Origin of the sequence: Streptomyces sp. NPDC015242, assembly GCF_043079125.1 — a bacterium.
Lineage (GTDB): Bacteria > Actinomycetota > Actinomycetes > Streptomycetales > Streptomycetaceae > Streptomyces.
Window position 1 is genome coordinate 1 of the sequence record NZ_JBIBUF010000008.1, and the last position, 57,045, is coordinate 57,045.

General features: G+C 72.5%; 48 protein-coding genes. 20 read left to right on the forward strand and 28 right to left on the reverse strand.

What is annotated here, in order from left to right; translation table 11 throughout:
- Positions 1-429: 429 nt before the first annotated feature.
- Positions 430-1,437, reverse strand: coding sequence for a stage II sporulation protein M (locus ACF07N_RS25530; RefSeq protein ID WP_392117059.1), 1,008 nt, complete (start codon positions 1,435-1,437; stop codon positions 430-432).
- 127 nt (positions 1,438-1,564) lie between these two features.
- Here ACF07N_RS25530 and ACF07N_RS25535 point away from each other — a divergent pair, with 127 nt between their 5' ends.
- Positions 1,565-2,584, forward strand: coding sequence for an RDD family protein (locus tag ACF07N_RS25535; protein ID WP_392117062.1), 1,020 nt, complete (start codon positions 1,565-1,567; stop codon positions 2,582-2,584).
- Between the two features lie 34 nt (positions 2,585-2,618).
- Here ACF07N_RS25535 and ACF07N_RS25540 read toward each other — a convergent pair whose 3' ends face one another.
- The 9 genes from ACF07N_RS25540 to ACF07N_RS25580 form a co-directional block, all read right to left on the reverse strand.
- Positions 2,619-3,230: a hypothetical protein gene (locus ACF07N_RS25540; RefSeq protein ID WP_392117065.1), complete on the reverse strand. Its 612-nt coding sequence runs from the start codon at positions 3,228-3,230 to the stop codon at positions 2,619-2,621.
- 166 nt (positions 3,231-3,396) lie between these two features.
- Complete coding sequence (gene ahcY, locus ACF07N_RS25545; protein ID WP_190053809.1) at positions 3,397-4,854, reverse strand: adenosylhomocysteinase; 1,458 nt, start codon at positions 4,852-4,854, stop codon at positions 3,397-3,399.
- A gap of 335 nt (positions 4,855-5,189) precedes the next feature.
- On the reverse strand, positions 5,190-6,164 hold the full coding sequence (locus tag ACF07N_RS25550) for a cation diffusion facilitator family transporter (protein ID WP_392117068.1): 975 nt from the start codon (positions 6,162-6,164) through the stop codon (positions 5,190-5,192).
- Positions 6,165-6,318: 154 nt separating this feature from the next.
- Entirely contained in the window at positions 6,319-7,470 is a 1,152-nt protein-coding gene (manA, locus tag ACF07N_RS25555) for a mannose-6-phosphate isomerase, class I (RefSeq protein WP_392117071.1), read from the reverse strand.
- 51 nt (positions 7,471-7,521) lie between these two features.
- Positions 7,522-8,649: an SIS domain-containing protein gene (locus tag ACF07N_RS25560; protein WP_392117073.1), complete on the reverse strand. Its 1,128-nt coding sequence runs from the start codon at positions 8,647-8,649 to the stop codon at positions 7,522-7,524.
- A 103-nt stretch (positions 8,650-8,752) separates the two neighbouring features.
- Positions 8,753-8,923 carry a Trm112 family protein gene (locus ACF07N_RS25565; protein ID WP_383330225.1) on the reverse strand — a complete coding sequence of 57 codons (171 nt, stop codon included), beginning with the start codon at positions 8,921-8,923 and terminating at the stop codon, positions 8,753-8,755.
- 64 nt (positions 8,924-8,987) lie between these two features.
- Positions 8,988-10,352 (reverse strand): phosphomannomutase/phosphoglucomutase, encoded by a 1,365-nt coding sequence (locus ACF07N_RS25570; protein ID WP_392117076.1) that lies wholly within the window; start codon positions 10,350-10,352, stop codon positions 8,988-8,990.
- Positions 10,353-10,456: 104 nt separating this feature from the next.
- Positions 10,457-12,073: an L-lactate permease gene (locus ACF07N_RS25575; protein ID WP_392117079.1), complete on the reverse strand. Its 1,617-nt coding sequence runs from the start codon at positions 12,071-12,073 to the stop codon at positions 10,457-10,459.
- Between the two features lie 143 nt (positions 12,074-12,216).
- Positions 12,217-12,639, reverse strand: coding sequence for a DUF3499 domain-containing protein (locus ACF07N_RS25580; RefSeq protein ID WP_010034669.1), 423 nt, complete (start codon positions 12,637-12,639; stop codon positions 12,217-12,219).
- Between the two features lie 294 nt (positions 12,640-12,933).
- Here ACF07N_RS25580 and ACF07N_RS25585 point away from each other — a divergent pair, with 294 nt between their 5' ends.
- On the forward strand, positions 12,934-13,389 hold the full coding sequence (locus tag ACF07N_RS25585) for a metallopeptidase family protein (protein WP_383330218.1): 456 nt from the start codon (positions 12,934-12,936) through the stop codon (positions 13,387-13,389).
- A gap of 10 nt (positions 13,390-13,399) precedes the next feature.
- On the opposite strand, the gene ACF07N_RS25590 is transcribed toward ACF07N_RS25585, so the two are convergent.
- The 3 genes from ACF07N_RS25590 to ACF07N_RS25600 all read right to left on the reverse strand — a co-directional run bounded on the left by ACF07N_RS25590 (position 13,400) and on the right by ACF07N_RS25600 (position 19,016).
- Entirely contained in the window at positions 13,400-14,926 is a 1,527-nt protein-coding gene (locus ACF07N_RS25590; protein WP_392117083.1) for a DUF5719 family protein, read from the reverse strand.
- Positions 14,923-18,591, reverse strand: a complete 3,669-nt coding sequence (locus ACF07N_RS25595; protein ID WP_392117086.1) for a glycosyltransferase family 2 protein — start codon at positions 18,589-18,591, stop codon at positions 14,923-14,925. Before ACF07N_RS25595 ends, ACF07N_RS25590 begins: the two co-directional genes overlap by 4 nt.
- A 161-nt stretch (positions 18,592-18,752) precedes the next feature.
- Entirely contained in the window at positions 18,753-19,016 is a 264-nt protein-coding gene (locus ACF07N_RS25600) for a WhiB family transcriptional regulator (protein WP_010034659.1), read from the reverse strand.
- Between the two features lie 659 nt (positions 19,017-19,675).
- Here ACF07N_RS25600 and ACF07N_RS25605 point away from each other — a divergent pair.
- The 4 genes from ACF07N_RS25605 to ACF07N_RS25620 all read left to right on the forward strand — a co-directional run bounded on the left by ACF07N_RS25605 (position 19,676) and on the right by ACF07N_RS25620 (position 23,636).
- On the forward strand, positions 19,676-20,182 hold the full coding sequence (locus ACF07N_RS25605) for a cysteine dioxygenase (RefSeq protein WP_383330208.1): 507 nt from the start codon (positions 19,676-19,678) through the stop codon (positions 20,180-20,182).
- Positions 20,183-20,250: 68 nt separating this feature from the next.
- Positions 20,251-21,210 (forward strand): 2-phospho-L-lactate transferase, encoded by a 960-nt coding sequence (cofD, locus tag ACF07N_RS25610; RefSeq protein ID WP_383330205.1) that lies wholly within the window; start codon positions 20,251-20,253, stop codon positions 21,208-21,210.
- Positions 21,207-22,526 (forward strand): coenzyme F420-0:L-glutamate ligase, encoded by a 1,320-nt coding sequence (locus tag ACF07N_RS25615; protein ID WP_392117091.1) that lies wholly within the window; start codon positions 21,207-21,209, stop codon positions 22,524-22,526. Before cofD ends, ACF07N_RS25615 begins: the two co-directional genes overlap by 4 nt.
- Positions 22,527-22,634: 108 nt before the next feature.
- Complete coding sequence (locus tag ACF07N_RS25620) at positions 22,635-23,636, forward strand: DNA-3-methyladenine glycosylase family protein (protein WP_392117094.1); 1,002 nt, start codon at positions 22,635-22,637, stop codon at positions 23,634-23,636.
- Between the two features lie 34 nt (positions 23,637-23,670).
- Here the strand turns inward: ACF07N_RS25620 and ACF07N_RS25625 are convergent, their stop codons facing one another.
- Entirely contained in the window at positions 23,671-24,753 is a 1,083-nt protein-coding gene (locus tag ACF07N_RS25625; protein WP_392117097.1) for a sugar phosphate nucleotidyltransferase, read from the reverse strand.
- 145 nt (positions 24,754-24,898) lie between these two features.
- Positions 24,899-26,365, reverse strand: a complete 1,467-nt coding sequence (locus ACF07N_RS25630) for an N-acetylmuramoyl-L-alanine amidase (RefSeq protein WP_392117100.1) — start codon at positions 26,363-26,365, stop codon at positions 24,899-24,901.
- A 148-nt stretch (positions 26,366-26,513) separates the two neighbouring features.
- Here ACF07N_RS25630 and ACF07N_RS25635 point away from each other — a divergent pair, with 148 nt between their 5' ends.
- The 5 genes from ACF07N_RS25635 to ACF07N_RS25655 all read left to right on the forward strand — a co-directional run bounded on the left by ACF07N_RS25635 (position 26,514) and on the right by ACF07N_RS25655 (position 34,582).
- Positions 26,514-27,269 carry a TIGR03089 family protein gene (locus ACF07N_RS25635; RefSeq protein ID WP_392117103.1) on the forward strand — a complete coding sequence of 252 codons (756 nt, stop codon included), beginning with the start codon at positions 26,514-26,516 and terminating at the stop codon, positions 27,267-27,269.
- Positions 27,270-27,438: 169 nt separating this feature from the next.
- On the forward strand, positions 27,439-28,629 hold the full coding sequence (locus tag ACF07N_RS25640) for an LCP family protein (RefSeq protein ID WP_383584997.1): 1,191 nt from the start codon (positions 27,439-27,441) through the stop codon (positions 28,627-28,629).
- A gap of 240 nt (positions 28,630-28,869) precedes the next feature.
- Entirely contained in the window at positions 28,870-30,681 is a 1,812-nt protein-coding gene (locus ACF07N_RS25645; RefSeq protein ID WP_392117106.1) for an LCP family protein, read from the forward strand.
- Positions 30,682-30,910: 229 nt separating this feature from the next.
- Complete coding sequence (locus tag ACF07N_RS25650; RefSeq protein ID WP_392117109.1) at positions 30,911-32,707, forward strand: LCP family protein; 1,797 nt, start codon at positions 30,911-30,913, stop codon at positions 32,705-32,707.
- Positions 32,708-32,929: 222 nt separating this feature from the next.
- A complete protein-coding gene (locus ACF07N_RS25655) occupies positions 32,930-34,582 on the forward strand; it encodes an LCP family protein (RefSeq protein ID WP_392117112.1) in 1,653 nt (550 codons plus the stop codon).
- Between the two features lie 180 nt (positions 34,583-34,762).
- Here ACF07N_RS25655 and ACF07N_RS25660 read toward each other — a convergent pair whose 3' ends face one another.
- A complete protein-coding gene (locus ACF07N_RS25660) occupies positions 34,763-35,812 on the reverse strand; it encodes a glycosyltransferase family 2 protein (protein ID WP_392117115.1) in 1,050 nt (349 codons plus the stop codon).
- Between the two features lie 127 nt (positions 35,813-35,939).
- Between ACF07N_RS25660 and ACF07N_RS25665 the strand changes: the two genes are divergently transcribed.
- On the forward strand, positions 35,940-37,424 hold the full coding sequence (locus ACF07N_RS25665; protein ID WP_392117118.1) for an LCP family protein: 1,485 nt from the start codon (positions 35,940-35,942) through the stop codon (positions 37,422-37,424).
- Between the two features lie 33 nt (positions 37,425-37,457).
- Here ACF07N_RS25665 and ACF07N_RS25670 read toward each other — a convergent pair whose 3' ends face one another.
- Positions 37,458-38,015: an acyl-CoA thioesterase gene (locus ACF07N_RS25670; RefSeq protein ID WP_383330172.1), complete on the reverse strand. Its 558-nt coding sequence runs from the start codon at positions 38,013-38,015 to the stop codon at positions 37,458-37,460.
- A gap of 118 nt (positions 38,016-38,133) precedes the next feature.
- Here ACF07N_RS25670 and ACF07N_RS25675 point away from each other — a divergent pair, with 118 nt between their 5' ends.
- On the forward strand, positions 38,134-39,414 hold the full coding sequence (locus ACF07N_RS25675) for an LCP family protein (RefSeq protein WP_383345383.1): 1,281 nt from the start codon (positions 38,134-38,136) through the stop codon (positions 39,412-39,414).
- Positions 39,415-39,475: 61 nt separating this feature from the next.
- On the opposite strand, the gene ACF07N_RS25680 is transcribed toward ACF07N_RS25675, so the two are convergent.
- Positions 39,476-39,841, reverse strand: coding sequence for a four-helix bundle copper-binding protein (locus ACF07N_RS25680; RefSeq protein WP_392117122.1), 366 nt, complete (start codon positions 39,839-39,841; stop codon positions 39,476-39,478).
- 225 nt (positions 39,842-40,066) lie between these two features.
- On the opposite strand from ACF07N_RS25680, the gene ACF07N_RS25685 reads away from it, so the two are divergent.
- Positions 40,067-41,272, forward strand: coding sequence for a phosphatidylserine/phosphatidylglycerophosphate/cardiolipin synthase family protein (locus ACF07N_RS25685; protein WP_392117125.1), 1,206 nt, complete (start codon positions 40,067-40,069; stop codon positions 41,270-41,272).
- 57 nt (positions 41,273-41,329) lie between these two features.
- Here ACF07N_RS25685 and ACF07N_RS25690 read toward each other — a convergent pair whose 3' ends face one another.
- A complete protein-coding gene (locus ACF07N_RS25690) occupies positions 41,330-42,487 on the reverse strand; it encodes an acyl-CoA dehydrogenase (RefSeq protein WP_383330160.1) in 1,158 nt (385 codons plus the stop codon).
- 188 nt (positions 42,488-42,675) lie between these two features.
- Between ACF07N_RS25690 and ACF07N_RS25695 the strand changes: the two genes are divergently transcribed.
- Complete coding sequence (locus ACF07N_RS25695; protein WP_392117128.1) at positions 42,676-44,019, forward strand: UDP-glucose dehydrogenase family protein; 1,344 nt, start codon at positions 42,676-42,678, stop codon at positions 44,017-44,019.
- A gap of 104 nt (positions 44,020-44,123) precedes the next feature.
- Here the strand turns inward: ACF07N_RS25695 and ACF07N_RS25700 are convergent, their stop codons facing one another.
- Positions 44,124-44,633: a CGNR zinc finger domain-containing protein gene (locus tag ACF07N_RS25700; protein ID WP_383330155.1), complete on the reverse strand. Its 510-nt coding sequence runs from the start codon at positions 44,631-44,633 to the stop codon at positions 44,124-44,126.
- Positions 44,634-44,750: 117 nt separating this feature from the next.
- Here ACF07N_RS25700 and ACF07N_RS25705 point away from each other — a divergent pair, with 117 nt between their 5' ends.
- The gene (locus tag ACF07N_RS25705) at positions 44,751-45,122 is read left to right on the forward strand and encodes a VOC family protein (RefSeq protein ID WP_383345380.1); all 372 of its coding nucleotides are present in this window, start codon (positions 44,751-44,753) and stop codon (positions 45,120-45,122) included.
- Positions 45,123-45,136: 14 nt separating this feature from the next.
- Positions 45,137-45,529 carry a VOC family protein gene (locus ACF07N_RS25710; protein WP_383330149.1) on the forward strand — a complete coding sequence of 131 codons (393 nt, stop codon included), beginning with the start codon at positions 45,137-45,139 and terminating at the stop codon, positions 45,527-45,529.
- A gap of 54 nt (positions 45,530-45,583) precedes the next feature.
- Here ACF07N_RS25710 and ACF07N_RS25715 read toward each other — a convergent pair whose 3' ends face one another.
- Complete coding sequence (locus ACF07N_RS25715; protein ID WP_392117132.1) at positions 45,584-46,717, reverse strand: dipeptidase; 1,134 nt, start codon at positions 46,715-46,717, stop codon at positions 45,584-45,586.
- 105 nt (positions 46,718-46,822) lie between these two features.
- A complete protein-coding gene (locus ACF07N_RS25720) occupies positions 46,823-47,182 on the reverse strand; it encodes a MerR family transcriptional regulator (protein WP_392118042.1) in 360 nt (119 codons plus the stop codon).
- Positions 47,183-47,234: 52 nt separating this feature from the next.
- Between ACF07N_RS25720 and ACF07N_RS25725 the strand changes: the two genes are divergently transcribed.
- Entirely contained in the window at positions 47,235-48,377 is a 1,143-nt protein-coding gene (locus ACF07N_RS25725) for an alkene reductase (protein WP_392117135.1), read from the forward strand.
- Here ACF07N_RS25725 and ACF07N_RS25730 read toward each other — a convergent pair.
- Genes ACF07N_RS25730 through ACF07N_RS25740 form a run of 3 tightly spaced genes read right to left on the reverse strand, consistent with a single transcriptional unit; the run spans position 48,317 to position 51,173 of the window.
- Positions 48,317-49,504 (reverse strand): dipeptidase, encoded by a 1,188-nt coding sequence (locus tag ACF07N_RS25730; protein ID WP_392117138.1) that lies wholly within the window; start codon positions 49,502-49,504, stop codon positions 48,317-48,319. The genes ACF07N_RS25725 and ACF07N_RS25730 overlap by 61 nt on opposite strands.
- Positions 49,505-49,509: 5 nt before the next feature.
- Positions 49,510-50,037, reverse strand: coding sequence for a 5-(carboxyamino)imidazole ribonucleotide mutase (gene purE / locus ACF07N_RS25735; protein WP_383330137.1), 528 nt, complete (start codon positions 50,035-50,037; stop codon positions 49,510-49,512).
- Entirely contained in the window at positions 50,034-51,173 is a 1,140-nt protein-coding gene (locus tag ACF07N_RS25740) for a 5-(carboxyamino)imidazole ribonucleotide synthase (RefSeq protein ID WP_392117141.1), read from the reverse strand. Before ACF07N_RS25740 ends, purE begins: the two co-directional genes overlap by 4 nt.
- Positions 51,174-51,335: 162 nt before the next feature.
- Here ACF07N_RS25740 and ACF07N_RS25745 point away from each other — a divergent pair, with 162 nt between their 5' ends.
- The gene (locus ACF07N_RS25745; RefSeq protein ID WP_392117144.1) at positions 51,336-51,827 is read left to right on the forward strand and encodes a GtrA family protein; all 492 of its coding nucleotides are present in this window, start codon (positions 51,336-51,338) and stop codon (positions 51,825-51,827) included.
- A gap of 19 nt (positions 51,828-51,846) precedes the next feature.
- Here ACF07N_RS25745 and ACF07N_RS25750 read toward each other — a convergent pair whose 3' ends face one another.
- Positions 51,847-53,124, reverse strand: coding sequence for an ATP-binding protein (locus ACF07N_RS25750; RefSeq protein ID WP_392117147.1), 1,278 nt, complete (start codon positions 53,122-53,124; stop codon positions 51,847-51,849).
- Between the two features lie 34 nt (positions 53,125-53,158).
- Positions 53,159-53,836, reverse strand: a complete 678-nt coding sequence (locus ACF07N_RS25755; RefSeq protein ID WP_010034575.1) for a response regulator transcription factor — start codon at positions 53,834-53,836, stop codon at positions 53,159-53,161.
- Between the two features lie 516 nt (positions 53,837-54,352).
- Here ACF07N_RS25755 and ACF07N_RS25760 point away from each other — a divergent pair.
- Positions 54,353-55,891, forward strand: a complete 1,539-nt coding sequence (locus ACF07N_RS25760; RefSeq protein ID WP_392117150.1) for a peptide MFS transporter — start codon at positions 54,353-54,355, stop codon at positions 55,889-55,891.
- 435 nt (positions 55,892-56,326) lie between these two features.
- Here ACF07N_RS25760 and ACF07N_RS25765 read toward each other — a convergent pair whose 3' ends face one another.
- Positions 56,327-56,881 (reverse strand): ATP-binding protein, encoded by a 555-nt coding sequence (locus ACF07N_RS25765; RefSeq protein WP_383330122.1) that lies wholly within the window; start codon positions 56,879-56,881, stop codon positions 56,327-56,329.
- Between the last annotated feature and the right edge of the window lie 164 nt (positions 56,882-57,045).

Here is a 57,045-nt window from a genome sequence, read left to right on the forward strand (position 1 = left end):
TTTGGCACGCTGTTGAGTTCTCAAGGAACGGTCGCTTCCTTTGTACTCACCCTTTCGGGCTTTCCTCCGGGCGCTTCCCTTCGGTCTTGCGTTTCCGACTCTATCAGATCTTTTCTCGACCCGATTTCCTCGGTGCTTTCCAGGTTTCCGCTTTCGCGGCTTCCTTTCCGGCGGTTCCGACTTTATCAGAAGTTTCGGGCCGGACTGACCGGCGCTCATTTCCGATTTATCGGGAGGGGCTTCATTGGAATCAAGCGATTCAAGAAGCAGACAGATGCTCACCGTCGCCGGTCCCAGGGCTAGAGCCCATCTCCAGGCAACTGTTCGAATCTACCTCCCCGCACTCGCCGTGTCAACGGCTCCTGTGGGGCGAAGAGGAGACTAGCAGCTGAACGGAGGTGGTCGCACATCCGGCGGTCGGGGGGACGATCAAGCGGCCGTGGGGACGGTCGCGCTGCGTTCCGCCGCCTCGACGTCACCGGTCTCCCCCGCGCGTGCCGCACGGCCGCCCAGTACCCAGACGTAGGCGAGGAAGGCCAGTTCGGCGACGACTCCGATGGTGATGCGGGCCCAGGCCGGAAGGCCGGACGGGGTGACGAAGCCTTCGATGGCGCCGGAGACGAAGAGGACCAGCGCGAGGCCGATGGCCATGCCGATCGCGGCCCGGCCTTCTTCCGCGAGGGCGATGCGCCGGGTACGCGGGCCCGGGTCGATGAGGGTCCAGCCGAGACGCAGGCCGGTGCCGGCGGCGACGAAGACCGCGGTCAGCTCGAGGAGGCCGTGCGGGAGGACCAGGCCTAGGAACGTGTCGAGTCGGCCGGCCGAGGACATCAGGCCGAAGCCGATTCCGAGGTTGAGCATGTTCTGAAAGAGGATCCAGATGACCGGCAGTCCGAGGAAGACGCCCAGGATCAGGCAGAGCGCTGCGGCCCAGGCGTTGTTCGTCCACACCTGTGCGGCGAAGCTGGCTGCCGGGTGGCTGGAGTAGTACGTCTCGTACTGGCCGCCTGGGCGGGTCAGCTCCCGGAGTTCGCTGGGGGCCGCGATCGAGGCCTGTACCTCGGGATGGGTGCCGATCCACCAGCCCAGAAGGGCCGCGACGGCCGTGGAGAGGAGTGCGGTGGGCACCCACCAGCGGCGCGACTTGTAGACGGCGGCGGGGAAACCGTGAGCGAGGAAGCGGGTCACGTCGCGCCAGGACGCGCGCCGGGTGCCTGTCACGGCACTGCGCGCGCGTGCCACGAGTTGGCTGAGCCGACCGGTCAGCTGGGGGTCGGGGGCACTGGACTGGATGAGCGAGAGGTGCGTGGCAGCACGCTGGTAGAGGGCGACGAGTTCGTCGGCTTCCGTTCCGTTGAGGCGCCGCTGGCGGCGGAGCAGCGCTTCGAGGCGATCCCACTCCGCTCGGTGGGCGGAGACGAAGACGTCGAGGTCCATCGGTGTGCCTGCTCCTCGGCTGTTCGTCGGCGGCTCGTCGTGGATCAGCTTGTCGTACTGCGGCGCGATGCGCCCTCAGCTTGGCAGACTGGCCCTGTCGGGGGCAGGGCAGGGAAGGGCGGCGGGCGTGAGTGAGCTGGTGACGGGCGAGGCTGTGGCGTTGGAGCTGCGCCCCGCGAGGCTGCCCAGCAGGGCGCTGGCCGTGCTGCTGGATCTGGTGGCGGCCGTGGCGGTCTACGTCGCCGTGACCGTCGCCCTGGTCGCTTCCACCGCGTCCCTGGACGAGGCGGCGCAGACCGCGCTGTCGATCGCGTCGTTCGTTCTGGTGCTGGTGGGCGTGCCGATCGCGGTGGAGACCCTCAGTCACGGGCGGTCGCTCGGGAAGCTGGCGTGCGGTCTGCGGGTGGTGCGTGACGACGGTGGGCCGATCCGGTTCCGGCACGCGCTCGTGCGGGGTCTGATCGGGGTGATCGAGATCCTGATGACCTTCGGGGTCGTCGCCTGTATCGCTTCGTTCGTGTCGGCGCGCGGGCGGCGGCTGGGGGATGTGTTCGCTGGGACCCTGGTCGTGCGGGAGCGGGTCCCGGTGACGCGGACCGGGTTCGTGCCGCCCCCGCCGCCGTGGCTGGCGGGGCGGTTCTCGCAGCTCGATCTGTCGGCCGTGCCGGACGGGCTGTGGCTGGCCGTCCGGCAGTACCTGACGCGGATGCAGCAGCTCGATCCGCAGGTGGGCTGGTCGATGGCGCAGCGGCTGGCGTCCGACCTCGCGGAACGGACCGGGGCTCCGGTGCCGCAGGGAGTTCCGCCGGCGGCCTATCTGGCGGCCGTGGTGCAGGAGCGGCAGGCGCGGGAAGCTCGGCGGGCCTTCGGGAGCGAATCGGGTGCGGCTCCGGCTTCCCCGCCCCCCGCCGGACCGGCTGCGGCAGCGGGTGGACCGGCACCGGTCGATGAACCGGCGTCGTCCGTGGGGCCGGCGTCGTCCGGTGGAGCGGCCGGGGTCGGCGGATCACCGGTCTTCGGTGCAGCGGCCGGGTCCGGCGGATCGGCCGCCTCCGCGGCTCGCTCATCCCGGCCCGACGGGCCGTCCGAGGGGCCCGAGGTGGCCGGCGGGCAGCGTCCGCGTACCGGGTTCGTGCCGCCTGCCTAGCGCAGGGCGTGACCGCCGTGGCGCGGGCCGCCCCTCAGTCGAACCGCGACGGTGGTGAGTCGAGGTCCTCCAGCTCGATGCCGGGGGCCGCGAGCACCACGTCGCCGGCGATGTGCACGGCGTACTGCTCGCCCGTGTCCAGGGCCGTGACCTGGTATTCGTCCACGGTCAGCGGGCCGTTGTCAGTGGCGTGTGCTTCTCTTTTCAGCAAGGTCCACGACTGGTCCACGGTGCGCGGGGCGAGGACCGGATCCGTGAAGGCGACGAGGCGTACGCGAGTGGCGGCCGAGGGGGTGAGGCGCAGGAGACGGGCGGTGGCGACGAGGAACGCCGGGGAGGTGCCGGTGAAGGCGTGGGCGCGCACATTGCCTTCGGTGGCCTCGGTTCCGGTGGGGTCGGTGCGGACCCAGGTGACGCCGTCGAGAGCGGCGCCGCGGACCTGCCAGGCGGCGGCGTGGAGTTCCAGGCGCAGGGGGCGGCCGAGTTCGTCCAGGGTGAGGTCGACGGAGCCGTGGTGATCGCCCGAGGGGGTGGTCAGGCTGGAGACGTAGCGCCAGCCGGAGGGGCCGGGGGCGCACTGGAAGTGTTCTTCTGCGAGGGGGGTGTGATCGTGCGGATCGTGGAGCGAATAACGGCCGCGGGGCATGGGGGTCCTGGGTCCTGACGGGCTGGGCCGGTCACCGGCCGGCGAACGCCGGTCGGCCGGAACGCCGGTCGGCCGGAACGGGGCAGGCCCCCCGGCACGGGGGTGCGGGGGGCCTGCCTCAGAAGTCCGACCGGTGGCTGACCGACCGGCAGCGGTGCTGCTGGGCTCAGTAGCGGTAGTGGTCCGGCTTGTAGGGGCCTTCGACCTTCACGCCGATGTACTCGGCCTGCTCGGGGCGGAGCGTGGTCAGCTTCACGCCGAGCGCGTCCAGGTGGAGGCGGGCGACCTTCTCGTCGAGGTGCTTGGGCAGCACGTAGACGCCGGTCGGGTACTCGTCGGGCTTGGTGAACAGCTCGATCTGGGCCAGGGTCTGGTCCGCGAAGGAGTTGGACATCACGAACGACGGGTGGCCGGTGGCGTTGCCCAGGTTCAGCAGGCGGCCCTCGGACAGGACGATGATCACCTTGCCGTCGGGGAAGGTCCAGGTGTGGACCTGCGGCTTGACCTCGTCCTTGACGATGCCGGGGATCTTCGCGAGGCCGGCCATGTCGATCTCGTTGTCGAAGTGGCCGATGTTGCCCACGATGGCCTGGTGCTTCATCTTGGCCATGTCCGAGGCCATGATGATGTCCTTGTTGCCGGTCGTGGTGATGAAGATGTCGGCCTTGTCGACGACCTCGTCGAGGGTCGTGACCTGGTAGCCGTCCATCGCGGCCTGGAGGGCGCAGATCGGGTCGATCTCGGTGACGATCACGCGGGCGCCCTGTCCGCGCAGGGACTCCGCGCAGCCCTTGCCCACGTCGCCGTAGCCGCAGACGACCGCGGTCTTGCCGCCGATGAGGACGTCGGTGGCGCGGTTGATGCCGTCGATGAGCGAGTGGCGGCAGCCGTACTTGTTGTCGAACTTCGACTTGGTGACGGCGTCGTTGACGTTGATCGCCGGGAACAGGAGGGTGCCGTCGCGCTGCATCTCGTACAGGCGGTGGACGCCGGTCGTGGTCTCCTCGGTGACACCGCGGATCTCGGAGGAGAGCTGGGTCCACTTCTGGGGGTTCTCGCCCAGGGTGCGGGTCAGCAGCTCCAGGATGACGCGGTGCTCGTCGGACTCGGCGGTGTCGGGCGAGGGGACCTTGCCGTCCTTCTCGTACTCGACGCCCTTGTGGACGAGGAGGGTGGCGTCACCGCCGTCGTCCAGGATCATGTTGGGGCCGCCGGTGGGGCTGTCCGGCCAGGTCAGCGCCTGCTCGGTGCACCACCAGTACTCCTCCAGGGTCTCGCCCTTCCAGGCGAAGACCGGGACGCCCTGCGGGTTGTCGGGCGTGCCGTTCGGGCCGACGGCGATGGCCGCGGCGGCGTGGTCCTGGGTGGAGAAGATGTTGCAGGAGGCCCAGCGGACCTGGGCGCCGAGGGCGACCAGGGTCTCGATGAGGACGGCGGTCTGCACGGTCATGTGCAGGGAGCCGGTGACACGGGCGCCGGCGAGGGGCTGCGCCTCGGCGTACTCCTTGCGGATCGCCATCAGGCCGGGCATCTCGTGCTCGGCGAGGGTGATCTCCTTGCGGCCGAACTCGGCCAGGGAGAGGTCGGCGACCTTGAAGTCCTGTCGGTTCTCGACAGTCGTCATTGCGAGCTGCTCCTCGGGTTGGGTCGAGGTGGGTACGGCTGGTCTGCGCGGCGGCGGACACAGGGGTGCCCGAAAGAGGACACAGGCATGCCCGCGTACACGCAGCGCAGTCCGTCGGAGGCCCTCTCTCCCTCGGCCGGTCCCCGGTGGGACCGCCCGACCGCCATCAGCAGCGACGTCTGGCTCCGTCCCAAGCTACACCGGGGGCGGGGGCGAACCCCAGTCCGCCCGGGAACACATCGAGCCGATCATCGGGCCGGGCATGGGGCACGGCCGGGACGGCGGCGGGGCCCGCCGGGTGGTCCGGCGGGCCCCGTGGGCGCGGATGCGGGTGGTCAGTGGGCCGCGGGGGCCGGGCCTCCGGGGGAGGCCTCGGGGTCGGGACCCTTGGCGGCTTCGGCCTCGCTGAAGATGTCCGGCTCCAGGTAGATCACGCGGGCGATCGGGACGGCCTCGCGGATGCGGGCCTCGGCGGCGTCGATGGCGGAGGCGATCTCGGTGGCCGTGTCGTCGTGCCGGACGGCGATCTTGGCGGCGACGAGGAGCTCCTCGGGGCCGAGGTGGAGCGTGCGCATGTGGATGATGCGGGTGACGGTGTCGCCGTCGACGACGGCGGCCTCGATCTTCCGGGTCTCCTCGGCGCCGGCGGACTCGCCGAGCAGGAGCGACTTGGTCTCGGCGGCGAGGACGAGGGCGATCAGGATGAGCAGGACGCCGATGCAGAGGGTGCCGATGCCGTCCCAGACGGCGTCACCGGTGAGCAGGGCCAGGCCGACGCCGCCGAGGGCGAGGATCAGGCCGACGAGCGCGCCGAGGTCCTCCAGCAGGACGACCGGGAGCTCGGGGGCCTTGGCGTGGCGGACGAACTCCTTCCAGGAGCGCTTGCCGCGCAGGGTGTTGGACTCCTTGATGGCCGTACGGAAGGAGAAGGTCTCGGCGATGATCGCGAAGACCAGGACGCCGACCGGCCAGTACCAGTGCGTCAGCTCGTGCGGGTGCTTGATCTTCTCGTAGCCCTCGTAGAGGGCGAACATGCCGCCGACCGAGAAGAGGACGATGGAGACGAGGAAGGCGTAGATGTAGCGCTCGCGGCCGTAGCCGAAGGGGTGTTGCGGGGTGGCCTCGCGCTTGGCCTTCTTGCCGCCGACCAGGAGCAGCGCCTGGTTCCCGGAGTCGGCGAGCGAGTGCACGGACTCGGCGAGCATCGACGACGAGTTGCTGAAGATGAACGCCACGAACTTCGCTACCGCGATCGCGAGGTTCGCGGCCAGTGCCGCCACGATCGCCTTGGTGCCGCCTGACGCGCTCATATGTTCGCGATGTCCCTTCGTACGCCGTGTGTTCCGGGCCGGGACGCCGCGTGTGCGGCGTCCGTGGCTTTGCCCGTGCTTGACGGTGGGCCATTGTTGCAGCCCGTTCCGGCCGCGGTGTCTCAGGTCACCAGCACGGGGGGCGTCGAAACGGTCAGGCGATGACGGTGGCCCGGAAAAGCGTTCCCGTTCCGGACACTTCGGCCTTTTCGCCGGCCGGGACGAAGACGGAGGCGCCGGGGGTCAGGTCGTGCTCGCCCGCGCGGACCGTGCCGGCCGTGCAGAGCAGGATCTGCGGGGTCGGGCGGGTGAGGTCGTGGGCGGCGCCGGCCTCGGGCAGCACGTAGCGGGAGAGGCGGAACTCGTCGATGGGCGTCTCGTAGACCTCCTCGCCGTCGGGGGCGGCCTCGGGGCGCAGGACGCCCGGGTCGGCGGCGTGGAAGCGGACGATGCGCAGCAGTTCGGGGACGTCGACGTGCTTGGGGGTCAGGCCGCAGCGCAGGACGTTGTCGGAGTTGGCCATGATCTCCACGCCGAGGCCGCTGAGGTAGGCGTGCGGGACGCCGGCGCCGAGGTAGAGGGCCTCGCCGGGCTGGAGCCGGACGTGGTTGAGCAGCATCGCGGCGATGACGCCGGGGTCGCCCGGGTAGTGGTGGGCGATTTCGGCGTAGGGGGCGTAGGCGCCGCCGATGCGGTCGCAGGCGGCGGCCGCCTCCTCGACCGTGCGGGTCATCTCCTCGCGGTCGGCGGTGAGGATCGCGGTGAGGACCTCGCGCAGGGCGGCATCCTCGGGGTGGGCGTGGAGCAGGTCGACGTAGGGCTTGAGGGAGTCGACGCCGAGGTCGTCGAGCAGCCCGGCGGCCTCCAGCGGGGCGCGGAAGCCGCACAGGCCGTCGAAGGGGGTGAGGGCGCAGATCAGCTCGGGCTTGTGGTTGGCGTCCTTGTAGTTGCGGTGCGGGGCGTCGACGGGGATGCCGCGGCGCTCCTCGTCCGCGTAGCCCTCCTTGGCCTGCGCCAGGTCGGGGTGGACCTGGAGGGAGAGCGGGGCTCCGGCGGCGAGGAGCTTGAGGAGGAACGGCAGGCGGGGGCCGAACTTCGCGACGGCGGCCGGGCCGAGTTCCTTCTCGGGGTCGGCGTCGATGACCTCGACGAGCGTGCCCCGCCCGGTGCGCGAGGGCGCGCCGGGATGGGCGCCCATCCACATCTCCGCCTGCGGCTCACCGGTCGGTTCGACGCCGAGCAGCTCCGGGATGGCGGTCGGGGAACCCCAGGCGTAGGGGCGGATGGTGTTGTCGAGGCGGTCCATGGGGTTCTCTCTGGGTGTGCGGGCGGGCGCGTCAGGGTGTCCCGGGCAAGATCAGGCCCTCGAAGCGAGCGCCAGGTAAACCGCGGCGAAATCCGTGATGGCGATCAGTTCCGCGAGGGTCTCCAGCTCGCCGCCCTCCTCCGGTTCCAGTTCGCTGATCGGGGTGTCGTGGCTGAGGGCGAGGTCGCGGGCGCCGGGGGCGGCGGTGAGGCCGCCGATGGGGCGGTCGCGCAGGAGCACCACGCGCGCGTGCAGGGCGGGGGGTTCCTCGACGCGGTCGCGGAAGAAGTCGTCGGGGTCGGCGCTGGCGGCCAGGGGTCCGGCGAGCAGGGCGCTGTGCGCGGCGAGGGCCTCGGGGAGTTCGGCGACGACCGCGGGGGTGCCGGACAGTTCGGCGAGCGCGGCGGCGAACCGGCGGCCCGCGGGGCCGGCCGAGACGCCCTCGGTCCACACGACGGGGAGCGCGTCGGCGAGTTCGGAGGCCAGGGTCTTGGCGGGGTTGCTGTAGGTGGCGATGGCGGGGCCGCAGCGTTCGGCGACGCGGTCGAGGCGGTCGGCGACCTTGGCGAGGGCGTCCGGCGGGGCGGCGAGCACGCCCGTGCGGTCCAGCAGCGCGAGGAGCGGGGTGAGCAGGGCCCACAGCACGCCCGGCGCGGACGCCGCGAACGGCTCCTCCTGGTCGTAGGGGGCGGTCGCCATGGGCACGAACAGGCCGTGCGCGCCGCTCACGGCGTCGGCGAGCGGGGAACGGCCGGGGGCCACGGCCACGACCGCGCAGCCGCGGCGGTAGGCCTGTTCGGCGAGGAGGGACAGGCCCGGTTCGGTGCCGTCGGGGGTGGTGATCAGCAGGAGGTCGACCGAGCCGGCCCAGCCGGGCAGTTCCCAGCGCAGGGCGCCCGCGGCGGGGGCGACGCCGGTGGGGGCGAGGCGGGTGACGGGGCTGCCGGCACCGGCGAGGGTGCCGAGGAGGTCGGCCGCGTGCGTGGCGGCGGCACCGGGGCCGGCGATGAGGACCGCGCGGGGGCGCCCGTCGGGCTTGAGGTCGTTGACGCCGGCCTCGGCCGAGTGGCGGGCGGCCGTGCGCACGCGGGCACCGGCTTCCGCGGCGCCGCGCAGCAGGCCGCGGTGGTCGGCCTCGGCGAGGCCCTCCGGGGAGTCGAGCAGCGATTCGTCGAGCATGAGCGGCAGCCTCCGGTGGCCGGGGTCCGTGGTGCGGGTGTCGTCCTACGTCGGTGCCCGGTGGGCCGGGAGGTATGTGCCCCCGGGGTGGCGCGGGCGCCGGCTACGCGGGGCGGCGGGCCTCGTCGACGAGCAGCACGGGGATGCCGTCGCGCACCGGGTAGGCCAGGCCGCACTGCGTGTCGGTGCAGATCAGCTCGGTGTCCTGCTCCTTGAGGGGGGCGTGGCAGGCCGGGCAGGCGAGGATCTCGAGGAGGCCGGATTCGAGGGGCATGTGGGTTCCTTCGAGGTGCGGGAGGGTCGTGCCTGGTCAGGTTACCGCCGGTGGGGCGGGGGCCTCAGCCCCTGATGATCGCCAGTACCTCGTCGCGCACGCGGGCCATCGTGGCCGCGTCCCTCGCCTCCGCGTTCAGGCGCAGCAGGGGCTCGGTGTTCGACGGGCGGACGTTGAACCACCAGTCGGCGGCGGAGACGGTGAGACCGTCGAGCTCGTCGAGGGTGACGCCGTCGCGGCCCTCGTAGGCCGTGCGGACCGCGGCGAGGCTGGCCTGCTGGTCGGCGACGGTGGAGTTGATCTCACCGGAGCCGGTGTAGCGGTCGTAGGCGGCGACGAGGGCGGACAGGGTGCCCTCCTGGCCGCCGAGCGCGGCGAGGACGTGCAGGGCGGCGAGCATGCCCGTGTCGGCGTTCCAGAAGTCGCGGAAGTAGTAGTGGGCGGAGTGCTCGCCGCCGAAGATCGCGCCGCTGCGGGCCATCTCGGCCTTGATGAAGGAGTGGCCGACGCGGGTGCGCACCGGGGTGCCGCCGTTCTCCTCGACGACCTCGGGGACGGACCAGGACGTGATCAGGTTGTGGATGATCGTGCCCTTGCCGCCGTGCCGGGCCAGTTCGCGGGAGGCGACCAGGGCGGTGATGGCCGACGGGGAGACGGGCTCGCCGCGCTCGTCGACGACGAAGCAGCGGTCGGCGTCGCCGTCGAAGGCCAGGCCCAGGTCGGCGCCCTCCTCGCGGACCCGCTTCTGCAGGTCGACGAGGTTGGCCGGGTCGAGGGGGTTGGCCTCGTGGTTGGGGAAGGTGCCGTCCAGCTCGAAGTACATCGGCACCAGGGTCAGGGGCAGGCCGGCGAAGACCTCGGGGACGGTGTGCCCGCCCATGCCGTTGCCCGCGTCGACGACGACCTTCAGGGGGCGGACGGAGGTCAGGTCGACGAGCGAGCGCAGGTGGGCCGCGTAGTCCGACAACGTGTCGCGGGCGCTGATCGTGCCCGTGGTCGCGGCGGCCTCGGGGGCGCCCGTGTCGCTCCAGCGCTCGACCAGTTCGCGGATCTCGGCGAGGCCGGTGTCCTGGCCGACGGGGGCGGCGCCCGCGCGGCACATCTTGATGCCGTTGTACTGCGCCGGGTTGTGCGAGGCGGTGAACATGGCGCCCGGCAGGTTCAGCGCGCCGGAGGCGTAGTAGAGCTGGTCCGTCGAGCAGAGGCCGATCTCGGTCACGTCGGCGCCCTGGGCGGCGGCCCCGCGCGCGAAGGCCCGTGACAGGCCCGGCGAGGAGGGCCGCATGTCGTGCCCGGTGGCGATCGCGCTCGCGCCGGTGACCCGCACGAAGGCCGCCCCGAAGAGCTCGGCCAGGGACTCGTCCCACTGGTCGGGGACGACCCCGCGTACGTCGTACGCCTTGACGACCTGCGACAGATCAGCAGCCACGCCCCGCCTCTTCCTGGAAAGTCCTATCGGTCGGTCCAAACTACCCGCACCCGCTCACGCTCCGCCGGGCGGTCGCCGAGTCGACTCACGGCCGTAATCTCAGGTCAGGGCAGCATCCAGCCCAGCACGGGGGTGCTCTGGCCGACCACGATCAGGCACATCACCAGCAGCAGGCCCAGGCTCCACGGCAGCACCTTGCGCAGCAGGTCGCCCTCCCGGCCCGCGAGTCCGACGGCCGCGCAGGCGATGGTGAGGTTCTGCGGGGAGATCATCTTGCCGAGGACGCCGCCTGAGCTGTTGGCGGCGGCCAGCAGGTCGGGCGGGAGTCCGGACTCGCGGGCGGCGGTCACCTGGAGGGCGCCGAAGAGGGCGTTGGCGGAGGTGTCCGAGCCGGTGACGGCGACGCCGAACCAGCCGAGGACGGGTGACAGGAAGGCCAGTCCGGCTCCGGCGGCCGCCACGCAGTGGCCGATCGTGGCCGCCTGCCCGGAGAGGTTCATGACGTAGGCGAGGGCGAGGACGGACGTCACCGTCAGGATGGCGAAGCGCAGTTCGTGGACGGTCGCGAGCCATTCCTTCACCGCCACGCGCGCGTGGACGCCGAGGACGGCGGCCGTGGCGATCCCCGCGAGCAGGACGAGGGTGCCGCCGGTGGAGGCGAGGGGCCAGGTGAAGACGTTGCCCGCGACCGGTTCGCCGTCGGGTCCCGCCACGTTCAGGAAGGGCCAGTCGTGGGTGCGGGTGGCCCGGGCGAGCCGGTCCTTGACGGCCGGGATCTGGGCGACGGAGAAGAGGGCGACGATCAGCGCGTAGGGGGCGTAGGCGCACAGGACCTCGCGGGGCGGGTCCTCCTGGTCCAGTTCGTCGCTGCGGACGCCGGTCAGCACGGAGGCGCGCACGGACGCGGCGGCGGGCACGCGCGCGCGGGGAACGGCGGCCAGGGCTCCGGCGCCGGCCAGGGCGGCGCCGATGTCGGCGAGTTGGGCGGAGACGTAGGTGGAGGCGGCGAACTGGGCGACGGCGAAGGCGACTCCGCAGGCCAGGGCCGGCACCCAGGTCTCGCGCAGCCCGCGCCGGCCGTCCACCAGCCAGACCAGCACCAGGGGCACCACGAGGGCCAGCAGCGGCGTCTGACGGCCCACCACGGACGCCACCGAGTCGAGCGGCAGTCCCGTCACCTGGGCGAGGGTGACGACCGGGGTGCCCATGGCGCCGAAGGCCACGGGCGCGGTGTTGGCGACCAGGGCGACGACGGCGGCGCGCACGGGTTCGAAGCCGAGGGCGACCAGCATGACCGCGCTGATCGCGACGGGCGCGCCGAATCCGGCGAGCGCCTCCAGCAGGGCCCCGAAGCAGAAGGCGACGACGAGGGCCTGGATGCGCGGGTCGTCGGAGAGCCGGCCGAAGGACCGGCGCAGGATGTCGAAGTGCCGGGTGCGGACGGTCATCCGGTACACCCACAGGGCGTTGACCACGATCCACAGGATGGGGAAGAGCCCGAAGGCGGCTCCCTGGGCTCCGCCGGAGAGGGCCTGGCCGAGCGGCATGCCGTAGGCGAGCCGGGCGACGAGGACGGCCGCGAGCAGGCCGGTCAGGCCCGCCAGGTGCGCCTTCATCCGCACGCCCCCGAGCAGGACCAGGACGATCACCAGGGGCAGGGCCGCCACCAGGGCGGACAGGCCGAGCGAGCCGGCGACGGGATCCAGTTCCTGGACGTACACGGGCGCCTCCCCGGGTTTCCGTCATGCGAAAGCGATTTCTCGCGACCTCAGAACGGAATGGTCATGTCCGCGCCAATGCGACGTCAATGGGGCGCGTGCGGAGGGAAAGGGAGACCGAAAAGCGGACGGACCGGGAAGCCGGGTCAGTTGTCGGGCGAACGCAGGACCCGCAGGTGCCCTCGCCGGGCGACCTCCATCGGGTCGGCGGCACGACCGCCGCCACCCGCTCCGGCCGCCCGTTCCTGGGGACGGGCCGCCTCGCGCACCGCGTTCGCAAGCGCTTCCAGGTCGTCGCCGCTCGGGCGGGCCGGGGCCGAGCCGTCGAGCAGCCGGACGACCTCCCAGCCGCGCGGGGCGGTGAGGCGCTCGGAGTGCTCGGCGCACAGGTCGTAGCAGTGGGGTTCGGCGTAGGTGGCGAGCGGGCCGAGGACCGCGGTCGAGTCGGCGTAGACGTACGTCAGCGTCGCGACGGCGGGACGGCCGCAGGCGGTGCGCGAACAGCGACGTACAGGGCTCACGACGTTGGACGGTACCGCACTCTTGAGCGGGCCGCGACGACTCTCCACCAGGTCACTCCACCGTGTCGTGCTGTGAGACGTCCCACACCCCCTTTCGGGGGCACCTTTCTGACCTGCCCGGACACTCTCGCCCGAGAGGTCGGACGGCCCCGCAAGCGATCAAGAGTCGCCATAAAACGCTCATTTACCGTGAGGTCGCCGGTCTAGGCGAGATACGGAATCGAGCCCAACCTTGGCTTGAATGGTCATGTAACGACATGCCAGGCGGGTCGGCTTGAAGCCGTCCGTGCGCCCGTGCGGTGCCCGGCGCCCGGGCCCCGCGGGGACTACCCTTCACCAGTGATGGACAAGCCCGTAACGCCCCGTGCCGCCGCCCCCGGGCCCCGCCGCCGTGATCGTCACGGCCGGGGCATGCGCGGCCCGATCGCACCCCCGCAGGTGCCGCTCGCCGCCAGCCGCGCGGACGCGTTCGCGGATCTGGTGCAGGACTCCGTGGAACGCCTGGAGCGACGGTGGCCGCAGCTCGCCGACATCGACTTCCTGGTGCTGGAGGTGCCCCGGCTCGACGGGCCCGGCCAGGCCTGGCACGACGAGCCGGTTCCGCTCGGCGGCACGATCAGCGCGCGCGAGGGGCGCCCCGCGCGCGTGGTGGTGTACCGGCGGCCGGTCGAGATCCGCACCAAGGGCCGCGACGAGCGGGCCGCGCTGGTGCACGAGGTCGTCGTCGAGCAGGTCGCCGAGCTGCTCGGGCTCACACCGGAGACGGTCGATCCGCGCTACGGCGAGGACCAGGGCTGAACCGGCCGCGCTACCTCTGCAGCACCGACAGGTCCTCGTCCGCGTCCGGCACGGCCACCGTCCCCCGGTCGTCGGGCAGGGTCTGCACGGTGAACGCCGGGACGCCGCCGTCCGTCACCGTCAGGGTGCGCGCGCCGTAGACCGGGCCGCCCGAGACCGGCTCGACCGTGAGGGCGTACGTGCCCTTCAGGCCGGCGGGGACCGGGGGCTCGATGTCCTGGGTGGTGCCGGCCTTGATCGTGTACGTCTTCGACACCGGCGTGCCGCCCTCGCTGCCCGCCGAGGCGGTGACCTTGACCGTGGCCGCGGGGCCCGGAGCGGTCAGGGACAGGGTGCCGCCCTTCTCCCGGTTGTCGGCGGACGTCGCGCGCGTGCCGACGGGGCGGGTCGCCGGGATGAACGCCGACTCCTGCTTGCCCTCCTTGCCGCGCACCACCTGGACGGCCGCCACCACCGGCACGGACCGGTCCGTCGGCGTCAGCACCAGCGAGCCTGCCTCGCCGCGGGTGACGTCACCGAGGTCGACGGCCGCCGTCATGCCTCCTTTGACGTGCACGGTCTCGTTCCCGGCCGGGGTGATCAGGCCGGAGGGGGAGGCCAGGCGCACCTTGAGGTCCGCGTCGGCGTCACCGGGGGCGAAGGCGACCAGCCGCACGGAGGTGGCGTCCTTGGGGATGCCGGGCAGCACCAGGCTGCCCGACGGGTCGGCGGACGCGGCCAGCCAGTCGCCGCCGATCCTGTCGTCCAGGGCCTGCACGGCGGCGCCGACCCGTCCGCTGCGGACGTTGACGTGGACGGTGAGGCCGGGCTGCTCCTCGTCGGTGAGCGTGGACAGCAGGACCGGCTCGCTGGAGTGCGGCTTGATCGTCAGGTCCTCCCCCACCTCCGACTTCAGGGCGCCGTCCTTGCCGTAGAGCTCGATGTCGACGACGGCGGCCGAGTCGTCGGGGTTCGTCAGGTGGACGTAGTCGGTGCGGTCGGCCGCCGTGCTGACGCCCGGGAACCAGAAGTTGGTGTCGGGCGCCGTGCAGTTGACGCCCTGCAGACCGCGCCCGGTCCCCGCGGCGACTTCGGTGGTCTCCTGGACGGTCCAGCCGGGGGCGAAGCGGCCGTCCGCGGTGCCGACCAGCGCGGGCGCCTCCGCGCCGGAGCTGTCCCCGGTGACGGGCTTGCCGGGCTCCTTCGCTCTCAGCACGGGCTTCCCGGCCTGTGCGCCGTCCTGCTTCCCGCCGGACCGGTCCTCCTCCTTGCCCGCGGCCGGGCCGTCCGCCGACTGCCGGGCGGCTGACAGGAGTGCGGCCTCGCCGCCGCTGCCCGTGCCCTTCGTGACGGGCGTGAAGGACGTGTAGGACGTCTCCGCGATGTCGGACATGCTGGGCGCCGGGCACAGCACGCTCGTGCGCTCCACGGGAAGTTGGGCCGCCGCCTCGGCGCCGGCCCGCGCGTCCGGGGCGTCCGGCTGGGTCAGCGCGGCGAAGCCGGTGACGGCGGCGAGCGCGGTCGTGCCGGCGATCAGGGACAGGGTGGTGCGGTTCACTGCTGGCTCCCGTCGGGACGCTCACTGCCCGTGCCGTGGGGGTGGTGCTGCTGCGCCGGGTCGTACGGCGTGCCGTAGCCCTGGTAGGCCTGGTCGTAGCCCTGCTGCTCGTGGCCCTGCTGGTCGTACGACGGGGTCTGGTGCCCGCCGTACGCGTAGGGGTCGTACTGGCCGCCCTGGTACGGATCGGCCTGGTACTGCTGCCCGTAGGCGTCGGCCGGGTACGGCGCGGCGTTCTGGTACTGGTCGCCGTAGCCGGCGTACTCGCCGCCCGGCTGGCCGGCGGGGTCCCACTGGCCGTGGTTCTGCCGGGGGAGGCTCGCGGGGGCCTGGCCGGGCTGCGGGGGCGGGAACTCCTCGGGCTCCGGGGCGCCTTCCGCCCCGGCTTCCGCCTGGGCGCGCAGGCGGCGGGCGCGGCGGCCTTCGCCGGCGACGGGCTGTGCGGGTACGGCGGGCTCCTCGGGCAGGTCGTCGTCGACGTCGCGGCGCCGGCCGGGCAGGGCGAGCACCACGAGGACGAGGGCGAGCGCGCCCTGTGTCCACAGCCAGGCGGTGTGGCCGATCGGCTCGTCGTAGGTGACGTCCAGCCGGCCGCCGGAGGCGGGGAGCTCGAAGCCCTGGGCCCAGCCGTCGACCGTGGTGGGGGTCAGCGGCTTGCCGTCGAGGGTGGCGGTCCAGGCGTCGGAGGCGGTGTCGGCGAGGCGCAGCACGCGCCCCGCGGAGCCGGCCGGGACCGTGGTGTGGATCTCGACGGGGCCCGCGGCGACGGGCCGGGGCGTGCCCGGGCCGGAGGCGGGGACGAGGGTGGCGCGGGCGACCTCGCGGTCGACCCGCCACAGCGCTCCGCCGCTCTGCTGGCTGAGCCGGGTCAGGCCGGGCGTGGCGTCCAGGACGCGGGTGACCTCGCGGGGCGCGCCCTGGTCGACGAGGACGTAGCGCACGGCGAAGCCGCCGAGCTGGCCGGCCTGGTCGGCGCCGGAGCCGGCGACGAGGTTGGCGACGACCTTGTCGAGCCTGGTGTTCTCGCCGTCGGCCGCGGCGATCTCGCCGTCGCCGAGGCGGACGCCGGAGCCGCGCACCAGCATGTAGCCGACGCGGGCGCCGGAGTCGCTGTCGAGGACGAGGGTGCGGGCCTGGTCGCGGGTGCCGCTCTCCTCGGCGACGAACGCGGGGACCTGGATGGGGTCGCGCCGCTCCAGCGGTCCGTCGGCGCCGCGGATCATCCAGCCGGCGGCGATCAGCAGCGGGCCCGCGGCCGAGGCGAAGGCGATCAGGGCGGCGACCGGCTGGCGCCAGCCGAAGCTCTGCTCGGCCACACGCGCGCGTGCCCCGTCGGCGCCGAGCGCGGCGGCCGCGAGGAGGGCGATGCCGTAGACGAGGGTCGCGGGGCCGGCCCAGGTGGAGCCGTTGGACAGGACCGCGAAGACGTAACCGGTGAGGGCGACCGTCCAGGCCGTCCGGATGCCCGCCTGGCGTTCCGAGCGCAGCAGGGCGGCGAGCGCGGCCAGCACGATGCCGATCAGCATGAGGCCGCTGACGGTGCCGGGGCCGCCCGGGCTGGCGCCGAGCAGGTCGAGGGCGGAGGCCGCCGAGGGGCCGTACTCCAGGCCGGCCTCCCGGAAGAAGCCGAACGGGAGCAGGGTCAGCGACCAGGGCGCGAGGAGCAGCAGAGGGGTGCCGAGCTGGGTCAGGAACCGCAGCCCGTAGGCGGGCAGGTCGGACCGGCGCAGCGCCAGCACCCCGACGCCCAGCAGCAGCGCGATCGGCCACACGATCGGCGTGAACGCCGTGGCGATGGTCAGCAGCAGGGCGTAGGCCCAGGTGGCGCGCCAGCTGCCGCGCGTGCCGGCGGGGCCGGTCAGGCCGCCCGCGGCGATGCCCGCGCGGGCGAGGAGCGGCAGCAGCACGGCCAGTACGGCGGTGCCGATGCGGCCGCCGGCGAGGGCGCCGGTGGCGGCGGGCAGGAAGGCGTAGACGACGGCCGCCCACGCGCGCAGCAGCCGGGACGCGACCAGGGGCCGGGAGGCGAAGTAGGCGGTGAGGCCGGCCAGGGGCACCGAGCAGACGAGCAGGAGCGTGACGGCGAGGCCGGCCGAGCCGAACAGCAGGGACGCCAGCATGGCCACCATCGCCACGTACGGCGGCGCGGCGGAGGTGCCGCCGGCGCCGACGGGATGCCAGGCGTCCAGGTAACGCGCCCACAGTTCGGCGGAGTCGGCCGGGGCGGGCAGCAGCGCGCCGCCCGCGAGGGCACCGCCGCCGAGCAGCGCGCGGCAGGCCACCAGGGAGACCAGCAGCAGCACCAGGAAGAGCACCGGGCCGGGCTTGCGCGCGATGCGCTTGAGCCGGGCGAACTGCTCGATCTCCAGGAAGTCCGCGTCGTCGCCGCCCGGGCCCGACTCGACGGCCCCGCCGTGCCGGCCGGCGCCGGAGGTGACCTCCGGGTCGGAGCTGCCGACGAGGTTGCCCGCGACCTGCTCGACGGTGGCCCGGATGGTCGCGCCGGGCGGCGGGAACAGCTGCCGCAGCTCGCCCTTGTCGATCTGCGGGGCGCCCCGGCGGCGCCGCCCGGCGAGGATCCGCTCGGGCCGCAGCAGCGTGCCCATCAGGCCGCGGATCTCGTCGACGGCCTGCCCGGGGACCTTGCCGACGAGGTAGGCGACGGTCCGCAGCACGGTGCCGAGCACGATCCGCAGCAGCACCCAGGGGAGCACGGCGGTACGGGAGTTGACGAGCAGGGTGTAGACGGCGCCCGCCTTGTCGACCTTGTGCGGGGAGGCGGCCGTGCGGCCCACGCAGTCGACCGTGCGGCGCTCGCGGGAGGCCGCCTCGGCGTGCCTCACGACCGCCTCGGGGGCGATCAGGACCCGGTAGCCGGCCGTGTGGGCGCGCCAGCACAGGTCGACGTCGTCGCGCATGAGGGGCAGGTGGCGGTCGAAGCCGCCGAGCTGCTCGAACACGTCCCGGCGGATCAGCATGCCGGCGGTGGACACCGACAGCACGGGCCGGACGTGGTCGTGCTGGCCCTGGTCCTGCTCGCGGCGGTCCAGGCCGGTCCAGCGGCGGCCGGAGTCGGCGATGGTGACACCGACCTCCAGCAGCTGTCTCCGGTCGTACCAGCCGCGCAGCTTGGGGCCGACGACGGCGACGTCCTCGCGGCCCAGCTCGTACTCGTTGTCCACGACCCGCAGCAGCTGGGCCAGGGCGTCGGGCTCGGGGGCGCAGTCGTCGTGCAGCAGCCACAGCCACTGGACCGGCTCGCCGTACGGCAGCTCGGGCAGGTCGTAGGCGTCGTCGCGCCACGAGCGGGTGACCGGGTCCCAGCCGCTGGGCCGCTTCAGGTAGGGCAGCTCCTCGGGCGTGAGGTGCGGTGCCGTGCGGTCGCACTCCTCGACGGCCTGGCCGAAGCCCGTGCGGCGGGCCAGGTGCAGCACCCGGTCGGCGCCGAGGGCGTCGGTGACCAGCTGGGCGGAGTCGTCCGCGCTGCCGGTGTCGGCTCCCATCGCGTACTGGACGGGCCGCTCCTGGCCGAGCAGTCCGGCGAGCGCGTCGGGCAGCCAGCGCGCGCCGTCGTGGGAGACGAGGACCGCGGTCACCACATGACGCGGGAACTCAGGTGTGGCAGCGCTGTCGTGATGGGCTGCCGAGTGGCTGTGCACGGACATCGAGGTACGGGCCCCGGTTCGGTGGACTGCGGTGGACGCCCGCGACCGGTGGGGGCAGCGGGGCGTCTCGGACGAGCGCCCACACTATCGGCTGCGCAACAAGGGGGCCCGCCGCCTGTGGACAACGCACCTGCGACGGGCCGTTCGCGCTGGGGACCGGGTCAGACGGCCGCCTTCTTCAGCCGGCGGCGCTCCCGCTCGGACAGGCCGCCCCAGATGCCGAAGCGCTCGTCGTTGGCGAGGGCGTACTCGAGGCACTCGGAGCGGACCTCGCAGGCGAGGCAGACCTTCTTGGCCTCCCGGGTCGAGCCGCCCTTCTCGGGGAAGAAGGACTCGGGGTCGGTCTGGGCGCACAGTGCGCGCTCCTGCCAGCCGAGTTCCTCGTCCGCGTCGTCGACCAGCAGTTGCTGCACCGTCTCGGTCATGTGCGCCCCTCGTCTGTCTTTCGCGTCCCCGTGATCTAGCCGTTACCGATTCCGGCTGAACGACACGAGTGAAATTACAAGTGTGCTGCTCCGGGCGAGTCAAGCCGAGATCTGCTATTGAGCCCCTTATTCACTCTGCGGAACCAAGCCCATGCGGAAAGTGTTCAAATCACCATAAAACCTGACACACAGACAGAGCCCCGTAGGGCTCACGCTGTCCGCCGGACCCCTCGCAGACCTCTACGAAGAAGGACGCCCAGGAGTTCGATCCCGTTCCGACGCGCCCCTGGAAGCGAACCGGATCACAGTCGGATCACGAGTGCGCAACGGGGTTTGTCCGCCCGGATGGACGCCATGTGTCCCGGCAAGGCCATGAACAAACCTTTCATCTGAGCGATCGACCGGATGAGGTGAACCTCATCCCACATACCGGGTGCCGAGTTGACAGTGCGGGTGTGAACCGGTGTCCTTGTGGGCATGCTCGCGAACTTGGCATCCACCACGACCCGCACCGCCGGGTCCGTCGGTGCTGCCCGCGCTCGCTGTAGCTGTTGCTGTTCCAGCTGTTGAGCCACACCCGCTCCAGCTGAAGGCCGAGCCACCCGCCCGTCGGCCTCCGTTCCCTCTGACCTTTCTTTCACTGAGGAACCACCACACCCATGAACAGCGACAGCGACCTCCAGATCGCCGGCGACATCCTCGAGGTCACGCACCTGCTCCAGACGCCGCGGGAGCACCCGTCCACCGTCGCCGAGTTCGTCGGCCTCGCCCGCGCCCTCGCCGACGACCGCTCCCAGTGGGAGCACCTCGTGCGCTACGACGCGACCAGCCGCTGGTATCACCGGCTGCGCACCGGCCCGGGCTACGAGGTGTGGCTGCTGTCCTGGGTGCCCGGACAGGGCAGCGGGCTGCACGACCACGGCCGCTCCTCCGGGGTGCTGACCGTGCTGGACGGCACCCTGACCGAGCGCACGGAGCGGGGCACACGCGCCTTGCGGGCGGGCGCGCAGCGCGTGTTCGCGCCGGGGTACGTGCACGAGGTGGTGAACGACGCACTCGAACCGGCCGTGAGTCTGCACGTGTACTACCCGGGGCTCACGGACATGCCGATGCACACGGCTCCGCACTGCGAGGCCCACACCGCGCCGGGTGCCCTCACGGCCTGACCGGTCCGCGTGGCCGGTTGTCCACAGCCGCGCACCGGTTGCCGCGGGGGCCTGCGAGACTGGCTCCCATGCGCATTGTGGTTCTGGCAGGCGGCATCGGTGGTGCCCGGTTCCTGCGTGGTCTGAAGCGGGCCGTGCCGGACGCGGACATCACGGTCATCGGCAACACCGGGGACGACATCCACCTCTTCGGGCTGAAGGTCTGCCCGGACCTCGACACGGTGATGTACACGCTCGGCGGCGGCATCAACGAGGAGCAGGGCTGGGGCCGGGCCGACGAGACCTTCCATCTCAAGGAGGAGCTCGGGGCGTACGGCGTCGGGCCCGAGTGGTTCGGCCTCGGCGACCGGGACTTCGCCACGCACATCGTGCGGACGCAGATGATCGGCGCCGGGTATCCGCTGAGCGCGGTGACGGAGGCCCTGTGCGACCGCTGGCAGCCGGGCGTGCGGCTGATCCCCATGACCGACGACCGGGTCGAGACCCATGTGGCGGTCGAGCTCGACGGCGAGCGCAAGGCGATCCACTTCCAGGAGTACTGGGTGCGCCTGCGCGCCTCGGTGCCCGCCCAGGCGGTCGTGCCGGTCGGTGCCGACCAGGCCAAGCCCGCGCCGGGCGTCCTGGAGGCCATCGCCGAGGCCGACGTGATCCTGTTCCCGCCGTCGAATCCCGTCGTGTCGATCGGGACGATCCTCGCCGTGCCCGGCATCCGGGAGGCGATCGCCGACGCCGGGGTGCCGGTGGTCGGCCTGTCCCCCATCGTCGGCGACGCGCCCGTGCGGGGCATGGCCGACAAGGTGCTGGCCGCGGTGGGCGTGGAGTCGACGGCGACGGCGGTGGCCGAGCACTACGGCTCGGGCCTGCTGGACGGCTGGCTCGTCGACACCGTCGACGCGGGCGCGGTGGAGCGGGTCGAGGCGGCCGGGATCCGCTGCCGGGCCGTGCCGCTGATGATGACCGACACCGACGCGACCGCGCGGATGGCCCGGGAGGCACTGGCCCTGGCGGAGGAGGTGCGCGGGGCGTGAGCGGTGAGGAGCAGCGCGCCGGCGGATACCGGGTGTGGGCCCTGAGCGGGCTGCCCGAGATCACCGCCGGGGACGACCTGGCCAAGCTGATAGCGGCAGCGGAGCCCCGGCTGGCCGACGGGGACGTCCTGCTGGTCACCTCGAAGATCGTGTCCAAGGCCGAGGGCCGGGTCGTCCGGGCGGTGGACCGGGAGGCCGCGATCGACGCGGAGACGGTCCGGGTGGTCGCCCGCCGGGGCAGTCTGCGGATCGTGGAGAACCGGCAGGGCCTGGTCATGGCCGCGGCCGGGGTCGACGCCTCCAACACCCCCGCCGGCACGGTGCTGTTGCTGCCCGAGGACCCGGACGCGTCGGCCCGTGCCATCCGCGCGGGCCTGCGCGACGCCCTCGGCGTCGACGTCGGGGTCGTCGTGACCGACACCTCCGGGCGGCCCTGGCGCGCCGGGCTGACGGACGTCGCGATCGGCGCCGCCGGCGTGCGCGTGCTCGACGATCTGCGCGGCGGCACGGACGCCCACGGCAACCCGCTCAGCGCCACCGTCGTCGCCACGGCCGACGAACTCGCCGCCGCCGGCGACCTCGTCAAGGGCAAGGCGGCCGGGCTGCCCGTCGCCGTGGTGCGCGGACTGCCCCACGTGGTGTCGGAGGACGGCGGAGCGCAGGGAGCGCGGGCCCTGGTGCGCGGCGCCCGCGACGACATGTTCCGTCTCGGCACGTCGGAGGCCGTGCGGCTGGCGGTGACGCAGCGGCGCACGGTCCGGGCCTTCACGGACGAGCCCGTCGACCCCGGTGCCGTACGGCGGGCCGTGGCCGCGGCCGTGACCGCGCCGGCGCCGCACCACACCACGCCGTGGCGGTTCGTGCTGCTGGAGTCGCAGGAGTCGCGGACGCGGCTGCTGGACGCCATGCGGGAGGCGTGGATCGCCGACCTGCGGCGGGACGGCAGGTCGGAGGAGTCGATCGCCAGGCGCGTGCGCCGCGGGGACGTCCTGCGCAACGCGCCCTACCTGGTCGTCCCCTGCCTGGTCATGGACGGTTCGCACACGTACGGGGACGCGCGGCGGGACGGCGCCGAGCGGGAGATGTTCGTCGTCGCCGCGGGTGCCGGCGTGCAGAATCTCCTGGTCGCGCTGGCCGGGGAGCGGCTGGGCTCGGCGTGGGTGTCCTCGACGATGTTCTGCCGGGACGTGGTCCGCGAGGTGCTGGGGCTGCCGGCCGAGTGGGATCCCATGGGCGCGGTGGCGGTGGGGCATCCGGCGGAGCAGCCGCGGCCGCGCGCGGAGCGGGACGCGGAGGCGTTCATCGCGGTGCGCTGACGCGGTGCGGTGAGAGGTCCGTGACAGGTGCCGTGACAGGTGCGGTGAAAGGCACCGTCCGGGCCTACCCTCATAGGGCCCCACTCGGTCGTCCAGGGACGTTCACTCATGGCAGGACGCTTCGCCCCGAGGCCCACGCGTACCACCGTGCGCGGTGGGCATGCCGCCGTGGGCGGGGGCGTGCCGCGGCAGGCGGCGGGGCCCGCGCGGGTGCGCGAGTGGGTGCCGGACGGGCCGCTGGATCTCGGTCTGGTGCTCGGGCCGTTGCGGCGCGGGCCGGGGGATCCGACGTTCCGGGCGATGCCGGACGGGTCGGTGTGGCGGGCCGCTCTGACGCCGGCCGGGCCCGGGACGCTCCGGGTGTCGGCGGCCGGCGGCCGGGTCCGCGGTGAGGCCTGGGGTCCCGGCGCGCAGTGGCTGCTCCAGAGGTTGCCCGAGCTGCTCGGGGCGGCCGACGATCCGTCGGCGTTCGTGCCGCGGCACCGGCTGCTGGCGATGACGCGGCATCGGCGGCCCGGGTTGCGGCTGACGCGGACCGGGCTGGTGCTGGAGTCGCTGATCCCGTCGATCCTGGAGCAGAAGGTCACGACCGACGAGGCGTACCGGGCGTGGCGGCTGCTGGTGCGCGCGTACGGGGAACCGGCGCCGGGGCCCGCGCCCGGGCGGATGTGCGTGATGCCGGCGCCGCGGACCTGGGCGCTGATCCCGTCCTGGGAGTGGCACCGGGCCGGGGTCGACGACAAGCGGGCGTCGACGATCCTGCGCGCCGTCCGGGTCGCCGCGCGGCTGGCGGAGGCCGTGCGGATGGAGCCGGCCGCGGCCCGGGCGCGGCTGGAGCTCGTGCCGGGGGTGGGGCCGTGGACGTCGGCGGAGACGGTGCAGCGCAGTCATGGCGCGGCGGACGAGGTGACCACGGGTGACCTGCATCTGCCGGGGATCGTGGGCTGGGCGCTGGCCGGGGACCGGGACGCGGACGACTCCGTGATGCTGGAGCTGCTGGAGCCGTACGCGGGGCAGCGGCATCGGGCCGCCCGGCTGATCCTGCTGAGCGGGCGGGTGCCGGCGCGGAGGGTGCCGAAGATGCCGCGGTGGGACATCGGGCAGTTGTGAGGGACTGCCCGAGTCCCGGTGCCCGGCGTCGGGTCTACTGGTCGGACGAGAAGCGGACCGCTCCCGCCGGGATCCTGGCGTCGCACCATATGCGGGCGCCGTCGCGGAGTTCGTTGTCGGCGCCGATCACCGCGCCGTCGCCGATGACGGTGCCCGTGAGGACCGAGCGTTCACCGACGCGGGCCCGGGTGCCGATGAGGGAGTCGGTGATGACCGCGCCGGGTTCGATGACCGCGCCCGGCAGGATGGTGCTGCCGAAGACGCGGGCTCCCTCGGCGACGAACGCGCCCTCGCCGACCACCGTGCCGCCCGACAGCTTCGCGTCGGCCGCGACCGTGGCCGTCGGCAGGACCAGCCGGTCGCCGCAGCGGCCGGGGACCGCCGGGGAGGGGGCCCGGCCCAGCACGAGGTCCGCCGAGCCGCGCACGAAGGCCGCCGGGGTGCCCAGGTCGAGCCAGTACGTCGAGTCGACCATGCCCTGGAGGTGGGCCCCGGCGGACAGCAGGTCGGGGAACGTCTCGCGCTCCACCGACACCGGCCGGCCCGCCGGGATGGTGTCGATGACCGAGCGGCGGAAGACGTAGGCCCCCGCGTTGATCTGGTCGGTGACGATCTCCTCGGGTGTCTGCGGCTTCTCCAGGAAGGCCAGCACCCTGCCCGTGTCGTCGGTGGGGACCAGGCCGTAGGCGCGCGGGTCGGTGACCTTCGTCAGGTGCAGGGAGACGTCCGCGCCCGTCGAGGCGTGGGTGGCGACGAGGGCCCGGATGTCCAGGCCCGTCAGGATGTCGCCGTTGAAGATGAGGACCGGGTCGTCGGGTCCCGAGTGCAGCCGGGAGGCGACGTTGCGGATGGCGCCGCCCGTGCCGAGCGGCTCCTCCTCCGTCACGTACTCCAGGTGGAGCCCGAGTGCGGACCCGTCCCCGAAGTACGGCTCGAAGACCTCGGCCAGGTAGGACGTGGCCAGGACGATGTGCTCGACGCCCGCCGCTCTCGCTCTCGCCAGCTGGTGCGTGAGGAAGGGCACCCCGGCCGCCGGGACCATGGGCTTGGGCGTGTGCACCGTGAGCGGGCGCAGCCGGGTGCCCTTGCCGCCGACCAGGAGGATCGCTTCTGTCACGTGTCGTCTCTGCTTCCTGCCGGGACCGGCCGAACTGTCTTTCGGCCGGTCAGTGTATGCAGACCGTTCCGTGGCGCCTTCGTCGGCCGTGCGGCATTCCGCCCCCGTGCCCCCGCGTGCCCCCCGGCGGCGGTCGAGCGTGTCCTCAGCGGCCCTGGTACCGCGCCGCCTTGGAGCGGGCCGAGCCGAGCTTGCCGTAGAGCTTCCGTCCCGGGCACTCCGTCTTGAAGCCGTCCCGGTGCCCGGAGATCACGTTGAGTCGTACCTTCTTGCCTTTGCGGTGGAGATTGCTGCCGGCCGACTTCAGGTAAGTCTTTCCCTTCGGGTTCACCCGGTACAGCCCCAGCTTCCACGCGGTCAGCCGCGCCACGGCCTTGACCGCGGACTTCGACGGCTTGGCCGTGTCGTAGGACCCGAGGACGGCGATCCCCATGCTGTTGCTGTTGAAACCGAGGGTGTGGGCGCCGAGGACCGGCCGTGCCACGCCCCCGGCGCGTCCCTCGTAGATCTTTCCGCACTTGTCGATGACGAAGTTGTAGCCGATGTCCCGCCACCCCATGCTCTTGACGTGGTAGCGGTAGATACTGCGGATGAGTGAGGGCACCTGCGAGCAGCGGTACTTGTTGCCGCTGGCGGTGTGATGGACGAAGGCCGCCCGCACCTTCTTGGTGTACCGGAAGCCACGCTCCCGCAACCCCTCGTCCGCCCCCCAGCCGCGCCGCGTGACGATACCCGGGCGCGGACCGATGTACGGCCTGGCCTGCTGCTGCTCCGTCAGCTCCCCCGCGTTGAACGCGAGGAACTCCCGTTCGGTCTCGGCCCGGGTCAGGGCCGCGATCTCGGTGGCGCCGAGCGGGGCGAGGTCGGCGTTGGCCGCGGAGGCCTCGGCGGCGGCGGAGTTCTCCGCGGCGAGGGCCGCGGTGCGGGGCTCTTCGGCCGGGGCGCCGGGCTGCGGGGCGTCGTCGCCGGGGTCGACGAGTTCCAGCCGGAGGCCGGAGGGGAGCGGGGGCGCGGCGGGCAGGTTGCGAGCGCCCTCGCCGTGGTGCGCGGCGCCGGACTCCGCGCCGGCGGTCTCGGAGCGGACCCTCAGTTCCACGCCGTCGGAGTCGCCCACCCACAGCGGGGCGGTGGCGCCGCGGACGCGGCCCGAGGCGCTCTCGGGGGTGTCCCGGTCGGCGCCGTGGTCGGCGTTGTGCGTCTCCACGTCCTGCCAGCCGGACCAGGTGCCGGTGCCGGCGGCGCGGGTGCGGACCTGGACGCGTCCGTGCAGTTCGTCCCTGGGGTCGTCCCAGACCACGCCGAGGAGGGAGAAGTGGCGTACGGCACGGGGGTGCAGGCCCTGCTCGGCGGCGGGGGCGGAGGGGGTGGCGCGGTTGCGGGCGAGGGGTTCGAGGGGGAGCGACTGGGTGCTGCCGGGGACGGCCGGTCCGGCCGCGCGCCGGGGGGTCGTGGTGACCGCCGGGGACCCCGCGGCGAGCGCGGGTCTCGCGCTCGCCGCGGCTTCCGTGGTCGGCACCGGTCTCGCGGTCGCCGCGACGGCGGGCGGGGTGAGGGGAAGGGCCAGAGCGGCCGCACAGGTGACACCGATCGAGGAAGCAAGGAATCCACGCATGCCCCTGATCTTGGACATAACCGTATAAGTCTGTCCATTTGGGAGTTGACGGACCGTCGGCGGGGTTCGGCCGAACCGGTGGCGGATACGGGGCGGTGCGGCGACCGGGCCGTGGAGGGCCGGGGGCGGGCCGCGTACGCTTGAGCGGGTGAACGCCACCGATCGCACCCCTGCCGACCTGCTGGGTTCCGCGCTCGCCGCGGATCCGGGACGCCCCCTGCTGACCTTCTACGACGACGCCACGGGCGAACGGGTCGAACTGTCCGTGGCCACCTTCGCCAATTGGGTGGCCAAGACCTCGAACCTGCTCCAGGACGAACTGTCGGTCGAGCCCGGGGACCGGGTGGCGCTGCTGCTCCCGGCGCACTGGCAGACGGCGGTGTGGCTGCTGGCCTGTTCCTCGGTCGGGGTCGTCGCCGATGTGACCGGGGACGTGCGTGCCGCCGACGTGGTGGTGAGCGGGCCGGACGGGCTCGAGGCGGCCCGGGCGTGCTCCGGGGCCCGGATCGCGCTGGCGCTGCGGCCGCTCGGCGGGCGGTTCCCGCAGCCGCCCGAGGGGTTCGTCGACTACGCGGTCGAGGTGCCGGGGCAGGGGGACCGTTTCGTGCCGTACACGCCGGTGGACCCGGAGGGGCCCGCGCTGGTCGTGGCCGGGCGGGAGTTCAGCGGGGCGGAGGTCGTGGAGCGGGCGCGGGCTGAGGCGACGGGGCTGGGGCTGACCGGGCCCGGGTCGCGGATCCTGTCGGGGCTCCCCTACGACACGTGGGAGGGACTGAACGCGGGGCTGTACGCGCCCCTGGCCACGGGCGGCTCCGTGGTGCTGTGCCGGAACCTGGAGCAGGCGGGTGACGAAGTGCTCGACAAGCGGGTGGAGAGCGAGCGGGTGACGGCCATCGCCCGGTAGGGCCCCTGGCCCGCTCCTTCCGCCGTCCGCCCCCCTCTCTCCCCCGTCCGGACCAGTCAGATCCCGCCCCCGCCTCCCATCCGCGCCATCGTCGTAGGAGCACTGCGCGTGGGGCGTTCCGGCGTCAGGAGGGGTGGTTGCTGCCGTGGGCTACAGGGTCGGGCCGGGCGTGGGGGCGTCCGCCAGCGGGCGGGGGCCGGTGCGGGGGCGCAGGTCACGGTGGGTGCGGATCGGGGTGTTCGCGGCCGTCGGCCTGCTCGTGGCGGGTGTGGCGGCCGGGTGGGCCGTGTACGCGAAGCTGAGCGGCAACATCACCCCCGACGAGGCCGCCGCCGCCGAGCTCCGGCGCTACGAGAGGGAGCGCCCCACCTCGCTGGTGAAGGACGCCCGGAACATCCTGCTGATCGGCTCCGACACCCGCCACGGCGACGACAACGCCCGCTACGGGCGCGACTCGGGCACCGAGCGGTCGGACACCACGATCCTGCTGCACCTGTCCGCGGGGCGGCGCAGCGCCACCGCCGTCTCCCTGCCCCGGGACCTGATGGTGGACCTGCCGGCCTGCCGGCGGCGGGACGGGTCGCGCAGCGCGCCGCGGTTCGGCATGTTCAACCAGGCGTTCCAGGTGGGCGGTTCGGCCTGCACCATCCGCACCGTCGAGAAGCTCACCGACATCCGCGTCGACCATCACGTCGTCGTCGACTTCCACGGCTTCAAGAAGATGGTCGACGCCGTCGACGGTGTCGAGGTGTGCCTGCGCGAGCCGATCGACGACCGGGCGGCCAGGCTGCGGCTGCCCGCCGGGCGGGTGACGCTCGACGGCGAGCAGGCCCTCGGTTACGTCCGGGCCCGCAAGTCCCTGGGTGACGGCAGCGACACGGAGCGCATGGAACGGCAGCAACGATTCCTCGGGGCGCTCGTCAACAAGGTGCGCAGCAACGACGTCCTGCTGAATCCGGCGAAGCTCTATCCCGTGCTGGACGCGGCCACGTCCTCCCTCACCACCGACCCGGATCTGGCGAGCCTGCGCGGTTTGTACGAACTCGTGCGCGGGCTGCGCGACATCCCCATGGAACGCGTGCAATTCCTGACCGTTCCCCGGGAGTCGTACGCGTACGACGCCAATCGCGACCAACTCGTGGAGCCGGAGGCGGACCGGCTGTTCGAGCGGCTGCGCACGGACACACCGGTGGTGATCGCGCGGGACGTGCCGCGCGGTTCCGCCCCCTTGCGGCCCACCGGTACGCGTGACCGGTCGTACGGGGATTCGTATGCGGGGCCGTTCTCCGCGCCGGTCGTCACCGTTTCTCCTCCACCGACGTTCCGCGGAAACACGGCAGCCGAGGACACCTGCGAGTAAAGCAGGCACCAAGGCAACTTCAACGTAACGAACTCTTCACCCGGGAAATGGGCGAATTGCCCAGGTGTAGGGACGTGGAATTTGTCACCGCCGTCGCTCTGCACTGAAGTGGGCGGTTAGTGTGAGCGATCCGGTGCGCCCGGCTCTGAGGACGGTCCTGAGAGCGCGCACTGTGTGACCGAGACCCGGGCGCCTTGGTGGGGGAGGCGCCGCGTGCCCCGACGGAGGAAACAGGAAACCGTGGACGCGCAAGGCCGTGGGCGGGCGGACGACATCGACCCCGCAGACCAGTGGGTGCTCAACCCGAACACCGGCGAATACGAATTGCGACTGTCCGCTTCCCCACCGCAGTCGGGCGTGCCCTCACCCCGCAGGCCGTCCGCGTCCGGGTCGGGCTCGCGGACCCGCTCTCGCCCGGACGCCCCGGGCCGCTCGCGTACGGAGGCCCCCGGCCGCTCCCGCACCGACGCCCCGGGCCGCTCCGGCGCAGCGGCCCCCGGCCGCTCGCGGCCCGAGACGCCCGGCCGGGCGGTGCCGCCGCCGCGCAGGCGCCGCGGGGCTCCCGAGGAGCCGCCGCCGGGGCGGCGCGGACGGCGTCCGGCCAAGGCCTCCAAGGGCAAGAAGGTCCTGCTGTGGACCGGCGGCACGATGGCGTTCGTGCTGGTCGCGGGCGCGGGCGCCGGGTATCTCTACATCGAGCACCTGAACGACAACATCGCCTCCGTGTCCGACGACGGAGCCAGCACCGGCGGCTTCCAGAAGGACAAGGCGATCAACATCCTGCTGATCGGCACCGACAAGCGCACCGGCAAGGGCAACGACAAGTACGGCGACGCCGGCAGCCCCGGCCACGCGGACACCACGATCCTGCTGCACGTCTCCAAGGACCGCTCGAACGCGACCGCGCTGAGCATCCCGCGCGACCTGGTCACCGACATCCCCGACTGCCCGACCACGCAGGAGGACGGCAGCCGGAAGATCATCCCCGGCACGCCGAACGCCCGCTTCAACACCAGCCTCGGCCAGGACGGCCGCACCCCCAGCTGCACCATGCGGACCGTGACCGAGCTGACCGGGGTCAAGCCGGACAACTTCATGGTCGCCGACTTCAACGCCGTCAAGACGCTGACCAGCGCGGTCGGCGGGGTCGAGGTCTGCCTGGCCAAGGACATCGACGACCCGGACTCCAAGCTGAAGCTGTCCAAGGGCACGCACACCATCGAGGGCGAGCAGGCGCTGGCCTTCGTGCGCACCCGGCACTCCGTGGGCTTCGGCGGCGACCTCAGCCGGATCGGGCTGCAGCAGCAGTTCCTGAGCGCCCTGATGCGCAAGCTGAAGTCCAACGACACGCTCACCAGCCCTTCGAAGATGCTCGACCTGGCGGAGGCGGGCACCAAGGCGCTGACCGTCGACTCGCAGCTGGACAGCATCGGCAAGCTGAAGGACCTCGGCCTGGAACTGGGCAAGCTCAACGTCAAGAACCTGACCTTCACCACCGTCCCGGTGGTCGACAACCCGGCGGAGAAGGTCAAGTCGACGGTCGTCCTCAACGAGTCGACCGCCCCGCAGGTCTTCGACATGATCAGGAACGACGTCTCCTTCACGGCCGTGAAGGAGCGGAAGAAGAAGGAAGCCGCCGCGGTGGCCGCCCGGCTGAAGGGGAGCAAGGCCCCCGCCTCCGAGGTGCGGGTGCGGATCCTCAACGGCGGTGCCGTCGCCGGCAGCGCCCAGGAGACCCTCAGCTGGCTCCAGGTCGAGGAAGGCGTCACCAAGTCGGAAAACGGCGGCAACGCGCCCGCCCCGCTGGCGAAGACGACGCTGGAGTACGCGCCCGACCAGGCCGACCAGGCCCGCCGCCTCGCCGATCTGATGGGGCTGCCCGGCTCCGCGATGAAGCCGGGCGAGAGCGTGGACAACGCCCAGGGGCTGCCCACGATGACACTCACCCTCGGCAAGGACTTCAAGGGCGCCGGCGTCTCGCTCACCGCGCCCTCGAAGGCACCCGAAGGCGTGCAGAAGTCCACAGCCGACAAGGTGGAGTGCGCCAAGTGACCTGACAGGACGCGGTGTTCACCGAGCCGCCCCCAACAAATGGGCGGGATTGCCCAGTTGTAGAACGTGCAATTTCTCACCCACGTCGCTGGACGCCGAAGTGTGCGGATAGTGTGTGCGATCCAGTGCTCTCACCCGTGAGGTCCGTCCTGGGGCGGGCACTGCTCGACCAACACCGTGCGCCTTCGGGGGAGGGCGCCGCGTGGCCCGACGGAGGAATCAGGCAACCGTGGACGCGCAAGGCCGTGGGCGGGCGGACGGCATCGACCCCGCAGACCAGTGGGTACTCAACCCGGACACCGGCGAATACGAACTGCGACTGCCCCCTTCCGGACCGCAGTCACCCGTCCCCGGCCCCCGGAATCCCGGCGCCCGCGGCAGCGGCAGCGGCAGCGGCAGCGGCAGCAGCAGCAGCGGCAGCAGCACTACGGGCGGGTCCGCGCGTGCCCGCCGGACCGCCGCCCCCGTCCGGCGCTCCGGGACGGCGGCTGCGGGCGGTGAGACCGCGTCCCCGCGCCGACGCGGCGGCGCCCCGGCCGAGCCCGCCGCGGGACGGCGCGGGCGCCGCCCGGCGCAGCAGAAGTCGAAGGGCCGGAAGGTCCTGGTGTGGACCGGTGGCACGCTGGCCTTCGTGCTGGTCGGGGCGAGCGCGGCCGCGTACCTCTACTACGAGCACCTCAACGACAACATCACGTCCGTCTCCGACGACGGCGCGGGCACCGGCGGGTTCAGCAAGGACCGCGCGATCAACATCCTGCTGATCGGCACCGACAAGCGCACCGGCGAGGGCAACGAGGGCTACGGCGACAAGGACAGCGCCGGGCACGCGGACACCACGCTGGTGCTGCACGTGTCCAGGGACCGCTCGAACGCGACGGTGCTGAGCATCCCGCGCGACCTGATCACCGACATCCCGGACTGCCCGACGACGCAGGAGGACGGCACCGAGAAGGTCATCCCGGGCCAGCAGGGCACGCGCTTCAACAACAGCCTGGGGCAGGAGGACCGGACGCCGAGCTGCACCATGCGCACGATCACCGAGCTGACGGGGCTGAAGATGGACCACTTCATGGTGGCCGACTTCAACGCGGTCAAGACGCTGACCAGCGCGGTCGGCGGTGTCGACGTCTGTCTGGCCAAGGACATCAAGGACAAGGACTCCAAGCTCGACCTGCCCAAGGGCGAGCACACGATCGAGGGCGAGGAGGCGCTGGCCTTCGTCCGCACGCGGCACTCCGTGGGCTTCGGCGGCGACCTGAGCCGGATCGAGCTGCAGCAGCAGTTCCTGGGCTCGCTGATGCGCAAGCTGAAGTCCAACGACACGCTCACCAGCCCCTCCAAGATGATCAAACTGGCGGAGGCGGGCACCAAGGCGCTGACCGTCGACTCCCAGATCAGCACCATCAAGAAGCTGGCCGATCTCGGGGCGGAGCTGGGCAAGTTCGACACGAAGAACCTCACGTTCGCGACCGTGCCCGTCGTCGACAACCCGGCGGAGACGGTCAAGGCCACGGTGGTCCTCAAGCAGCCCCAGGCCCAGCAGCTCTTCGCGATGGTCCGGGACGACGTGTCGCTGACCGAGGTCAAGCAGCAGAAGAAGAAGGAGAAGGACGCCGAGGCCGCCCGGCTGAAGGGGAGCAAGGCCCCCGCCTCCGAGGTGCGGGTGCGGATCCTCAACGGCGGTGCCGTCGCGGGCAGCGCCCAGGAGACCCTCAGCTGGCTCCAGGTGGAGGAAGGCGTCACCAAGTCGGAGAACGGCGGCAACGCGCCCGCCCCGCTGGCGAAGACGACGCTGGAGTACGCGCCCGGCCAGGCCGACCAGGCCCGCCGCCTCGCCGCGATCCTCGGGCTGTCCGGGGCCGCCATGAAGCCGGGCGAGAGCGTGGACAACGCCCAGGGGCTGCCCACGATGACGCTCACCCTCGGCAAGGACTTCAAGGGCGCGGGCGTCCCCCTGACCACTCCGTCGAAGGTCCCGGACGACGTGCGGAAGTCCACCGCCGACAAGGTCGAGTGCGCGAAGTGACCTGACCTCCCTTTCCCGCGTCTCACAGAGGGGCGGGACATGCCCGGACATACGGCCCGGGTGTACATCCGAGCGGGCATGTCAGGTGTCCAACCAGCAGCGGGAACCGCCGTGTCCGGCGTACACCGGGGAACCCCGGTGCGGACGGACACGGTTCGCCCGTGATCCGAACACGACGCGGGGCGGGCCCGTGGGTCAGCCGTAGGGGCGGGGAGGCAGGGTATGGCGCAGAGTGACGTGCGCGGAGGCGGCACACGGCGCGACGCGGGCGGCCTGGTCCAGGACGAGCGTCCGGGGGCGGGGGCGGCAGCCGGGGGCGGGGACGACGGGGACGCGGTCGGTCCGGGCCGCGGGCGCGGCCGGCGCCGCCGGATACTGCGCTGGTCGGCGCTGGTGCTGTCGGTGCTCATACTCGGGACGGCCGGCGCCGGTTACCTGTACTACCGCCACCTCAACGCCAACATCGACAAGGGCAAACGCAACGCCGGCGACTCGGACGTGCGGAAGGCCGAGCCCAACGCGGCGGGCCAGACCCCGCTGAACATCCTGCTCATCGGCTCCGACAGCCGGAACTCCGCGGAGAACGTCAAGCTCGGCGGCAGCCGGGACAACGTCGGCAGCAAGCCCCTGGCCGACGTGCAGATGCTGCTGCACGTCTCGGCGGACCGGGAGAGCGCGGCCGTGGTGAGCATCCCCCGGGACACCCGGGTGGACATCCCCAAGTGCACCGACCCCGACACCGGCGAGTCCTACCCGGCGAAGAACACGATCATCAACGAGTCGCTCCAGCGCGGCGGGCCGGGCTGCACCCTGGCCACCTGGCAGGAGCTGACCGGCGTGTACATCGACCACTGGATGATGGTCGACTTCGCCGGGGTGGTGGACATGGCGGACGCGATCGGCGGCGTCCCGGTCTGCGTCAACCAGAACGTGTGGGACCGGCCGCTGCCCGGCCAGCGCGGCGGTTCCGGGCTGAAGCTCAAGGCGGGCACCCATCACGTGCAGGGCAAGCAGGCGCTGCAGTGGCTGCGCACCCGGCACGCGTGGGGCAGCGACCCGCTGCGGGCCAAGGCGCAGCACATGTACATGAACGCGATGATCCGCACGCTGAAGAAGCAGAACGTCTTCACCGACACCGGCCGGCTGATGGGCCTGGCCGAGGCGGGCACCAAGGCGCTGAAGGTGTCGGAGGAGATCGGTACGGTCAAGGAGCTGTACGACCTGGGCATGCAGCTCAAGTCGGTCCCGACCAGCCGGATCACGATGACGACGATGCCGTGGATCGAGGACCCGCTGAACCGCAACCACCTGGTGCCCAAGCCGGAGGACGCCGACAGGATGTGGGCGATGCTCCGCGACGACGTCTCCTTCGACAAGGGCGGATCGAGCGGCGGGAACGGGAAGGGCGGGGCGGGCCCGTCCCCGGCCCCGGCCCGGGCCACCGGACCGGCCGCCGCGCCCGCCGGGGGTCTGTCGGTCACGGTCGTCAACGGCACGGCGGGCGAGCAGGGGGCGGCGGTGCCGAACCGGGCCGCCGCGATCGTCGCCGCGCTGCAGCAGGAGGGGTTCGCCCGGGCGGTCGCCTCACGGCAGCAGAACCCGCTGGCCCGCACCCAGGTGACGTACCCGAAGAGCACCGGGGCGCAGGGCAGGGCCAACGCGCTGTCGGTGGCGGAGGCGGTCGGCATCCCGAGCGGCCAGGTGCGCGCCACCGACGACATCACCACCACGCTGACCATCGGCGCCGACTGGCGCGAGGGCACCACCTATCCCGAGCAGGAGCCGGTGAAGGCCGGGGACCTGCCCGACAGCGCGGACGCGCTGACGGCGGACAAGCAGGAGTGCATGGACGTGTACCGCCCCTACCGGTGGTGAGCAGGCCCGCGCCATGACCCCGGGCCCGCCGTCCGGAGGGGAGGGCGGCGGGCCCCCGTACGTCATCGGGGGCCGGGACGCGGTGCCCGCACGGGACGGCGACGGCGCGGCGCGTCCGGCCCCCGTCGGTGGGTGGCCGGACGCGCCGCGGGCCCCCGGCGGGGAGGGGGCTCGTGTCGGTCAGCCGGCCGTCGCGTCGGCGCGGCCGTCCGCGTGGACGGCCGGGCGGCGGGACGCGATGACCTTCTTCGCCAGTGACCGCGGGCTGGTCAGGAAGCCCCAGCCCCACGACATGTGCATCGTGGCCAGCGCCACCGGGATCTGCAGCCGTGCCTTCAGCGGCAGCCCCTTGCCCGCCGGGACCGAACCCAGCAGGATCGCCGCGAGGTAGCCGCCGGGCACCACGAAGCCCCACGGCGTCAGCGCCACGCCCAGCAGGATCCCGGCCGCGATCGCGCACACGGCGGTCGGCGGGGCGAGGTAGCGCAGGTTGATCGAGCCCTCGTGGTAGCGGGCGACGACGTGCCGCCAGCGGCCGTAGTCCTTGTACTGCTTGGCGAGTGCCTTCACGCTCGGCCGCGGCCGGTACGACACCTTCAGCTCGGGCGAGAACCAGATCAGCCCGCCGGCCTCGCGGATGCGGAAGTTCAGCTCCCAGTCCTGGGCGCGGATGAACTCCACGTTGTAGCCGCCCTGCTGCTCCAGCGCCTCCCGCCGGAACACCCCCAGGTAGACGGTCTCGGCCGGACCCGCCTGGCCGCCCGTGTGGAACGCGGCGTTGCCGACGCCGATCTTCGAGGTCATCGCGGCGGCGACCGCGTGCTCCCAGTCGTTCTCGCCCTCGGCGTGCATGATGCCGCCGACGTTCTGCGCGCCGGTCTCCTCCAGGAGCCGTACGGCGGTGGCGATGTAGTTCGGCGAGAGCATGCCGTGGCCGTCGACGCGGACCACGATCGGGTGCCGGGAGGCGTTGATCGCGGCGTTCAGCGCGGCGGGCGTACGGCCGGTCGGGTTGGGGACGGTGTGCACGCGCGGGTCTTCGGCCACGAGCTCGGCGGCGATCTCGTCCGTGCGGTCCGTGGACGGACCGAGGGCGATCACGACCTCCATCTCGCCGGCGTACTCCTGCGCGAGGATCGCTTGGACTGCTCCCCGCAGATGCCGTTCCTCGTTGAGGACGGGCATGATCACGGAAACGGCGGGGAGCCGCACGTCGGGATTGGCGTTCATAGGGGGCTCACGTTACCGCGAACGGGGGACACCGGTGCGCGCCGCGGGGGCGGTACCGCGGGCCGCAGATCGTATCGGCCTACGGTTTCACGGATCCCACGTACGGCCGTCGTCCGGAGGTGTCCCCATGCCCACGCCGCCGCGGTCCCCTCGGTCCACCGCCACCCCCCGGCGCCGTCCGCAGCCCGCAGTCCGCCGTGCCCCGCGCCGGCCCGCGCCGCCCGCCCGGCGCCGCAGGCCGCGCTGGGGCATGCGGGCCGTCACCACGCTGTCCGTGGTGGTGCTCGCCTCCGCGGGGATCGGGCACGCGGTGGTGACCAGCCTGGACGCGGACATCGCCCGGGTCGACGCCTTCAAGGACATGAAGAACCGGCCCCGGGCGGGCCACGGCGTGAACGTGCTGCTGGTCGGCACCGACGGCCGCGAGAAGATCAGCAAGGCGGAGCGGCACAAGTACCGGCTGGGCGGCGCGCCCTGCCACTGCACCGACACGATGATGATCGTGCACATCTCGGAGGACCGGGAGCGCGCGAGCGTGGTGAGCCTGCCGCGCGACTCCTACGCCGTGACGCCCCCGCACGTGGACCGCACCTCCGGCGAGCGGCACGGCGGGCACCCCCTGAAGCTGAACGCGGCGTACGCGGAGGGCGGGCCCCAGCTGACCGTGCGGACGGTCGAGCGCATGACCAAGGTGAAGATCGACCACTACGTCGAGGTCGACTTCACCAGCTTCATGAAGACGGTCGACGTGGTCGGCGGCGTGCAGATCTGCACCACGGACCCGCTGAAGGACAGCTACACCGGCCTGGACCTCCCGGCCGGCCGGCACACCCTGGCCGGCGGGCAGGCCCTGCAGTACGTGCGCGCCCGCCATGTCGACGGCGCCTCCGACCTGGGCCGGATGAAGCGGCAGCAGCGCTTCATGGCGGCGCTCGTGGAACGCGTCACCTCCTCCGGGATCCTCCTCAACCCGATGAAGTTCCGGGACGTCACCCGGGCGGTGCTCGGCTCGGTCCGGGCCGACAAGGGCTTCGGCACGGACGAGATGCTCGACCTGGGCCGTGCCATGCGGAACTTCTCGCCCTCCTCCTCGGAGTTCACCACCGTCCCGATCGGGCGCATGGGGTACGCAGTGAAGGGCGTCGGCTCGACGCTGAAGTGGGACCCGGTGAAGTCGGAGCGGCTCTTCCACGCCCTGCGCCAGGACCAGCCGCTGTCCGCGCACCGCTCGCGCCCGGCGGCCCGGATCGTCTCGGTCGCCCCGCAGCAGATCCGGGTGCAGGTGGAGAACGGGACGGGCACGGCCGGGCTCGGCCGCCGGGTGGACGCGGCGCTCGCCTCGACCGGCTTCCGCACGACCAAGGCCCCGCGCAACGCCGCGGCCCGTGACGTCAAGCGCACGATCGTCGCCTACGACCCGCGCTGGGACCGCTCGGCCAAGTCCCTCGCGACGGCCCTGCCGGGCAGCGAGCTGAAGCCGGTCAAGGGGCTGGGCGCGACCCTGAAGGTGATCGCGGGCGCGGACTTCGAGCGGGTGCGCAAGGTCCGGGCCGAGGACCCGGGCCAGGGCGAGTTCGGGGTGGTGCGGGGCGACGAGGTGGCGTGCTCGTAGGAGGCCGCGTGCTCCTGGGCGGCTGCCCCCGCCTCAGTCCTCGATGCCCTCCGCCGCCCGCTTCTCGCGCAGTTCCATGATCGCGCGGCGGCGGGCCAGGCGGTGGGTGCGGCGGATCTGGGCCTCCTGGTAGCGGCGCTTGTCGCGCTCGGTCTCCGGGAGGACCGGCGGGACCCGGCGGGGCTTGCCGTCGGCGTCGACCGCCGCGAAGACGAGGTAGGCCGAGCCGACCTGGGTGGGCGGGGCGGACTCGTTCCAGCGTTCGGCCAGTACCCGGACGCCGACCTCCATGGAGGTGCGGCCGGTCCAGTTGACCTGTGCCTTGACGTGGACGAGGTCGCCGACGCGTACGGGCTCCAGGAACACCATCTCGTCCATGGACGCGGTGACGGCCGGCCCGCCGGAGTGCCGCCCGGCCACGGCTCCGGCCGCGTCGTCCACCAGCTTCATGATCACGCCGCCGTGCACGGTGCCCAGCAGGTTCGTGTCGTTGTGGGTCATGATGTGGCTGAGGGTGGTGCGGGAGGCCGAGGTCGGCTTGCCCGGGATATCCGTGGTGCCGGAATCCGCAGCTGGGGCCTGGTCTGTCATGGCCCCTACCTTATGCCGAGGCCGCGTGAGGGGGTTTTGTGTCAGCTTCGCCACAGCCGTGCTCTGATTTTCCGACGACCCTTGTATGGCGCACGGCGGGGACCTGCACACTGTCGGCATGAATGATTGGCCCGAGGGGTTCTCCGGCGACAACCGCGGCAGCCGGTACGGACGGGGCAGCTCCAGCGCACAGCCGGAGAGCGCCCGTGTCATGCGGCAGGTCCGCCGCGGTCCGGCGGCACCGCCCGGGCAGGGCGCCCACGGCGGTGTGCCGCAGCAGCCGTCGTACGTGGACGGCGGCTACGCCGAGCCGCACGGCGGGTACGACAGCGGCTACAACACCGGCCAGGTCTACGGCTCCCCCGGCGGCCGGGGCCCCGGCGGCCCGGGCGGCGGCGGGTACGACCCGCGACCCGCGCCGAACTGGCGCCGCCGGATCAAGCTGACGGCGATCACGCTGGTGACGGTGCTGGTCGTGACGAGCGTCGCCACGTACTTCTGGGCCGACTCCAAACTCAACCGCGACGTCGACCTGTCGAAGGTCATCGACCGTCCGGAGGCGGGCGAGGGCACCAACTACCTGATCGTCGGCTCCGACAGCCGCGCGGGCATGTCGGCCGAGGAGAAGAAGAAGCTGCACACCGGGTCCGCCGAGGGCAAGCGCACGGACTCGATGATGATCCTGCACACCGGCAGCAACGGCCCCACCCTCATCTCCCTGCCGCGTGACTCCAACGTCACCATCCCGTCCTACAAGGGCTCCGACTCCGGCAAGCTCTACCAGGCCACCGGGCGGCAGACGAAGCTGAACGCGGCCTACGCGGAGGACGGCCCCGAGCTGCTGGTCCGCACCGTCGAGGCCAACACGGGCCTGCACATCGACCACTACGTGGAGATCGGCTTCGGCGGCTTCGCGAACATCGTGGACGCGGTCGGCGGGGTCGAGATCGACATCCCGCAGGACATCAAGGACACCAAGTCCGGCGCGGACCTGAAGAAGGGCAAGCAGACCCTGGACGGTGAACAGGCGCTGGCCTTCGTCCGCACCCGCTACGCCCTCAAGGGCTCCGACCTGGACCGCACGAAGAACCAGCAGAAGTTCCTCTCGGCCCTGGCCAACCAGGTCGCCACCCCGAGCACGATCCTGAACCCGTTCAAGCTGTACCCGACCATGGGCGCGGGCCTGGACTCCCTGGTCGTCGACAAGGACATGGGCCTGTTCGACCTGGCGTCCATGTTCTGGGCGATGAAGGGCGTCAGCGGCGGTGAGGGCAAGTCCATGAACATGCCGCTCGCGGGCAACGCCCCGAACGGCAACCTCCAGTGGGACACCGCGAAGGTGAAGACGCTGGTGAACCAGTTGAAGAACGACGAGACGGTCACCGTCTCGGGCAACTGAGCAGGCAGGTCAGGGCGAAGGGGGCACCCCGGCGGGTGCCCCCTTCGTCGTGCGGGGGTGCTCACATGGTGGTGGCCGACATCGCGCGGCACATCTCGGCGCACGCGCGACAGGACTCGGCACAGCGCATCATCTGGGTGTCGTCCGGCATGGACATACACGCTTCGGCGCACATGTCACAGGCCCGGGCGCACATGGCGCACATGTCGGCCGCGAGGGGCGAGCGGCGCATCATCATGTCGGCGCACATGCGCGTCATCTCGGCGCAGTCCATCACGGCGCGCATGATCTGCATCTGGGCCGGGCCGCCCATCTGCAGGCAGGAGCTCATGGTCTCCTCGCACACGCCGTGGCAGGTCATGCACGCCTGGACGCAGTCCTGCATCTCCTTGCTGAGCGGGGTCGCGGTGGCGGGCTGCTGGGTCATGGCTTCCTCCCGGGGGGACGGTGAGGGCCGGGGACCGGCCCCCGTGCCTTCCGTCCTACGCCTGCTGCCCCATGAGCACCACACGGCGGACCGGCCCGTGTGCGGCTCGCCACGGCGCTGCGTGAAACCGGCGGCAGCGGCAAAGAGGACCAGCAGGCGCGTCCCGGTGTCCCGGCGGCGCGCGGGCAGGGGGCGGCGAGGAGCCCGGGGCAGGGGAGACCACAGGTGACACAGCAGACGTACGAGGAACGGCGGACACCGGAGCCGACGGAGCCGGAGGAGCGCAAGCAGCGGCTGCGCAGGCGGCTTGAGCGGCTGATCGGCATCGCGGCGACCGAGGGCAACGACCTCGTGCCGCTGCGCAACGGGGACGAGATCTTCCCCGCGATGCTGGCCGCGATCCGGGCCGCGGAGCACACCGTCGACATGATGACGTTCGTGTACTGGCGGGGTGAGATCGCCCACGAGTTCGCCGAGGCCCTGGCCGAGCGGGCCCGGGCCGGTGTCCGGGTGCGGCTGCTGCTGGACGGCTTCGGCGCCAAGGAGATCGAACCGGACCTGCTGGACGCCATGGACGAGGCCGGCGTCCAGGTGGCCTGGTTCCGGCCGCCCACGCGCCTGTCGCCGCTGCGGCAGAACCACCGCTGCCACCGCAAGGTGCTGGTCACCGACGAGCACACCGCGTTCACCGGCGGCGTCGGCATAGCGCAGGAGTGGTGCGGCGACGCCCGCAATCCGGGCGAGTGGCGCGACACCCACGTGCGGGTCCGCGGCCCGGCCGTGGACGGCATCGCCGCCGCCTTCGCGCAGAACTGGGCCGAGTGCCACGACGACCTCTACGACGAGCACGACCGCTTCACCGCGCAGGAGCAGCCGGGGCGCTCCACGGTCCAGGTCGTGCGGGGCTCGGCCTCCTTCGGCTGGCAGGACATGCAGACGGTGCTGCGGGTGCTGATCACCTCGGCGCAGGAGCGGCTGCGGGTGGCCACGGCCTACTTCGCGCCGGACCCGTACTTCATCGGCCTGCTGGCCGCCGCGGCCCGGCGCGGGGTGCGGGTCGAGGTCCTGCTGCCCGGACCGCACACCGACCAGCGGGCGTGCCTGCTGGCCGGACGGCAGCATTACCAGACCCTCGTGGACGCCGGGGTGGACGTGCGGGAGTACCAGCCGACCATGCTGCACACGAAGATCGTCACCGTGGACGGGGTCTGCTCGCTCATCGGCTCGACCAACTTCAACCGGCGCTCCATGGAGCACGACGAGGAGGTCGTCCTGGCCGTCCTCGACGAGGACTTCACCGCGGAACTCGACGCCGACTTCGACGCCGACCGGAAGCTGAGCGAGCCGATCGATCCGGCCCGCTGGCGGCGGCGTCCGCTGGCGTGGCGCCTGGGCGAGGCCGTGGTCACGCCGATCCGGCGCTTCCTGTGAGACGCCCCGGCGCCCGGCGGGAGCCGGGGACCGGGGCGGATCGCGCGGGAGGAAGGGCTACGGCAGGTTGCGCGCCATGACGATGCGCTGCACCTGGTTCGTGCCCTCGTAGATCTGCGTGATCTTGGCGTCGCGCATCATGCGCTCGACCGGGTAGTCGCGCGTGTAGCCGTACCCGCCGAGAAGCTGGACGGCGTCCGTGGTGACCTCCATGGCCACGTCCGAGGCGAAGCACTTGGCGGCGGCGCCCAGGTAGGTCAGGTCGGCGTCGCCGCGCTCGGAGGCGGCGGCGGCCTGGTAGGTCAGGGCGCGGGCGGCCGAGATCTTCATGGCCATGTCGGCGAGCATGAACTGGATGCCCTGGAAGTCGGCGATCGGCTTGCCGAACTGCTTGCGCTCCTTGACGTAGCCCTTGGCGTAGTCGAGGGCGCCCTGGGCGATGCCGAGGGCCTGAGCGGCGATGGTGATGCGGGTGTGGTCGAGGGTCTTCATCGCCGTGGCGAAGCCGGTGCCCTCCTCGCCGATCATGCGGTCGGCCGGGATGCGGACGTTGTCGAGGTAGACCTCGCGGGTCGGGGAGCCCTTGATGCCGAGCTTCTTCTCCGGGGCGCCGAAGGAGACGCCCTCGTCGGACTTCTCCACGACGAACGCGGAGATGCCCTTGGAGCGCTTCTCCGGGTCGGTGACGGCCATCACCGTGTAGAACTCGGACTCGCCGGCGTTGGTGATCCAGCGCTTCACGCCGTTGAGGACCCAGAAGTCGCCGTCGCGGACGGCACGGGTCTTCATGCCGGCGGCGTCGGAGCCGGCGTCCGGCTCGGACAGGCAGTAGGAGAACATGCCCTCGCCCTTGGCGAGCGGGGCCATGTACTTCTTCTTCAGCTCCTCGGAGCCGGAGAGGATCACGGGCAGGGAGCCGAGCTTGTTCACGGCCGGGATCAGCGAGGACGAGGCGCACACGCGGGCGACCTCCTCGATGACGATGACGGTCGCCAGCGCGTCGGCGCCCGAGCCGCCGTACTCCTCGGGCACGTGCACCGCGTGCAGGTCGTTGGCGACCAGCGCCTGGAGGGCCTCGCGCGGGAAGCGGGCCTCCTCGTCCACCGCGGCGGCGTGCGGCGCGATCTTCGCCTCGGCCAGCGAGCGGACGGCGTCACGGAGCATGTCGTGCTCCTCGGACGGGCGGTACAGGTCGAAGTCAGCCGATCCGGCCAAGGTCTCTCACGCTCCAAAACGCTGCGATGGTGGCGCTAACTACCGTTAAGTAATCAAAAGTTTATGGGGTCGCCCCCGGGAGGGATACGTGAGCTAGACGACAGCGGAGAAGTTGCCCAGTGAAGCGCGCTCCCATGCCCCGGCTATGCTCGGGCGCGCACCACATGCCGTAGACCCCTGGAGCACCCATGGCCCTGAAGATCACCGTGATCGGCACCGGTTATCTCGGCGCGACACACGCCGCGGCCATGGCCGAGCTGGGTTTCGAGGTGCTCGCTCTCGACGTCGTCCCCGAGAAGATCGAGAAGCTGGAGCGGGGCGAGGCCCCGATGTACGAGCCGGGTCTGGACGAGCTGCTGCGCCGGCACGTCCCCGGGTTCGAGGGCTCCAGCGGCCGGCTGCGCTTCACCCAGGACTGGGCCGAGATCGGCGCTTTCGGCGATGTGCACTTCGTCTGCGTGAACACCCCGCAGCGGCACGGCGAGTACGCCTGCGACATGTCGTACGTCGACTCCGCGTTCGCCTCGCTCGCGCCGCATCTGCGCGGGCCCGCGCTGGTGGTCGGCAAGTCGACGGTGCCGGTGGGCTCGGCGGACCGGCTCGCGGCGTACCTGGCCGCGCACGCGCCCGCCGGCGAGGACGCCGAGCTGGCCTGGAACCCGGAGTTCCTGCGCGAGGGCTTCGCCGTCGACGACACCCTGCACCCGGACCGGATCGTGGTGGGCGTGCGCAGCGAGCGGGCCGAGAAGCTGCTGCGGGAGGTGTACGCGACGCCGATCGCCGAGGGCTCGCCCTTCGTGGTGACCGACTTCCCGACCGCCGAACTGGTGAAGACGTCCGCCAACTCCTTCCTCGCCACGAAGATCTCCTTCATCAACGCCATGGCGGAGGTGTGCGAGGCGGCGGGCGGCGACGTCGCCAAGCTCGCCGAGGCGATCGGCTACGACGACCGGATCGGCAAGAAGTTCCTGCGGGCCGGGATCGGCTTCGGCGGCGGCTGCCTGCCGAAGGACATCCGGGCGTTCATGGCGCGCGCCGGTGAGCTGGGCGCGGACCAGGCGCTGACGTTCCTGCGGGAGATCGACTCGATCAACATGCGCCAGCGCGGGCAGATGGTGGAGCTGACCCGGCAGGCGCTGGGTGGCGGGCCGTTCCTCGGCAAGCGCGTGGCGGTGCTGGGCGCGACCTTCAAGCCCGACTCGGACGACGTGCGGGACTCCCCCGCGCTGAACGTGGCCGGGCAGATCCACCTCCAGGGCGGCCAGGTCACGGTGTACGACCCCAAGGGCATGGACAACGCCCGCCGGGTCTTCCCGACCCTGGGCTACGCGGACTCGGCGCTGGACGCCGTGCGGGGCGCCGACATCGTGCTGCACCTGACCGAGTGGCGGGAGTTCCGCGAGCTGGACGAGGAGGCCCTCGGCGAGGTCGCGGCGGCCCGGGTGATCCTGGACGGCCGCAACGCCCTGGACCCGGAGCGCTGGCGCAAGGCCGGCTGGACGTACCGGGCGATGGGGCGTCCCCGGGCGTAGGGCCTGGGACACGGGAACAGGCGACGCCGGTTCGGCCGAGGCTCAGTCGGCCGAACCGGCGTCTTGTCGCATTCTGCCCCACCGGGCCCGGGCGCGGGGGCGGGTCACGCCCCCTTGGCACGGTAGCGGCGCATCTTCGCCCGGGCCCCGCAGACCTGCATCGAGCACCAGCGGCCGCGGCCGGCCGGGCTGCGGTCGTAGTAGGCCCAGTGGCAGTCGGGGGCCTCGCAGGCCTTCAGGCGGTTCCAGGTGCCGGCGACGAGGGCCTCGGCGACGGCGGCGGCCACGCGCGCGTGCAGGGTGGGGCCGCCGGCGGGGACGAGGGCGGCCGAGCCGTCCGCCGGGTCCACCCCGACGACGAGGGGGGCCACGGCCAGGAGTTCGCCGAGCGGGGGCACCTCGCGGTGCGGCGGGTGGCCGGCGTGGGCGAGGAGGACGGCCCGCAGCGACTCGCGCAGCGCGCGGGCGTCCGCCGCCTCGTCGTCCCGGCTGATCCCGACGCGCGCCCGGCCCTCCGGCGTGTCCAGCGCGTCGGCACCCGACTCGATGTCCAGCGTGTTCACCAGGGCCTCGACCAGGGCCAGGCCGCCGGGCGCGGGCGATCTCTCCGTCATGGCTGGACCGTACCTCTCCCGAATTCCCTTGCGAGGTTACCGCCGATACGGGAGCATGAGGTAACGGTTACCGTTTACCCGCCTCTTATGGGTAACAGCGACTTCGAGGAGGAAGTCATGGCTCTCGCCACGATGGGTGTCGTCGTCCTGGACTGTCCCGACCCGCGGGCCCTGGCGGGCTTCTACGCGGAGGTGCTCGGCGGGACGCCGACGGTGCAGACGGACGGCGCGGACGAGTGGGTGGACCTGAAGGTGCCGGGCGGACCGGCGCTGGCGTTCCAGGCCGCCCCCGGGTACGTGCCGCCGCGGTGGCCCTCGCCCGAGCACTCGCAGCAGTTCCACCTCGACCTGGACGTGGAGGACCTCGACACGGCCGAGAAGGGCGTACTGGCGCTCGGCGCGACGCCGCTGGACACCGAGGACCGGCAGCGCAGCTTCCGGGTTTACGCCGACCCGGCCGGGCACCCGTTCTGCCTCTGCGCAGGCTGAGTCCGGGAGGCTCCATGTCCGCTGTGGCACGTTTCCGTTCCGTGGTCGTCGACTGCCCCGACCCGCGCGAGCTGGCCCGCTTCTACGCACAGGTGGGCGGCGGCACGCCGGAGGACGACGACCCCGACTGGGTGGTGCTGCGGGTTCCCGGCGGGCCCCGGCTCGCCTTCCAGCGCTCGCCCGGCTACACGCCGCCGGAGTGGCCGCGGGCCGACCGCAACGCCCAGCAGTTCCACCTGGACTTCGACGCCGGGTCGACCTGGGAGGAGATGGACGCGGCCGAGGAGCGGGTGCTGGCGCTGGGCGCGCGGGTGCTGGACCGGGAGGACGACGAGAAGAAGGACTTCCGGGTGTACGCCGATCCGGTGGGGCATCCGTTCTGCCTGTGCCGGATCGAGCACGGCTGACCCCGCCTCACACGACCGACCGACCCCGCGGGCCCGTTCGGAAGGACGGGCCCGTCAGCCGTCCAGGTCCGAGATCGTCGCCGTGGACGGTGCGCGGCGCTGCTGGGCGGCGCGGGCGGTGAAGTCGGCGCCGCGCAGCACGCGCTGGACGTTGCCCCAGGTCAGCAGGGCCACATCGGCCTCCTCCCAGCCGCGGCGCAGCAGTTCGGCGACCAGCCGCGGGTAGCAGGAGGTGTCGCCGAGCTCCTGGGGGTGGGCGGAGCCGGTGTCGTAGGTGCCGGACAGGCCGACGCTGTGGGGTCCGGCCACGGTCCGGATGTGATCGAGGTGGTCGGCCACGTCGCGGACGGTCGGACCCGTCTGCTCGGCGGTCAGCGGCACCAGGCACAGCCCCTTGGCCGCGCCCAGCTCCGCCAGCAGGTCGTCGGGGAGGTTGGCCGGGTGGGGGCGGACGGCCCGGGCGGCGGAGCGGCTGCACAGCACGGGCGCCCGGGAGAGGCTGAGGGCGCGGCGCAGGGTCTGCGGTGAGGCGCCGGAGAGGTCCGCGATCACGCCGAGCCGGTTCATCTCCCGCACGACCTCCTCGCCGAACCGGGTCAGTCCCGCCTCGCTCGCCCAGGACACCCCGGTCAGGGTCAGCACGCGCAGACCGAGCAGGTGCAGCTGGCGCAGGATGCCCAAGGAGTCGCCCACCGCCGAGGCTCCGGCGGGGCCGAAGAGCACGGCGACCCGGCCGCAGCTGCGCGCGTCCACGACCTCCCCGGCCGTGCCGGCGGGACGCAGGCCCTCGTCGCAGCCGCGGACGACCGTCTTGGCCAGGTCCAGCTGCTCCAGGGTGGCGCCGACGGCCCGGTCCCCGTCGAGCCCTTCGGGCAGGTGCAACGACCAGAACAGGGCGCCCACATGGCCCTCGCGCAGCCGGGGCACGTCGGTGTCGACGGTGCTCTCGCCGAGCTCCAGGTCGTAGTACGACAGGCGTTTGAGGGCCCAGGGCAGTCCGTTGTAGCCGTCGGCGACGGGGTGCGCGGCGAGGATGGCGTGCGCCCGGGTCATCGGCGCGTCGTCCGGGTCGGAGACGGGCTCGTAGGACTCCGCCGTGACGACGGCCTCCTCGGGGTACGGGCCGGCCAGGTCGTCGAAGTCGCCGACCGCGGCCGTGGGGCGCAGGTCGTCCTGGAGGTCTGCCATGGCGGCTCCCGTACGGTCGTTCGTGAGGTACGGTCACCGTCGCACGGCGCGGGGGGCGGTTCCTGGTGGGAGCGGCGTTCGGGGTACGGCCCGGTGGGTCGCGGCTCAGGGCAGCCGGGCCGCCTGGATGACCTCGTCCAGGGTGTCGCGGGAGCGGACCAGGTCGCCGATCATCCGGTCGATGCGGTCCCGTTCGGCGGTGAGGTCGGCGACGAGCTTCGGCGTGGCGACCACGGAGGGGCCGCCGTCGCTGTCCCGCATGCAGGGCAGCAACTCGGCGATCTTCGCGCTGCGCAGGCCGGCCACGTACAGCTCCTGGATGCGGATGACCCGGTCCACGGCCTTCTCCGGATACTCCCGGTGCCCGCCCGGGGTCCGCTCGGAGCTGAGCAGCCCCTGCTGCTCGTAGTAGCGCAGCGACCGCTCGCTCACGCCGGTGCGCCGGGCCAGTTCGCCGATCCGCACGTGCCCTCCCGGACTTGATTCTGACATCAGTGTCAGGTTCTAGCGTACGGGCATGACGCAGCAGACGACAGCACTCTTCGCGCCGTTCCGGCTTCCCGCCCTCGATCTGCCCAACCGGCTGGTGATGGCCCCGCTGACCCGGAACCGGGCCGCGGCCGACGGCACACCGACCCCGCTCATGGCCACCTACTACGCCCAGCGCGCCTCGGCCGGGCTGATCATCGCCGAGGCCTCGACCCCGAACGCGGCCGGGCAGACGTACCCGAACATCGCCGCCGTCCACCGTCCGGCGCACGTGGCCGGCTGGCGGCGGGTGACCGAGGCCGTGCGGGAGGCGGGCGGGCGGATGTTCCTCCAGCTCCAGCACGGCGGACGGGTGGGCCACCCGGCGACCAGCGGCCTCACCCCGCTCGCGCCCTCCCCCGTCCCGCTGCCCGGGACGATCGTCACGCCGCGGGGGCTCCGGCCGGCCGTGGTGCCCCGGGAGATGACCGCCGAGGACATCCGCACCACGATCGCGGACTTCGCCCGGGCCGCGCGCAACGCGCTGGACGCCGGATTCGAGGGCGTGGAGGTGCACTCGGCCAACGGCCATCTGCTCCACCAGTTCCTCGCCCGCAACACCAACCTCCGCACGGACGGCTGGGGCGGGCCGGCCGCCCGGCGCATCCGGTTCACCGCGGAGGTGACCGAGGCCGTGGCCGCCGAGATCGGGGCCGGGCGCGTGGGGCTGCGGGTCTCCCCCGGCAACACCGTCAACGGCATCGCGGAGGGTGAGACGGAGGAGCTCTATCCGGCGCTCGCCGAACGGCTGGGCGGACTGGGGCTCGCCTACCTGCACCTGGTCCACGCCGATCCGGCCACCCCGGTGTTCCGGTCGGTGCGGGCCGCCTGGCCGGGCGTGCTCGTCGGCAATCCGGTGCTGAGGGAGATGACGCCGCGGGGTGTGCTCGCCGCGTCCGGAGCGCTGCTGGAGGCGGGGGCCGACCTGATCGCGCTCGGCCGGCCCTTCCTCGCCAACCCCGACCTGGTGGAGCGGCTGCGGCTCGGCGCGCCGCTGAACCCGGTGCGGGACCGGTACTTCATGTACGTGGGCGGGGCGACCGGCTACACCGACTACCCCGCCCTCGGCGCTCAGGAGGCGGGCGCGTCCAGCGACTCGATGGTGGCGTTGGACGGCGACCGGGTCTGCTGAAGCCCCCGTGCCACGTCCTCGGCCGCGCCCAGCACGCGTACCGCGTTCTTCCAGGTCAGCTTGGCCAGGTCGGCCTTCGACCAGCCCCGGTCGAGCAGTTCGGCGATCAGGTTCGGGTAGCCAGAGACGTCGTCCAGGCCGTCCGGGGTGAAGGCCGTGCCGTCGTAGTCGCCGCCGATGCCGAGGTGGTCGACGCCGGCGACCTCGCGCATGTGGTCCAGGTGGTCGGCGACCGTGGCCACGGTGGCGACCGGGCGCGGGTGGCGCTCCTCGAAGGCGCGGTGGACCTTCATGGCCTCCGCGGTGGTGTCGAGGTGGTGGAAGCCGTGGGCGCGCATGTTCTCGTCGGCCGCGGCCGTCCAGTCCACCGCCGCCTGCAGCACGAACTTCGGCACGAACGTCACCATCGCCATGCCGCCGTTGGCAGGCAACCGCTCCAGGACGTCGTCCGGGACGTTGCGCGGGTGGTCGCACACGGCCCGCGCCGAGGAGTGGGAGAAGATCACCGGGGCCGAGCTCGCGTCGAGCGCGTCCCGCATGGTCGTCGCCGCCACGTGGGACAGGTCGACGAGCATGCCGAGGCGGTTCATCTCCCGCACGACCTCGCGGCCGAACGCGGTGAGGCCGCCGGCCCGCGGCTCGTCGGTCGCGGAGTCCGCCCAGTCGACGTTGTCGTTGTGGGTGAGCGTCAGGTAGCGCACGCCCAGTCCGTGCAGGCCGCGCAGGGTGCCCAGGGAGTTGGCGATGGAGTGGCCGCCCTCCGCCCCCATCAGCGAGGCGATGCGGCCCTCTTCGCGCGCGGCCTCCATGTCGGCGGCGGTGAGCGCCGGGCGCAGGTCCGCCGGGTGGCGGGCGATCAGCTGCCGCACGCAGTCGATCTGCTCCAGTGTGGCCGCGACCGGGTCGGGCGCGTCGGTGCGGACGTACACCGACCAGTACTGCGCACCGACCCCGCCGGCCCTGAGCCGCGGGATGTCGGTGTGCAGGTGCTCGCTCTGGTCGACGGCGACGTCCCGGGCGTCGAGGTCGTAGCGGACCTGCTCGCGCAGGGCCCAGGGCAGGTCGTTGTGCCCGTCGGCCACCGGGAACTCGCTCAGGAGTTCCCGGGCCGCCTCCCGGGAGGTCATCGTCGTCACTTCCCCGCGCCGAAGCCGAAGCCGCCCGTGCCCTCGACCTTGGAGCGCAGGCGCTTGCCCTTCTCGGTGGCCTGGTCGTTGAGCTCCTGCTGGAACTCGCGCATCCGGGCGCGCAGTTCCTCGTCGTGGGCGGCGAGGATGCGGGCCGCCAGCAGCCCGGCGTTGCGGGCACCGGCGACCGAGACCGTGGCGACCGGCACACCGGCCGGCATCTGCACGATCGACAGCAGGCTGTCCATGCCGTCGAGGTACTTCAGCGGCACGGGCACGCCGATGACCGGCAGCGGCGTGACCGAGGCGAGCATGCCGGGCAGGTGGGCGGCGCCGCCCGCCCCGGCGATGATCACCTTGAGCCCGCGGGCGTCGGCCTGCTCGCCGTAGGCGACCATCTCGCGCGGCATCCGGTGCGCGGAGACGACGTCGACCTCGTAGGCGATCTCGAACTCGTCCAGGGCCTTGGCGGCGGCCTCCATGACGGGCCAGTCGGAGTCCGACCCCATGACGATGCCAACAACAGGGCTCATTCGGTGATGGTGCCTCTCAGGTAGCCGGCAGCGTGACGGGCGCGCTCCAGCACGTCGTCCAGGTCGTCGCCGTAGGTGTTCACGTGACCGACCTTGCGGCCGGGCTTCACGTCCTTGCCGTACATGTGGATCTTGAGCTGCGGGTCGCGGGCCATGCAGTGCAGGTACGCCGAGTACATGTCCGGGAAGTCGCCGCCGAGGACGTTGACCATCACGGTCCACTTCGCGCGCGGGCGCGGGTCGCCCAGGGGCAGGTCCAGGACCGCGCGGACGTGGTTGGCGAACTGGCTGGTGACCGCGCCGTCCATCGACCAGTGGCCGGAGTTGTGCGGGCGCATCGCGAGCTCGTTGACGAGGATGCGGCCGTCGCGGGTCTGGAACAGCTCGACCGCGAGGTGGCCGACCACGCCGAGTTCCTTGGCGATGTTCAGCGCCATCTCGGAGGCCTGCAGGGCCAGGGCCTCGTCGAGGTCGGGCGCCGGGGCGATGACCGTGTCGCAGACGCCGTCGACCTGCCGCGACTCCACGACCGGGTAGGCGACGGCCTGGCCGTGCGGCGAGCGGACGACGTTGGCGGCGAGCTCGCGGGCGAAGTCGACCTTCTCCTCGGCGAGCACGGGGACACCGGCCTTGAACGGCTCGGCGGCCTCCTCGACGGAGCCGACGACCCACACGCCCTTGCCGTCGTAGCCGCCGCGGACGGTCTTGAGGACGACGGGGAAACCCTCGCCCTCGGCCGCGAAGGCGGCCACGTCCTGCGGATCGGACACGATCCGGTGCCGGGGGCAGGGCACGCCGATCGCGTCGAGCTTCGCACGCATCACCCCCTTGTCCTGGGCGTGCACCAGCGCGTCCGGGCCGGGGCGCACGGGGATGCCGTCCGCCTCCAGCGCCCGGAGGTGCTCGGTGGGTACGTGTTCGTGATCGAAGGTGATCACGTCGCACCCGCGCGCGAACTCACGCAGCGTGTCGAGATCGCGATAGTCGCCGACGACGACATCGCTCACGACCTGCGCGGCGGAGTCCTGCGGGGTGTCACTGAGGAGCTTGAACCTGATGCCGAGCGGGATGCCAGCCTCGTGCGTCATACGCGCGAGCTGGCCCCCGCCGACCATGCCGACTACCGGGAACGTCACGCCCCCAGGGTATCGGCCGCGCCAGGGTGGCCGGTTTCCCGTCCCTCCCCGCACCGGTCCGGACCATCTCCGGCCGTCCCCGGGCATCCACAGGAAGATCGCGTACGAGGGTGGTTAGCATGGCTGGGTTGACGCCAACCACGGACGGGGGCCTGCACGACCATGGGACATGGTGCTTCGCGGCTCCGGCGACTCGTCCACGAGGTCGCCAAGTTCGGCGCGGTCGGCGGGGCGGGCGTGCTGGTCAACCTGCTCGTGTTCAACCTCGTACGGCACGTCACCGACCTCCCGGTGGTCCGGGCGAGCGTCGTCGCGACCGTCGTCGCGATCGTCTTCAACTACGTCGGCTTCCGGTACTTCACCTACCGCGACCGCGACAAGACCCGCCGCACGCGGGAGCTGACCCTGTTCCTGCTGTTCAGCGCGGTCGGACTGGTCATCGAGAACGGCGTGCTGTACACGGCGACCTACGGCTTCGGCTGGGACACCCCGCTGCAGAACAACGTCTTCAAGTTCGTCGGCATCGGGATCGCCACGCTGTTCCGCTTCTGGTCGTACCGCACCTGGGTGTTCCGCGCGCTGCCCGCCCCGGAGGCCGTGACGGACGCGGAGTCGATCCTGGAGCGGGAGCGCACCCGGCAGCGGGTGCCGTAGCCGGGCCGCGACGGTCCGGTCAGCGGATCGTCGGCTCGTCCCCGCCGTCCGCCTGCTTGCGGACGGCCGTGCGGGACAGGAACAGGCCGAAGACCGGGGGCTTGGTCTGGAGCATCTCCAGACGGCCGCCGTCGGCCTCCGCCAGGTCGCGGGCGACGGCGAGGCCGATGCCCGTGGAGTTCCGGCCGCTGATCGCGCGCTCGAAGATGCGGGCGCCCAGGTCGGCCGGGATGCCGGGGCCCTCGTCGGTGACCTCGATGACGGCCTGGTTGCCGGTGACGCGGGTGCGCAGCGCGACCGTGCCGCCCCCGTGCATCAGCGAGTTCTCGATCAGCGCGGCCAGCACCTGGGCGACCGCCCCGGGCGTGCCGACCGCCTGGAGGTGGCGTTTGCCGGAGCTGACGATGGCCCGTCCGGCGCTGCGGTAGGCGGGCCGCCACTCGGCGAGCTGCTGCTGGATGACCTCGTCGAGGTCGAAGGTGACGGCGGAGCCCGTGCGCGGATCGCGCGAGTTGGTCAGCAGCCGTTCCACGACGTCCGTGAGCCGCTCGACCTGCGTCAGCGCGATCGTCGCCTCCTCCTTCACCGTGTCCGGGTCGTCGGTGAGGGTGATCTCCTCCAGCCGCATGGACAGCGCCGTGAGCGGCGTGCGCAGCTGGTGGGAGGCGTCCGCGGCGAGCCGCCGCTCGGCGGTCAGCATGCGCGCGATGCGCTCGGCGGAGCCGTCCAGCACGTCCGCGACCCGGTCCAGCTCGGGCACGCCGTAGCGCTTGTGCCGCGGGCGCGGGTCACCCGAGCCGAGCCGCTCGGCCGTCTCCGCGAGGTCGGTCAGCGGCGACGCCAGCCGGTTCGCCTGGCGCACCGCCAGCAGCACCGCCGCCACCACCGCCAGCAGCGCCACCAGGGCGATGATCAGCAGGGTCCGGCCGACCTCCCGCGTGACCGAGGAGCGCGGCTCCTGCACGGTGACCGTCTCGCCCTCCTCGCCGGGCGCGGTCGCCTCGATGACGTCACCGGAGGGCTTGGGGCCGACCTCGATGGGCGCCTCGCCGGGGATCCGGATCACCGCGTAGTAGCGGTCCTGCGTGACCTGCTCGCGCAGCACCTCCGCGTCGACCTGCTGGGCGACGAAGAGCCGGCTGTCGACGATGCTGGCCAGCCGCACCGCCTCGGACTCCACCCGTTCCCGGGCGCTGTTGCTGATCGTCCGGGTCTCGACGATGACGAGCGAGACGCCGAAGACGGCGATCACGACCAGCACCACGGCGAGCGTGGACTGGATCAGTCGGCGGCGCATGTCCTCTTACCCGATACCCGTGTCCGCCCCGCGCTCAGCTCTTCTCGAAGCGGAAGCCCACACCGCGCACGGTCGCGATGTAGCGGGGGTTGGCCGCGTCGTCGCCGAGCTTCTTGCGCAGCCAGGAGATGTGCATGTCGAGGGTCTTGGTCGAGGACCACCAGGTGGTGTCCCAGACCTCGCGCATCAGCTGGTCCCGGGTGACGACCCGGCCCGCGTCGCGCACCAGCACCCGCAGCAGGTCGAACTCCTTGGCGGTGAGCTGGAGCTCCTCCTCGCCCATCCAGGCGCGGTGCGACTCGACGTCGATGCGCACGCCGTGGGTGGCGGGCGGCTGCTGCGGCTCGGCGGCGCCGCGCCGGAGCAGGGCCCGGACCCGGGCGAGCAGCTCGGCCAGCCGGAACGGCTTGGTGACGTAGTCGTCGGCGCCCGCGTCGAGCCCCACCACGGTGTCCACCTCGTCGGCGCGGGCGGTCAGGATGAGGATCGGGATGCTGTGACCCTCGCCGCGCAGGCGCCGGGCCACCTCCAGCCCGTCCATCCCGGGCAGACCCAGGTCGAGCACGACCAGGTCGACGCCGCCCTGCATTCCGGCGTCGAGAGCGGTGGGTCCGTCCTCACGCACCTCGACCTCGTAGCCCTCCCGGCGCAGAGCACGGGCCAGCGGCTCCGAGATGGACGCGTCGTCCTCGGCGAGCAGTACTCGGGTCATGAGGTGATGGTAGACCTGCGACGCCCTGGGCCGGGGTGTGACCGGGAAGCCGCTTCTTACCCACTCCACACCGGGTTCTTACGCCGCGGGGGAACCGGTCGGACCTGTGCCTGTGGGGTGGGATCTTGTTAAGGACCTTGGAATCAAGGCGTACGGTTCCCTTATCACCTGTGATCCGTGTCTCAAGTCCTTCCATATGCGGCGGTGTCCTGCCGTATGGTGAATCAACGCCTGTAGCACCGTGGCGACCTTCGGAGGCCGTTCGCCCTGAAGGTCTCTTTTGTGTGCGGGCCGGTTTGCCGCCGGCCCCCATGTGAAACGACCTGTTGCCGGGCCTCCTCGTGCGGTGACGCGCGCGGGGGCGTGGATCCCGGTGGCGGCCGCCCACCGCTTCGTGATCCGGAGCGGACTCCGTAGGCGTCGGACGGACGGCCGTACCCACCGGTGCCGGCAGCCCCCACACCGGGCGCACCACCGCAGTCGCGGAAGGCGCGTCCCGAGCAGCAAGGAACCACCATGGCGTCCAGCCTGACGAAGGACTCGGCCCGCCCGGGAAGCCCCGGCTCCGAGAAGACCTTCTTCGGCCACCCCCGCGGACTGGCCACCCTCTTCATGACCGAGATGTGGGAGCGGTTCAGCTTCTACGGCATGCGGGCCCTGCTCGTCGTCTACCTGCTCTCCGGCGGACCGGACGCCAAGAAGGGCAGCATGGGCGGCGGTCTGGGCATGGACCTCGCCACCACGACGGCGATCTACTCGGTGTACCTGTCGATGGTGTACCTGCTCGCGATGCCGGGCGGCTGGCTCGGCGACCGGGTCTGGGGGCCGCGCAAGACGGTGACGATCGCGGCCGTCACGATCATGGCGGGTCACCTGGTGCTGGCCCTGCCCGGCGGCCAGGCGCCCTTCTTCGCGGGTCTGGCGCTGGTGGCGCTCGGCTCCGGCCTGCTGAAGGCCAACATCTCCACGATGGTCGGCCACCTCTACGACGGCCCGGACGACCCGCGCCGTGACGGCGGCTTCACGATCTTCTACATGGGCATCAACATGGGTGCCTTCTTCGCGCCGCTGATCATCGGCACCGTCGGCCAGCAGGTCAGCTGGCACCTCGGCTTCGGCCTGGCCGCGGTCGGCATGGGCATCGGCCTGATCGCCTTCCTGCTCGGCACCCGCAACCTGAGCCCGCAGAGCAACGTCGTGCCCAAGCCGCTGGCCGCCGAGGAGCGCACCGCCTGGCTGCGCAAGGGCCTGCTGTGGCTGATCGTCGCGACCGTCTTCTACGGCGTCGTCGGCTTCACCGGCCACTTCACCCTCAACTGGGCGATGATCCCGCTCACCGTGATCGGCCTGGTCATCCCGGCCGGCGTGCTCATCCGCATCAAGCGGGACAAGGAACTGAGCGACGTCGAGCAGTCGAAGATGACCGGTTACATCTGGTTCTTCGTCGCGGCCGCCGTGTTCTGGATGATCTACGACCAGGGCGGTTCCACGGTCCAGGCGTTCGGTGAGACGAAGGCCTCCGGCTCGCTGCTCGGCTTCGACTTCCCGTCGTCCTGGTACCAGTCGCTGAACCCGGTCTTCATCATGGCGCTGGCCCCGGTCTTCGCCTGGTTCTGGCTGTGGCTGAACCGCAAGGGCAAGGAGCCGAGCACGGTCGCCAAGTTCGCCGCGGCCCTGTTCTTCATCGGCGTCTCGTTCTTCTTCTTCCTGCTGCCGCTGGGCATGGCCGACGGCGAGAAGCTGGTCAGCCCGATGTGGCTGGTGGGCATCTACCTGATCCAGACCGTCGGCGAGCTGTGCCTCTCCCCGGTCGGCCTGTCCGTGACGACGAAGATGGCCCCGGCCAAGTACGCCAGCCAGATGATGGGCGTCTGGTTCCTCGCGGTCACGGCGGGCGACTCGGTGACGGGTCTGCTCTCCAACCCGGCCGTCGGCGGCGTGGACCTGAGCGGCACCGGCGCGGTGGCCGTGGAGGCCGCGCTGGCCGCCCTCGCGGGTGTCGCGGTCTACATGTACCGCCGGAAGGTCAAGGCCCTGATGGGCGACGTCCACTGACGCCGGCCACCGGAGCATGACGAGGGCCGCCGCACCGAGAGGTGCGGCGGCCCTCGTGCATACCCCCCCCCGCGCCCGTCACGACCTGCGGCTTCCCGGTGGGCCCGCGTCCCGGGCGGGCGGGGAGCCGGCCGGGCGGGCTTCCGGTACGACACGGCGCCGCGCCTCTTCGCCCTCCTGACGGCGGATCAGGCCGGGCCGTCGATTTCCGCCCGGCGCGCGTGAGGGAAGAAGGGCGGTCCGGCGGGTGGCGCGGGGCGCAGCAGGAAGCCCGGTGGAGGAGCGGCGGCCGAGCGGCCGGGGTGCGTGTCACCCGTTCGGCCGTACGGAGGGCATTCACCCGGACGGCCGGAGGCGGCGAGGTGTGCGCGGCACACGGGCCCGGACGGCCGGAGGCGGCGAGGCACACGGGCCCGGACGGTCAGGGCCGTGACGTCAGGCGGGTGCGCCGAGTTCGGCCCAGACCGTCTTGCCGTCGACCCCGGGGGTGCGCACGACGCCCCAGTCCAGGCAGAGACGCTGGACGATGAACATGCCGTGGCCGCCGGGGCGTCCCGCCCGGTGGGGTGTCCGGGGTGCCGGCTGGCCGGTGCCGCGGTCGGAGACCTCTATGCGGATGACTTTGTTGTCACAGGTGATCCGGAGCTGGTCGGGCCCCTCGGCGTGCAGGCAGGCGTTGGTGACCAGCTCGGAGACGACGAGCAGGACGTCCTCGGCGGCGGCCCGCTGGTCGGCGGAGTCGGCGGGCAGCCAGCCCCACGCGTACAGCGCCTGGCGGGTGAAGTCGCGCGCGAGCGGGACGACCCCGCTCGCCCCCTCGAAGCTCAGCCGGCGCACCTGCCGGCCCCCCGGCGGCGCCGCGGCTCCCTCCGGCCGGGCCGTGCCCTCGCCGGACGGGCCGGCTGCCGCCACGCCACCCTCGGACGCCCCGGAAGCGCCGCTGGGCTCCGGCCCGCGGTCGCCCGGCGAGTAAGGCCGGGTGGTGCTCATCAGCGCTTCACCTCACCGATTCACCAGTTCACGATTCAAAAGAGTCAGTACACAGTCAGTCACGCAGTGCGCGGCACGTCGGTTGCCCAGCACCCCCGGTCACCCCGCAGCCGACAGGCTCAGGATGACTCCTGCCCGGGGGGACCGGGGGAACACCCCTGTAT

Coding starts and splice junctions, on each gene's coding strand:
- ACF07N_RS25530 (WP_392117059.1), bottom strand. CDS start 1,437: ATGGACCTCGACGTCTTCGTCTCCGCCCACCGAGCGGAGTGGGATCGC.
- ACF07N_RS25540 (WP_392117065.1), bottom strand. CDS start 3,230: ATGCCCCGCGGCCGTTATTCGCTCCACGATCCGCACGATCACACCCCC.
- ahcY (WP_190053809.1), bottom strand. CDS start 4,854: ATGACGACTGTCGAGAACCGACAGGACTTCAAGGTCGCCGACCTCTCC.
- ACF07N_RS25550 (WP_392117068.1), bottom strand. CDS start 6,164: ATGAGCGCGTCAGGCGGCACCAAGGCGATCGTGGCGGCACTGGCCGCG.
- manA (WP_392117071.1), bottom strand. CDS start 7,470: ATGGACCGCCTCGACAACACCATCCGCCCCTACGCCTGGGGTTCCCCG.
- ACF07N_RS25560 (WP_392117073.1), bottom strand. CDS start 8,649: ATGCTCGACGAATCGCTGCTCGACTCCCCGGAGGGCCTCGCCGAGGCC.
- ACF07N_RS25565 (WP_383330225.1), bottom strand. CDS start 8,923: ATGCCCCTCGAATCCGGCCTCCTCGAGATCCTCGCCTGCCCGGCCTGC.
- ACF07N_RS25585 (WP_383330218.1), top strand. CDS start 12,934: ATGGACAAGCCCGTAACGCCCCGTGCCGCCGCCCCCGGGCCCCGCCGC.
- ACF07N_RS25595 (WP_392117086.1), bottom strand. CDS start 18,591: ATGTCCGTGCACAGCCACTCGGCAGCCCATCACGACAGCGCTGCCACA.
- ACF07N_RS25600 (WP_010034659.1), bottom strand. CDS start 19,016: ATGACCGAGACGGTGCAGCAACTGCTGGTCGACGACGCGGACGAGGAA.
- ACF07N_RS25605 (WP_383330208.1), top strand. CDS start 19,676: ATGAACAGCGACAGCGACCTCCAGATCGCCGGCGACATCCTCGAGGTC.
- cofD (WP_383330205.1), top strand. CDS start 20,251: ATGCGCATTGTGGTTCTGGCAGGCGGCATCGGTGGTGCCCGGTTCCTG.
- ACF07N_RS25620 (WP_392117094.1), top strand. CDS start 22,635: ATGGCAGGACGCTTCGCCCCGAGGCCCACGCGTACCACCGTGCGCGGT.
- ACF07N_RS25630 (WP_392117100.1), bottom strand. CDS start 26,365: ATGCGTGGATTCCTTGCTTCCTCGATCGGTGTCACCTGTGCGGCCGCT.
- ACF07N_RS25655 (WP_392117112.1), top strand. CDS start 32,930: ATGGCGCAGAGTGACGTGCGCGGAGGCGGCACACGGCGCGACGCGGGC.
- ACF07N_RS25660 (WP_392117115.1), bottom strand. CDS start 35,812: ATGAACGCCAATCCCGACGTGCGGCTCCCCGCCGTTTCCGTGATCATG.
- ACF07N_RS25665 (WP_392117118.1), top strand. CDS start 35,940: ATGCCCACGCCGCCGCGGTCCCCTCGGTCCACCGCCACCCCCCGGCGC.
- ACF07N_RS25670 (WP_383330172.1), bottom strand. CDS start 38,015: ATGACAGACCAGGCCCCAGCTGCGGATTCCGGCACCACGGATATCCCG.
- ACF07N_RS25675 (WP_383345383.1), top strand. CDS start 38,134: ATGAATGATTGGCCCGAGGGGTTCTCCGGCGACAACCGCGGCAGCCGG.
- ACF07N_RS25680 (WP_392117122.1), bottom strand. CDS start 39,841: ATGACCCAGCAGCCCGCCACCGCGACCCCGCTCAGCAAGGAGATGCAG.
- ACF07N_RS25695 (WP_392117128.1), top strand. CDS start 42,676: ATGGCCCTGAAGATCACCGTGATCGGCACCGGTTATCTCGGCGCGACA.
- ACF07N_RS25700 (WP_383330155.1), bottom strand. CDS start 44,633: ATGACGGAGAGATCGCCCGCGCCCGGCGGCCTGGCCCTGGTCGAGGCC.
- ACF07N_RS25705 (WP_383345380.1), top strand. CDS start 44,751: ATGGCTCTCGCCACGATGGGTGTCGTCGTCCTGGACTGTCCCGACCCG.
- ACF07N_RS25710 (WP_383330149.1), top strand. CDS start 45,137: ATGTCCGCTGTGGCACGTTTCCGTTCCGTGGTCGTCGACTGCCCCGAC.
- ACF07N_RS25715 (WP_392117132.1), bottom strand. CDS start 46,717: ATGGCAGACCTCCAGGACGACCTGCGCCCCACGGCCGCGGTCGGCGAC.
- ACF07N_RS25725 (WP_392117135.1), top strand. CDS start 47,235: ATGACGCAGCAGACGACAGCACTCTTCGCGCCGTTCCGGCTTCCCGCC.
- ACF07N_RS25730 (WP_392117138.1), bottom strand. CDS start 49,504: ATGACCTCCCGGGAGGCGGCCCGGGAACTCCTGAGCGAGTTCCCGGTG.
- purE (WP_383330137.1), bottom strand. CDS start 50,037: ATGAGCCCTGTTGTTGGCATCGTCATGGGGTCGGACTCCGACTGGCCC.
- ACF07N_RS25745 (WP_392117144.1), top strand. CDS start 51,336: ATGGGACATGGTGCTTCGCGGCTCCGGCGACTCGTCCACGAGGTCGCC.
- ACF07N_RS25750 (WP_392117147.1), bottom strand. CDS start 53,124: ATGCGCCGCCGACTGATCCAGTCCACGCTCGCCGTGGTGCTGGTCGTG.
- ACF07N_RS25755 (WP_010034575.1), bottom strand. CDS start 53,836: ATGACCCGAGTACTGCTCGCCGAGGACGACGCGTCCATCTCGGAGCCG.
- ACF07N_RS25760 (WP_392117150.1), top strand. CDS start 54,353: ATGGCGTCCAGCCTGACGAAGGACTCGGCCCGCCCGGGAAGCCCCGGC.
- ACF07N_RS25765 (WP_383330122.1), bottom strand. CDS start 56,881: ATGAGCACCACCCGGCCTTACTCGCCGGGCGACCGCGGGCCGGAGCCC.